This is a genomic window from Paenibacillus humicus NBRC 102415 (assembly GCF_004000905.1).
GTDB classification, from domain to species: domain Bacteria; phylum Bacillota; class Bacilli; order Paenibacillales; family Paenibacillaceae; genus Paenibacillus_O; species Paenibacillus_O humicus.
Map to the genome: position 1 here is coordinate 1 of NZ_BIMD01000038.1, position 50,743 is coordinate 50,743.

A 50,743-nucleotide genomic window follows, 5' to 3' on the forward strand; every position below is an offset into this window, starting at 1 on the left:
GAGCCGGCACCGCTGCGCCAGGCTTGCGGCGCGCCGCGCCTTGGCGGCGCCCATGACGGGATAGGCGATGAAGATATCGCCGATCCCGCCATCCGCCATCACCTCCGCCTCCGACAGCTTGGCGGCGGTGATGCCGACGGCTCCCGCAGCAAGCTGCCGGGCCGCAAGCTCCGACAGCTTGTGCGTCTTCACATGCGGGCGCAGCTTCACGCCGCGCCGCGCCGCCGCCTCCGCCATGGACGCGATATTGGCGTCCACGCGGGCGCTGCGGATGAGGATGAAGGGCGTCTGCGGCCCTTCATCGCCGAGCTCCCCGCCCGGCAGACAGCCGCGCTCCGGCGCTGCCTCGACAGCTTTCTCCGCCATATTTCCGCCATTCATCCGCTCCGGCGCTGCCCCGACAGCTTTCTCCGCCATATTTCCGCCATCCATCCGCTCCGGCGCTGCCTCGACAGCTTGCCCCGCCTTATTTCCGCCATCCATCCGCTCCGGCGCCGCCTTCCTTTCGCCACCCAGCCGACCGTCGCCTGACCCTATCGGCCCCTTCGACGCTTCAATCACCGCCTGGGCGGCGGCCTCCTGCCCCGACCGTTCCTCCTCCCGCTCAGGAGCGCCTGCTTCCATTGCTTCCCGTTCCTTCTCGCCCATCAGCTCTGCTCCCCCTCCGCATCCGTCGCCTTGGCTTCCTCCAGATCGCTGTAAAGCGTGTACTTCGAGATGCCCAGATAGGCGCATACCTTCTCGCCCGCCTTCTTGATCAGAAACGCGCCTTTGCGGTCCAGCAGCGCGATGAACCGGATCCTCTCCTCGCGGCTCATGAGCGCAGGCGGCCTTCCGACGGCGTCCTCCGCCTCCTGGATCAGCGAATCCAGCAGATCGCCGACGTTGCTGACGAACGACTCCTGGACCGGCGGCAGCTCCTGCATGCCGACCAGCCCCTGCAGCGCCTTCTCGGCGGCGAGCAGCTCCGAGATGTCGAAGTTGATGCACAGGGCGCCGATCGCTGTTCCTGCGTCATTTTTCAAGTAGATCGAAGTCGATCTCAGCAGCCGTCCGTCCTTGGTCCGGGTGACGTAATTCTGCCGATGGCCGCCCTCCGACGTGCCTCTCATGACCTCGAGTCCGAGGTTCGTGCCGGGATCGCCGACCTTCCGTCCCGTCACATGGCCGTGCTCGATATGCACGATCGTGCTTTCATAAGGCTGCGACCAGTCGTGCACGACGACCTCGCAGCGCTCTCCGAACTGGGCCGCGATGCCCTGCGCCAGCTCCCGCAGCAGCGGCAGCGTTTGCGATACCGATTCCATTCCCACCGCTCCTCATGACCGCTTGAATTCTCTTTGCCTCCTATCCTACACCCGCTCCTTCTTCTCGGCAAACTTTTTTTCTGTTTTCTAACTTTTATTCATATCAAGATGGGCAACCAATTTGAAATTCAGCCGAGACGGATAAGCCGATCCCTCCCAACGGCCGCGTCCATGTCCCTCTGAGAACGCGGCGCCAGACCGGCGCCGCGGCGTCCGTCGACTGGGATCCGAAGCCAGGCCAGGTGCGGATCAAAATAAAGGAGGAGCTGCAGTCCTGCTGGAAGGAGCTCGTCTTCCCGATCGGCAAGCCGGGCCTTCTCAGCCCGCAAGGCGACATCATCGCGGACCCCGAGACTCCGGCGCCATTCCTGAGCAAGGGCATCACCCGTGCCGGTCGCCGCGATTGGGCATAAGCCCTTCCTACGCGGACGGAATGGTCCGGCTGAACTGGAGCAGCAAAATGATGGAGAAGCTGAAGCCGTCCTGGAGCACCGATTCTGCCGAGACGTCCTTCGCCGTCCTCTATGAGAAAGGCTTCTACTCTCCAGATGTCATGCAGCCGCTCGGAGCCGGCGGAGGCGGCGGATCGAGCGGAAATTCGGCGGGCAAGGACATCAAGGTGGACGGACGCGTCTACGATCGCGCCTCCTTCACCGTCAAGCTGCTCCCCGTCGCCAATCTGTTTACCGTTGGAGCCATTTCGGCCGGCAGCGTCCCCATCTCCGTCGGCCGACCGTCTCCGATCCCGACTCCATTCCAGTCTCTTATACGGAAGAAGGGACGCTGAATCTGTCGCTGCCGGAGCCTTCGCTGCCGGAGCCTTCCTCCGGTTACGTGAAGCCTTCGCCGCCAGCGTGACGCTGAAGGAGCCGGGCCAGTACCTGATCTCGGTCATCAGCCCGGATGATATTCCCGCCCCGGGCGGTGCGGCCGCCACGACCTGGGCAGAAGTAGTCGTAGAGGCCGAATAGAAAAGACAAAAACGGGATGAAGCCGAATTCTCGGCTTCATCCCGTTTTGGTTCCAAAATCTAGAAGGAATTGATTTCCCTGATCTTCTCCAGTGCAATCTTGGGCTTGCGGTCCTCCGTCAACAGGCCGTTGACCTCCTGCTGCACATCCGTGATCTGGGTGTAGCAGTAGCCCGAGATATATTCGGTCTGCTGGATAGCCTCGTGGATGCTGCGGAACCGATCCAGGAAGCTTTCCTCCGAGCCGACCTGATTGCCGTAGCCCCAGCCTTCCTCGGATTGGAAGGCGATGCCGCCGAACTCGCTGACGATGACCGGCTGCCCCTTGTAGGCGTAGCTGTCCGCAAATGCGTATTTCCAGTGGTTGAAGCTGCGCAGGTTGCCGGTGATCTCGTCCTTGCCCGCATACCGACGGCGGAATTCCTCTCCGCTCTCGACATAGTCATGCAGCGTGAGGATATCGGAGACGGTATGCTCCCAGCCGTCGTTGGACACGACCGGGCGATTCGGATCGAAAGCCTTCGTCAGATGGTAGATCGCTTCCGTGAACTTCTGCTGCCGGACATCCTTGGCGATGTTCATGACGCCCCACGATTCATTGAACGGCACCCACGTAATGATGGACGGATGATTGTACTGCTGCCTGACGACCTCCATCCATTCCCGGGTGAACCTCTCCACCGCCCGGTCGTTGAATTCGAAGGTGGCGGCCATTTCCGACCATACGAGCACGCCCTTCACGTCGCACCAGTACAGGAAGCGGGCATCCTCCACCTTCATATGCTTCCTGACGCCGTTGTACCCCATTTCCAGCAGCTTGTCGATATCCTCGAGAATGGCTTCCTCCGAGGGCGGCGTCAGATGCGTATCCGGCCAGTAGCCTTGATCCAGAATCAGCTTCTGGTAGATGGGGGCATTGTTCAGCAGGATGCGGTCTTTCTCGATCGAGATTTTCCTCATGCCGAAGTAGGCGTATACATGGTCGATTTCGGCGCCGTTTTTGTACAGAATAAACTCGACGTCATACAGATTCGGATGGGCCGGCGACCAGTGGCAGTGCTTCCAGGGGCCGTTGGCTTCATGGACGAGGTCGACATCGAGCTGCAGCCATGGACGGTCGATCGCGAGGCTCACCCTTTTGACCGGCTTGCCTTTCAGGCTGACGAGCGTCTCCAGGGTGATATCGTCCGCCGCTCCGGCCCCCTGCACCTGGTATTCGAACCGGATCGACCGCGCATCCAGATCCGGCGTCATCTTGACGGCCTCTACATAGGACGGCTCCACATACTCCAGCCAGACCGTCTGCCAGATGCCGGTCGTCTGGACATAGAAGCACTCGAAGCTGTCCTTCACCCAGCGCTGCTTGCCGCGCGGCTGGGCCGCGTCGAGGCTGTCCTCCGCCTTCACCGTAATCACGTTGCTCTGCCCGTACTTCAGATAAGGGGCGATGTCGAAATGGAACTCTGCGTAACCGCCTTGATGGCTTCCCGCATAACTTCCGTTGATCCACAGCTTGGCCTTGTAATCCACCGCCTGGAAGTGGAGAAGGGCAAGCTTGCCCTCCGCCTCGGCCGGAACGTCCAGCTCGCGGCTGTACCAGACATAGGCATGATGGGACTCGTCGCCGATGCCGCTCGCCTTGGTCTCATAGGTGAACGGGACTTCAATCGTCCGATCTCCGCCGAACCGCTCCGGCCAGCCCAGCCGCTCTCCTTCGTTGCCGTCGTCGAAGCCGAACTGCCAGGCTCCGTTCAGATTGATCCAGTTGTCCCGCACGAACTGCGGCCTCGGGTAGTCCTTGATGTATCTTTTCGTTGTCATTGTCTTCTCTCCCGTTCCATTAACGCGCCTGGTCGCAGCGTTCTCTGTCATTCATGGCGGACCGGCCGCACTTCAAGACCGGAAAGGATCCAGTCCCGGGACGAGGAGCGAAAGCCGATTCTTCCTTGCAGGATCGCATCGGGGTCCAGCACATCCAGAAGCGGCTCCCCGTCTTCCCGAAATACCCGGATCCGGCTGCCCTCCAGCTTCACGGATACGTTGGACGGCTGGCCGGGCCGCAGCTCCAGCAAGGCCGAATCGAGCTCTTCCTTCCTCTCGTACACGATCTTCTCGAGGATGATCCTGCCGCTGCGGAACAGAAGCTGATACCCGATGAACGAGTCCGCCACCTGAGCCGGGTAGTCCGATTCCCGGCTCGTCCGCAGCAGCACAGCCGCTTCTCCGGCATCCTCCCCGTCCGCCTGAAGGCGGAAATCGAGCTCGTAGTCGCCCCACCGGACGTCGCCCGCGAGCAGCTTGCTGTCGCGGCCGGCTTCCGCGATCCGGCTGCCGGCCTCGCTTTGCTCCCAGCTGCCGAACAGCTCCTGCTTCTCCAGCTCGGCCTGCGCCGAGCCGTCTACCTCCGCCGATTCCAGCAGCTCGATATAACGGAGGCGGGAAACCCCGGAAGACGTCTGCTTGACGGTCAGCCACTGCAATCCGCCCTTCAGCTCCAGCTCTCCGAGCGGCACCTTCGTCCAGTCCGACTCCGAGGCGAACAGGGCGGCATCAAGCTCCGCCTTGAGCTTCCGGCCCGAGGCCTCCACCTCCAGCACGGCTCCTTCCGAGCCGAGCTCCGCCATGACGGCGATCCGGTAGCGGCCGTCCTTCTTCACCTGAACGGGAAAGGCCAGCTCCCCGTTCCCCCCCAGCTCCGCGGCCAGACTCCCGTCCGGCGTGCCGGCCGCGCCGGCCTTGATCGGAGAGGAAGGATTGCCGGAAGCATGGGCTGCCTCCAGCGTCCCGGGCACAGGCTTGACGGCGCTTCGGTCGCTGCTGCCTCCGGCTTCATTGGAAAAGGCGGTATAGGCAAGCTGCGGCTGAGAGCCTTGCGGCCATCGGTAGCCGATCTTTCCGGGCTGTCCCGTCCACGCCTTCACGTCGGCAAGCAGCAGGCCGTCCCAATAAATTCTCGTCCCGTCGCCATCGGATTCGGCCCGAAGCGCGTGGAGGACGTTCAGTTCCGTCCCCTGAGGCAGATCGGCCGAGAAGACAGTCTTTTCCGCCCCGCCCGCCTGCTCCGCCATGACCAGCTTTTTCTGCCGGCCGTCTACACGCAGGACTCGGCTGTTGCGTTCGTCCCGGTAGGAGAGCAGCACTTCCAGAGCCGCCTCGCCGCCCGCTTCAATCTCCTTGCCGTCCGGCTGGACGACGGCATTGAACTCGGCCGTATAGCGTGTGTCGGTGCTCAGCTTGCTCACCCAGGCATGGCCGCCGGAAGCAGGCATGGCGGCCTGCTCCCACTTCCCGGGCGAGGGAGCCGAGCCCGGCCGGTCATGGAAAATCGGCAGCCTGGGCGCTTCCGTCGGAATGCCCCAGGTCGGGCCCAGCACGCCCATCTTGTCGCCGCTGAAGGCGAGCCGGTCCATATTGAGATGGCGGACGGGAGGCCCTTCAGCCGATTTTCCTTCCAGATTGTGATAGAAGATATAGTAGGAATCGAGATCGGGTCCGAGCACGGTGGAGCTGTGGCCGAGGCCGTTGAACCCTTCCTCCGTGGAGATCAGGATCGGATTGTTGTCCGGAATCCGGTACGGACCTGCCGGCGATTCGTCGGAGACGGCGTAGTTGACGCGGTAGCCGCGGCTGAACACATGGTTGCCCGTGTAGGTCATGTAATACTTGCCCCCGCGCTTGATGATCATCGATCCTTCGGTCCAGTGGCCGAGCGAGGCGCCAAGCTTCTCTCCCGGGCCGATCGTATAAGGGTCGCTCATCGGCGCGGCCATGATGCCGCCGAATTCGGCATGCGTGAACGTCCAGCTGCCGTCGTCGTCGATGAACACCGAGCCGTCGATCGTGAGGCCCAGATTGTCGGTCTGCGCGAGGAACGGTCCGGTCGGCTTCTCGCTGCGCAGGACGTAATGCCCCTTGCCGGCCGGAGAGGTATACATATAGAACGATCCGTTCCAGTAGACGACCTCGGGAGCGTACGCCCCTTCCGTGACCGGCTCCTCGGCGACCAGTCCCTCATAGGTCCAATCCGTCAGATTGGCGGAGCTCCAGGCTTTCACGCCGATCCGTCCGTCCTTCGTGCTGCAGTACAGGTAATACTGTCCGTCATGCCGCAGAACATAAGGATCGCCGATGCCGTAATCCTCCCATTCCTGCGGGAGCGTCATCGGATTTTGATAGGAAGTCCCCATCTGCACCGTGGTGCGCGCGGCCGGATTCATATCCATTTCTCCCCTTCCCCAAAGGATGGCTGCCGCTCCTGCCGCACATGCCATGCCGCCAAGGAGCAGCAGAAGCCGATTCCTTCTTTTGATTTCTGACGGTTCCATCCCCGCGGCTCAGCCTTTGATTCCGCTGATCGCGAGCGATTCGATGAAGTAGCGCTGGGCCATGAAGAACACGATGATGACAGGCACGAGCGCGATGAGCGAAGCGGCCATGAGCGAGGGATAATTGGATGTGGAGATATAATTCGACTGCATGCTGGCGATGAGCACCTGAATCGTCTGCCTCTCCGGCGTATGCAGGTAGATGAGCGGTCCCATGAAATCGTTCCAGATGCCCATGAAGCCGAGAGCCGCTTGAGCCGCGATCGCCGGCTTGGCGATGGGCAGCGCGACGGTGGCGAACGTGCGGAAATAGCCGCAGCCGTCGATTTTGGCGGCGTCGATCAGATCGTTCGGGATGGAGCCCTGCATGAATTGCCGGAAGAAAAAGATCGTCACGATATTCCCGAACAGCCCCGGAACGATGAGCGGCAGCAGCGTATCCACCCAGCCCAGCTCGGAGAATCCGATGTACTGGGGAATCATGACGACCGAATAGGGAATCATCATCGTTCCGAGCAGGGCGAGAAAGATTCCCTCCTTGAACGGAAAATGGAATTTGGCAAAGGAATAAGCCGCCATGGAGGCGACGAACAATCCGACCGACAGCACCGCGACCACGACGATGGCGCTGTTCAGGAAGCCGTGCAGCAGCGGAGCTTTGGACCATACATCCGTATAGTTGCTCCATGTCGACGGCTTCGGAATCCATTGGGGCGGAACGTCGAATACATGCTGCTGGATCTTGAGCGAGGTCGACAGCGTCCACGCCAGCGGCCCGAGCATGACGATCGAGCCGGCCAGCAGCAGCACATAGATCAAGCTGTTCATCAAGCGTCTTTCTCTGGCCATAGTCTACTCCTCCTGTAAGGAACGCTTAGTCCTGGTAGACCCAACGCTTGGAGAAGCGGAATTGGATCAAGGTCAGAATGAAGATGATGACTCCCAGCACCCAGGCGACCGAGCTGGCGAAGCCCATATTGAAGTATTTGAACGCTTCCTGGAAAATGTAGTACACGATCGTCGCGCCGCTGTACTCCGGCCCGCCGTCCGCTGCGAGAATATACATCTGGCTGAACGACTGGAACGTGCCGATGACGCCCATCACCACGACGAAGAAATGGATAGGCGACAGCAGCGGCAGCGTAATGAAGCGGAATTGATGCCACCGCTTCGCGCCATCGACTTCCGCCGCCTCGTAGTAGCTGGAGGATATCCCCTGCAGTCCGGCCAGATAGAGAACCATCGTGCCGCCGACTCCTCCCCATAATCCCATCAGCAGGAACGACGGCTTGACCCAGTTCGGATCTCCCAGCCAGTTCGGACCCTGCACGCCGAAGATTTTCCAGATGAACTCGTTGATGATGCCGTAATCGTAGTTGAGCAGCCACTGCCAGAGCAGGGAGACCGCGATGATCGGCGAAATGACGGGGATATAATAGATCGTCCGGAAGAGGCTTACGCCCTTGAGCGGACGGTTCATCATGAGCGCCAGCGCCATGGCTGCGATCATGCCCAGCGGAATTCCCAGAAGCAGATAAAACGTGTTGTACATGGATTTGTAGAACTTCTCGTCCTGGGCCAGCTTCCCGAAGTTGTCCAGGCCGATGAACTTCGCCGGAGACATCATATCCCAGGACATGAAGCTGAGGCCCAGCGAGCTTATGAGCGGCGCGAGCCCGAAGATGAGAAAGCCGAGAACCGGCGGCGTGATAAACAGCAGGGACCAAAGCATTTCTTTACGCCGATAGCCTGTCATTAACGTTCCTCCCCGGCACGAAGCCGGAAGGGGAGGCGGCAAAAGCGCGAGACTGCTGAAAAAGGTGGCGCCGCGTGCGCGGAACATTCTTCCGATCGCCGGTTGTGCCGAATGATTCCGCGCCGTTCGCCTGTTTTTCAGCGGCCTCCGTCTGAGCCGCTCTCCTTCCGAGCCAAGCCTGTTACTTGTTGTCTTCGTCGTAGATTTTCTGCAGCTTCGGCTGCTCTTCCTTGACGAACTCCGCTGCCGTCTTCTTGCCGGTCCACACCTGGCTGGCATCCTGCCAGAACGTGTCGATCCACTTCACGCTCTTGGAGTTCACCTCGATCGGGGGACGTCCGTAGTCTTCAATGATATCGAGGAATACTTGACGGCTCTGCGGCGCTTTGTCCATCTGGAGGAACTCGCCCTTGGCCATGTCGACGAGGTTCGGCACCGCCTGCCCGAGCTCGTAGTTCTGCTTCTGCGACTCCCGGTCGAGGCTCAGATAGGAAGCCAGCGCGAACGCATCCTCCGGATGCTTCGTCGATTTGGACACGACGAATCCGAGAGAGCCGAGCCAGGTCGCGGTTTTGCCCGTATTCGGGCTTGCCGGCCAGGCGGCGATATCCCATTTGAACGGAACGTTCCAGAAGCCCGGCTGATCCCAAGGACCCATCGGGAACATCGCCACTTTGCCCGCGACGAACCGGGCGTAGCCGTTCTGGGCTTTCTCGTCATCCGGGGATGGGCTGACCTTGTGGACGAGGCTGAGATCCGCCACGAACTGCATCGCCTGGGCGAATTCCGGCGTATCGATCGTCACCTTGCCGGTCTTGTAGTCGATCCAGTCCCCGCCGTTGGCCCATACCGCGGACTCCGTCGAATAGGCGGCGACTCCGAACGTGTCGATTTTTCCGCGCGCGTTGGCCGTCGTCAGCTTTTTGGCGTCGGCGATCATGTCGTCCCAGGTGTACTCTCCCGCCTTGGCGCTCGGGTAAGGCAGGCCGGCCTTGTCGAACAAATCCTTGTTGTAGGCAAGCGCCCACGGCCCTACATCCTTCGGCAGGCCGTACAGGCTGCCTTGGCCGACGGTCTTGCCGTCGTAGCGGTAACGGTCCAGCCCCTGCTTCCACACATTGTCCGGATCGATCGTTTGGTTGCCTTCTAGATAGGGGTCCATGTTCAGCAGCAGGCCGCTGCTGGCGAGCTTATTGAAGTGCGCGCCGCCGGCATAGAACACATCCGGCGTTTTCTTGGCGGCGATCAGGGTGTCGAGCTTCTGGTAATACTCGCCCGACGGAACGACGGTGTACTTCACTTTTTTATCCGGGTGTTCCTTCATGTAGGCATCGATCAGCTTCTGGAAGACGGCTTTCTCGCTGTCCCCGCCCCACCCCATGAACTCGATCTCGGACTTGGAGTCCGCCTTGGGACTTGCCGCTCCCGATGTCGGCGATGGAGACGAAGCTTCTCCGCTCGGAGCCGGCGCGCCGCCCCCGTTGCCGGAGCAGGCCGACAATCCCATTCCCGATACCAGCACAAGCGCAAGCGATACGGCGGACCATTTGCTTTTCAGAACCATGGATACGCTCCCCCTGACAATAGTGGCTTGAAACAAATAAGGACCAAACACCGGAGCCGCGTTTCCGTAAGGATCGGGCGCCGATTGCAATGGGCCGGATCATCCACTCCGAATATTTGTTTTGTTACAACTTATTTGTTTATATCCAGAATATAACGGTTTCAATCCCTTTATGTCAACGCTTTCTTTCCGTTTTTTTGTTTTGAAGGATGACTTCTCTATCTCCATCCTAGGCGCGCCAACGGAAAAGGCCCGCAGTCCTTGACCGGACGGCGGGCCTTGCGGGAAACCATCTTAATCGTGCTGCAGCCTCATGACGATTCCTTGCGGATAATCGCCGAAGCCTTTGCCGAACAGATTCATTCCTCCCTGATGCTTCGCGTCGGGCCTCAGGCCGATGCGGAAGCTGATGTACGGCTTGTCCTGCAGGTCCAGGTCGTCCAGCGTGACGGATGAGCAGCGCTCGTTGTCGATCGTGCTGCGCCCCTCATCGACGCCCCATGTCTTGAGCAGGCCGTGCTGCGTGCTGTTGTCGTTCCACCAGGCCGGATTCAGCTTGCCCCGGTGGTCGCCGAAATCGCCCGGCGATATCCAGGAGCCGATTTCCTTGCCGTTGATCCAGGCCGTAATTTCCGAAGGCCAATCGTTGTTGTAATTGGGCGCCTCCGAGCACAGCTCCAGGGAGAACTCCAGGGATGTGACCTTGGCTCCCTGCGGGAGCTTTTTGGGAAAGCGGTATTCGACCCAGCCCTTGCGCAGCCAGATGATCTCCGCCGAGCGGCTGTCCGGGTGATAGAAATTGTCGGGATCGTCCTCGGCGAACAGCATGCCGGTGCTGCTCGCCATGCCGCAGGTAGGCTGGATGTCGAACTGGATGAAGTGCCCGATCGGCATCTCGACCTCGATGAGCTTGCTCGTGTTGTGATAGAACGCGATCGGATTCAGAATCATGCGCACATCGTCGAAGTTCCGGCTGCACACCTTCATGGCCCCTCGCGTAGCCGGCTGCAGCTCGGTGAGGATCAGCTCCGCCTCCTCCAGCACCTTCACGTTCGTCGCCGCCGTCGATACGGGAATATCCAGAGCTTCGGCAATCTCGATAATATTCACGTTCGGCTTGGACAGCAGCAGCCGGATGATTCCGATCCGGGTATGCGTGCTGAGCGCATGCGCCACCTTGACCAGCCGGTCGGGGTCTTCAATAGACAGCTCAAGCATGATCGAAACTCCTTTCCTGACATTCTTCCAATAATATAAGGCTTAATCCACTCATATGTCCAGTTTTACTGGAACAAACATTAAATATTGTTTTAATACATATATTTTAAAATTATATCTTCCGCATCGGTTCCGGTTTTGCTATACTCCGATCTGCAAGCGCTATCAAATCAAACGAGAGAAAGGAGGAGAAGTGAAGCCAAGCTCTCTGTTTCCATCCTTGTATAGCCGCGTTTCTCCCATCCGCACTTGCAAAGGAGATGAAGGTCCCGATGAAGAAATGGAAATCGTTTCTTGCCGCTGCCGCGGCTCTGCTCCTGCTCCCTTCCGCCGCCCATGCCTACAGCAATCCGTATGCCCTCGCTTCCTCCTGGAAGTGGGCCAATGGGGATTTTTACGGAGAAGGGGATCCTTACATCCTGAAATTCAACGGCGTCTATTACCTCTATGTCAGCACGGTCGATGACCAGATCGGCGTGAAGGTATGGTCCTCCACCGATCTCGCTTCGTGGACTTACCGCGGGCTGTGCGCCGCCGATCCGGTGACCAAGGCCGCCTATGCGCCCGAGGTCGTCTACTGGAACGGAATGTTCTACATGTACACTTCTCCGGGCGGCGGCGGGCATTACGTCCTGTCGAGCGGCAGTCCCGTCGGTCCGTTCACGCCGCAGACCGGCAATCTCGGCATGGGCATCGACGGCAGCGTCTTCATCGACGACGACGGGAAATGGTACTTTTACTCCACCGGCGCGGACCGGATCGATTCCCGTCCGATGACTTCGCCGACCGCCTTCGGAGCGGCGGGATCGACCGGCCTGTCGATGGCGGGATGGACGGAAGGCTCCACGACGTTCAAGCGCAACGGAAAGTATTTCATGACCTATACCGGCAACCATGTCTGGAGCACCGCCTACAGAGTCGATTACGCGTCCGGAACCTCTCCTCTCTCCGGCTTCGTGCCTGCCCGGAGCCAGAACCCGATCCTGATTTCCACGGAGGGCTCCAACGTCGGCCTCGGACACAACTCCATCGTGAAGGGTCCCGATCTGGATTCGGACTACATCGTGTACCATAGCCACGCTTCCCAAGGCAACTCCGTCTATCCGGGGCGCAAAATGAATCTGGACCGCATCGTCTGGAACGGAGACCGGATGTCCGTCCTCGGTCCGACGACGTCGAGCCAGCCGAATCCGGCCGCTCCTTCGTTCGAGGACCGCTTCGCTCGCACCGCGATCGGCTCCGGCTGGACCAATGTCGGCGGCGGAACCTGGGGCATCTACAACCAGGAGCTGATGTGGCAGGATACGATCGGGACGACGGCCTGGTACCGGCAAGTAACGGCGGCCTCGACAGCCGCCGATTACACGGCCGAGTTCCATGCCAAGCAGATGAAGATGGGAACGAGCTCCTCGCCGCTGTATGGAGCCGTATTCTCCTATGCGGATGAGAACAGCTACGGAACGGCCGTCCTGAACCGCAGGCTGAATCGTCTCGAAACCCATTTCGTGGTCGGCGGCGTCAGCCAGGGCTGGGAATATTCCTCCCTCCCTGCAGGCTATGACTATACCAAGTGGCATCAGATCCGGGTGGAGAAGAGCGGTTCGGCCTTTGCCGTCTACGTCGACGGCATGAAAAAGCAGTCCCGCACCGTGAACGGTCTGGGCGGCGGGAAAATCGGCTATGCGACTCAAGACGCCCATGCCGACTTCGGCTACACGGCGTTCAGCAACGACGTCGGAGGGAGCAGCGCCTGGAATGCGTACAAGCCGCTTCCAGGGACGATCGAAGCCGTCCACTACCGCAAAGGCGGGGAAGGGACCGGCTATCACGATCTGACGCCTGCCAATATCGGCGGCTCCTATCGCAGCGATGCGGTGGACATCCGCTCCTCCGCGGCGGAGGGCAAGGAGGTCGTCGGCTGGAACCAGACGGGGGAATGGCTGCTCTACCGGGTCAATGTCGCGGAGAGCGGCACGTATGATATGACCGCGAGGCTCGCCACAACCTTTCCGAACGTCAGCTTCCGCGTCTGGGACGGGGCGGCGGATTTGACCGGAGTCGTGCAGGCGGCCGGAAGCGGCGGCTGGGAGAATTGGGTGAACGTCTCCAAGAAGGGCCTCTACCTGACCGCCGGCTATCATGAGCTCCGCTTCGAGACGGTCCAGGGCGAGTTCGACTTCAGCAGCCTGTCGTTCGAGAGGGGGCAGGCGCCCTCGCCGCTGGCCGACGACTTCAACGACGGCAACGACAACGGCTGGACGCGGTATGAAGGCGATTGGTCCGTCGTATCCGGCGAGCTGAGCGCGGCTGCCGGGGGTCCCGCCAAGACGGTCATCGGCTCCGGCCTTTGGTCCGATTACACGGTGGAGGCGGATGTGAAGCTGGTCGGGACGACCGGGGACGCCGGCGTGCTGGTCCGGGCGGCCAATCCGTCGAACGGCAAGGTGCTCGCGAACAATCCCGATTACATCCAGGCCTACTATGCGTTCATCAAGCCCGACGGAGTTTATTTAGGCAAAATGAATTACGGCTACCAAACGCTGGCCTCGGCGCCGGCCGCGCTCGCCGCAGGGGTCTGGCACCGGATGAAGGTGTCCGCCGAGGGGAACTCTATCCGCGTCTATGTGGACGATATGAATGCCCCCAGGCTGAGTTATGCCGACAACAGCGCCCTTCCGTTCCTGCATGGCAAGGCCGGCCTCCGCTCCATGAACAATGCCGCCCGGTTCGACAACTTCTCCGTCTACGCCAGCCCTAGCTGAACAAGCAAGGTTCAGGCTATAAAGCAAGCTTCAAGCATTCATTCGAAAACCTCGGGCAAATAAGCAAGCCCTGCCGGACCGCGATCCAGCGCGGTCCGGCAGGGCTTTAGGGTCGTTCCTTCGCATGCGGGCCCGTCAAGACGACGGCGTCAGCGCATTTTCGTCATGCTCGCCGCGCCGCCTTGTTGGACATGGCCAGGATCAATTGAGCTTCGCTGCCGGTCTACCTGCCGTCATCCGGCACATCCTGCGGATGCGGCTCCGTGACGAGCTTCACCGCATCTGCGTTGCCCTGCACCTGCTCGGGATTTTTGCAGCCGGGAATGACGGAAGTAACGGCAGGATGGCGAAGGCACCAGGCGAGCGCCCAGGCAGCCATGCCGACGCCTTCCGGCACTTCCTCCTCCGCGATCCGGCGAACCTCCTCCAGCCGCTGCCTCACCTGCCCGGCGTCCTGGCGATGGCGCACATCCGTCTCGCCGAATTCCGTGCCGGGCTTGTACTTGCCGCTCAGGAAGCCGCTCGCCAGCGGCACCCGCGCCAGCACGCCGAGATCCTGCTCCAGGCAGGAAGGGAATACCCGCTCCTCCGGCTTGCGGTCGAGCCGGTTGTACACGACCTGGATCGCCTGCGAGCCGACCTTCGAGGAGGCGGCCGTCTGATGCAGGTTGTCGTTGCTGCCGATGGACGTGCCCAGATGCCGGATCTTGCCGGCCTGCACCTGCTTGTCCAGCGCCGTCCACAGCTCGTCGCTGTCGAAGGCGGCATCCGGGCCGGAATGGAATTGATACAGATCCACATAATCGGTCTGCAGAGCCTTCAGCGACGCGTCCAGCTGCCTCACGACATCGTCTCCAGAGAAGACGTCCGTACGCTTGAACCGCTCATGGAAATGATGGCCGAACTTCGTCGCGATGATCCAGTCCCCGCGTCTCCGCCTGCCGATGTAGTTTCCGATGAAAGCTTCCGACAGATGGTCTCCGTAACATTCGGCCGTGTCGATCAGGTTGATGCCGAGCTCGGCGCCCTTGTCCAAAATCGCGTCGACCTCGCCCTGCGCGAAATCCATGCCCCATTCCCCGCCGAACTGCCAGGTGCCGATGCCGACGACCGACACGTTCAGCTCCGTTTTGCCTAAACGGCGATACTTCATGTCCATCCCTCCTTATCCACAGATTACCTCCTGGAGAGATGCCCAAGCAACTTTCCCGGCCTGGCTTCCGGAATCTAGCCTGTCGGCCCGATTCATGCCGGTGTCCGCCTGCTGGCAATACTACAAAACCAACATATCCGCTAGGAATAATTATTTTTTCATTGACTTCTGTACCGTCCGGTCCGTATAGTAACGGCAGGAGGTGCGCCATGGCCGCCGCTTCAAAACGAAACGCCATTCTCCGCATCGCCTGCAAGGTGGTGCGCGAGCAAGGAGCCTCCAAGCTGACCTTGGACGCCGTCGCCCGCGAGGCGGGCATCAGCAAGGGAGGCCTCCTGTACCACTTCCCCACCAAGGAAGCGCTCATCCAGGCGACGCTGGACGATTTCCTGGACCGCTTCGAAACCCAGACGGAGGCCAGGGCTGTGGAAGGCTGCGGATCCCATCCATGGACGCATGCCTATCTGACCCAGAGCTTCCAGACAAGCTCCGAAGACCTGGAGACGAGCGCCGCCGTTCTGGCAGCCGCTTCCGGCAACCCCGCCCTGCTGGCTCCCATGAGGGAAAGGTACGAGGCTTGGCAGAGCCGGATCGTCTCCGAAAGCCGCTCCCCCGCCTTGGCTACGATCGCCCGGCTGGCTGCGGACGGACTGTTCTTCTGCGAGCTGTTCCATCTCGCCCCGCTGGAGCCTCGGCTCCGCTCCGAAGTGCTCGACGCGCTGCTTGAACTGGCGGATGCACCGTCGTCATCACCGGCACGGCAACGGCAAGGAGTTCCAACCGAATATCCCTGATTCGATCCGACCAACGGAAGCATCAATCCTCGCAGCTAAGGGATTGATTTTTTTGCGTTTCAGCCTATCTCATCCTGCAATTCCATCGTGCCCGGCGCCTGATTTCTCCATGCGCCGGCGCCGGAAGCCGCTTCGCCGGGCGGACTTGTTCCCCGGCAGGCCGTCCATCTAGCGCTTCGGCGCCCCATTCCTTGCAGAAAGGAGCATCTCTCATGGCCATAGCCCCATCCGCCGCGAACAAAAGGGAAGCAAGGCGCAGCCGCGCCGAGTCCCGCTTGCTGCCGGCAGCCGTCTCGGCCGGCTCCGTCCTAGCCGTCCTCCTGCTCTGGTGGCTGTCCGGACGCTTCGGCTGGGTCAGTCCGCTGTTTCTGCCGCCGCCCGCCGACGTCTGGGCCGCCTTCGCGGATATCGCGCAGCACGGCTACAAGGACTCGTCGCTCGCCGCCCATGTCGGAGCGAGCCTGCGCCGGATTCTGATCGCCATCGCGCTGGCGGCCGTCACGGCCGTGCCGCTCGGAATCCTGTGCGGACGCAACCGCTGGCTGAGGGCCGTATTCGATCCGTTCGTCGAATTCTACCGCCCTCTTCCCCCGCTCGCTTACTACTCGCTGCTCGTGCTCTGGTTCGGCATCGCCGACGAGTCCAAGATCGTCCTGCTCTTCCTGAGCGGCTTCTCGCCTCTGTTCATTGCCGCCGTCCACAGCAGCCGCCAGGTGCCGGCAGAGCGCATCAACGGCGCCCGCTCCCTGGGCGCGCGCGGCTGGAGACTGTACGCCTACGTCATCCTGCCGTCCTGCCTTCCCGATGTGCTGACCGGCCTGCGCACCGCCGTGGGCGTCACCTACTCCACGCTTGTCGCCGCAGAGATGGTCGCGGCCATCTCCGGCATGGGCTGGATGGTGCTGGACGCCAGCAAATATCTTCGCAGCGACATCATCTATGCCGGCATCATTCTCATGGGAATTATCGCGATCATCATCGATTCCTCTCTCCGGCTGCTGATCCGCAAGGCATCGCCGTGGGCTCGGGGCTGACAGCTTCCCAACCCGTTCAGCCGACCGTCCCCTCTCTTTTCCAAGCTCCCCATTCCCCGATCAGATCAGGAGGCTCCATCCTATGAACAGACTTTCCCATTCCACCGGATTCCGCCGACAAGGACGCGGATTTCTCTATGCCCTTTCCCTCGCGCTTCTCCTGCTTGCACTCACGGCATGCGGCTCATCCAGCAAAGGAAGCTCAGACCAAGGCGGCGGAAGCTCCGGCCTGCCCAAGGAAATCCGGATCGGCTATCAGGTCAGCCCGAACGGCGAGCTGATGGCCAAAGCTCTCGGACTGGCCGAGAAGAAATTTCCCGGCGTCAAAGTCTCGTGGCTGAAGTTCGACGCCGGCCGCGACGTCAACACTGCCATGGCGGGCGGCAGCATCGACTTCGGCATGGTCGGCACGCCGCCGGGAGCTTCCGGCATCGCGCAGGGACTGCCCGACGAGATCTATTACATCCACGACATCATCGGCGAGAGCGAGGCGCTCGTCGTGAAGACTTCCGCAGGCATCGGCAGCCTGGAGGATCTGAAGGGCAAGACGATCGCCACCACATTCAGCTCTACTTCCCATTTCAGCCTGCTCTCCGCCTTGAAGCAGAAGAACATCGATCCGTCGGGAATCAAGATCATCGACATGCCCGCCCCCGAAATGGCCGCAGCGTGGCAGAGGGGCGACATCGACGGAGCCTACATCTGGCAGCCCGTGCAGTCCAAGCTGATCGCGGACGGCGGCAAGGTCATCGTCACCTCCAAGGAAGTGGCGGCCGGAGGCGGCATTACCGGAGAATTCGGCGTCGTGAGCAAGGAGTTCGCCTCCAAGTATCCGGAAGCCGTCAAAGGCTACATCGAGGTGCTCGACGAGGGGACCAAGTATTACCGGGACCATGCCGAGGAAGCGTCCGGCCTGCTCGCCAAGGAGCTCGGCCTGTCCCCGGAAGAGACGCTGACGGCGATGAAGCAGATCACCGTGCTGGACGCCTCCGAGCAGACTCTTCCCGAGTATATGGGCACGCCCGACAAGCCCGGCGCCTTCGGGGCGCTGCTGAAGGAAACGGCCGATTTCCTCGTCGAGCAGAAGTCGATCAAATCCGCGCCCGGCCTGAAGACGTTCCAGGAAGCGATCCGAAGCGATCTTTATTTGAAGTAACGGCCTGAGGCGGGCGTATCGCCCGCATGCCATTACCGTCCTTAAGGAGGATCCGCCATGACCGTGACAGCCCAACGAACGGGCGCCGCATCCGTGCCTGTGCCGCCGCCCGGCGAAGCCGCTGCGGGCCGCATCCGTCTGGAGCATATCTCCCTTCGCTACGGCCCGGCTTCACCGACTGCCCCTTCCGTGCTGCAGGACATCGGCCTGGAGCTGGCGGGAGATGAATTCATCTGTGTCCTCGGTCCGTCCGGATGCGGCAAGTCCTCCCTGCTGAACCTGATCGCAGGGTATATCCAGCCGTCGGAGGGACGCATCGTCATTGACGGAGCACAGCATTCCGCTCCGGACACCAAGGTCGGCGTCGTCTTCCAGCATGCCAACCTGTTCCCGTGGCTTTCCGTTGCCCGCAATGTCGAGTTCGGCCTGAAAATGGCCGGCATGCCCAAAGCCGAGCGCCGCCGCAAGGCACAAGCCTATCTGGAGCTGGTCGGCCTTGCCTCCGCAGCGTCCATGTATCCCCACCAGCTGTCGGGAGGCATGAAACAGCGGGCCGCCATCGCCCGCACGCTGGCCGCCGACCCCAGCATCATCCTCATGGATGAGCCGTTCAGCGCGCTGGACGCCCTGACGCGCGAGTCCATGCAGACTCATGTCGGCGAGATCTGGAGGAAGACGGGCAAATGCATTCTTTTCATCACGCATGATGTCGACGAAGCGCTGCTGCTCGGCCGGCGCATCCTGCTCCTGCATCCGTCTCCGGGCCGGATCGTCGAGGACTTCGCCAATCCTCTGCATGCGGAAGGAAAGGCTCCGCTGCGATCCAGCCGGGAGTTCGCCGAGCTCCGCGAATGGCTGATCGGGCGCATCGCGGACGGGGCGCCGTCAGGCGCAGCCCGGCAAGGGCGCACCGGACGAGCGGAAGCCATGCCGCTGGGAGGCCCGTCCTCCAGGCAGGAGCCGTACCGTCCTTAGATTCATCGTTCAGACGGAAAGACGGGAGCTATTCCATTCCTAGGTTGCCAGCCTGCCGGGTGCTTCCCGTTCATAAATTCGACATCAGGCAAATCGGACAATAATGCAGGAGGAGACATCATGGAACTATTCTGGTACCTCCCTACAATGGGAGACGGGCGCTACTTGGGCACGACGCAAGGCGCCAAAATAACCGACTTGCCTTATTTCCGGCAAATCGCCCAGGCCGTCGACAGGCTCGGCTATACCGGCATGCTCGTGCCGACAGGCCATGCCTGCGAGGACGGCTGGGTCGTCGCATCCGCGCTCATGACCGCCACGGAGCGCCTGCGTTTTCTCGTGGCGGTCCGCCCGGCAGGCGTCTCGGTGACGATCGCCGCCCGCATGGCCGCTACGTTCGAGAGGCTCTCCTCGGGCAGGCTGCTCGTGAACGTCGTCACCGGCGGAGATCCGCATGAAATGCGAGGTGACGGCATTTTTCTGAGCCATGCCGACCGGTACGAGGCTACGGACGAGTTCCTGCAAGTATGGCATCGCCTGATGGCCGGCGAGGAGGTCACCTTCCACGGCAGGCATATCCAGGTGGAAGGGGCCCGGCTCCAATATCCTCCCTTCGGCCGCAAGTCGCCGCCGCTCTATATCGGAGCCTCCTCGGAAGCCGGCCATGCCGTCGCCGCCAAGCATATCGACACCTATCTGACCTGGGCCGAAACGCCGGAGATGGTTGCGGCCAAAATCGCCGACGTCCGCTCCCGCGCCCATGCTCTCGGCAGGCAGGTCGACATCGGCCTGCGGGTGCAGATCATCGTCCGTGAGACGGCGGAGGAAGCCTGGGCCGCAGCCCGCCGGCTCATCCGCCATGTCAGCGAGGAGGACGCCCGGAGCGCGCAGGCCGTGCTGGATCGGTTCGATTCGGTCGGGCAGCGCCGCATGACACAGCTGGTCCGCGACAGCGAAGGGCAGGACGAGATCGCTCCCAACCTGTGGACCGGCATCGGCCGCGTGCGCGGCGGCGTCGGCACCGCGCTCGTCGGCGATCCCGAATCGGTGGCGCTTCGCCTGAAGGAGTACGCCGCGCTCGGCATCGACAGGTTCATCCTGTCGGGCTACCCCCACCTGGAGGAGGCGTACCGCATCGCGGAGCTTCTGTTCCCGCTGCTGCCCGTGTCCAGCCCGACCCGCCCCCCGGAGCCGGACTGGTCGCCGATGGGCGAGCTGCTCGCGGAAAATATCGCTCCCCGCTGACCGCCGGCCATAATCCCTCTTGCCGCTTCCCGATTTTCACGTTATAGTAAGGACAATTTCCATAGCATGCATGGGGGCTCGATGAAGTCGGGCTGAGACTGCGGCCGTATGCCGCTGACCATTGATCTGATCTGGGTAATGCCAGCGTAGAGAGAATGCACCGCGCCGCCGGGCTTGCGCCCATCCTGCGCGGATATGCCTTTATTCCCTCTGCCCGCCGGCTTCCGGCGGGCTTTTCCTATGCCCCCGGAGGAGGTCGGGCCGGGTCAGCAGCCATCTGTGGGGAACATTCCAATTTTCCTTGAGAGGGAGTCTGATTTCTTATGTCCACCGCCATGCCCAATGCCGACCGTCCAAAAGGACTGACGCTCGCCGACATTCTCGTCACGCTTGTCGTAGCCGTCGTTTTCGGCATCATCTACCGCATCTGGAATCCGATGTACGACATTCTCAAGCCGCTCGGCCTGCATGCGGAGCAGCTCAGCTACGGCATGTGGTTCATGGCCGGCACCTTCGCCTTCCTCCTGATCCGCAAGCCCGGGGCCGCGCTGCTCGCCGAGACGGCCGCGGCCGCGCTGGAAGCGTTCATGGGCGGATCGTGGGGAGCCTCGACGCTCGTCTATGGAGTGCTGCAGGGTCTCGGAGCCGAAATCATCTTCGCCGCCTTCCTGTACCGGAAGGCAGGTCCGATCGTGACGGTCCTTGCATCCCTGGGCTCCGCCTTCGTCTCCATCTTCATCGACGCGCATTACAGCTACATCGATAAAATGACGGCCTGGAACTACACCTTGTTCGTCTCCATGCGTCTGCTCGGCAGCGTCGTCATCGCCGGCCTGTTCGCCTGGGCGCTGGCCAAGGCGCTGGAGCGCACCGGCGTGCTGAGCCTCATCCGCCCGGCATCGGCCAAGGATTACGAGGCTCTCGGATAAGGCGATGAAAGCTGCAGACATCATCCTAAAAGGCTGCATTCGCAGCCACACTCCGACGAACGGCGGGGAGATCGGCGCGGCTTCGACGCCGCTTGCAGCTCTCGCGCCCGCCATCGGGAGCGGCCGCTTGCCCTCTATGACGAATGCCTCCGGAACCGGCACCGAACGGCCGCGTCATGCCGACGAGGCTGTGCCTGCAGCGAAACGGCCGACGCCGCCCGTCCAACATGCCGGGCCTGCGGCGCGCGTAGAGAACCTGCGGCTCCGATATCCCGGAGAAGACACTCCGCTCCTCTTCAAAGGGCTGAGCCTGACCATCGAACGCGGCCAGAAGGTGCTGCTGCTCGGACCGAGCGGCTGCGGGAAGTCGACGCTGCTGCAAGTGCTCGGCGGCCTGGTGCCGGCGGCCATCCGCATCCCGATGAAGGCGGACTGCTGCCTTGTTCCCGCCCGGCCGGGCTATGTGTTCCAGGATCCGGATTCCCAGTTCTGCATGCCGTATGCCGACGAAGAAATCGCCTTCGCGCTGGAGAACGCGGGCATTGCGCGCGAGGAAATGCCGGCCCGCATCTCTCGCTGTCTCGAGGCTGTCGGCCTGTGCCTGGCAGACCCCCATTTCCCGGTAGCCGGCATGTCCCAAGGAATGAAGCAGCGGCTTGCCATCGCGGCCATGATCGCCATGGAGCCCGATGCTCTGCTGCTCGACGAGCCTACCGCCCTCCTGGACGAGGAGGGCACGCGGCAGGTATGGAGCTCGCTCCGCTCCGTCTGGGGCGGGCGGACCGTCATCATCGTCGAGCACAAGATTGCCGGCATCGCGGAAGATATGGACCGGGTCATTGTATTCGGACCCGACGGAAGCATCCAGGCCGACGGCTCTCCTCGCCTCGTGTTCCGGGAGCACCGGGAGCTGCTGCGGGAATACGGCATCTGGTACCCCGGCTTCTGGGAGGACTACGATCGGAATGCCGCCATCCGCCCCGCAGCGACCGCTCCGTCGTCTGGCGTCCGTTCCGCCGAGCTGCTGCTCGAGCTGGACGGTCTGGAAGGATGGCGGGGCGGCCGGCCCAAGGTGCGGACCGGCCCGCTCGCAGTGAACGCCGGCGACTGGATCGCCGTCACCGGCGTCAACGGAGCCGGCAAGAGCACGCTGCTGCTCGCCATCATGAAGCTGATCAAGACCAAGGGAAGCCTGTACATTCCCGGCATTCCGGTCCAAAGCCTGAAAAAGCCCGGGGATATGGCCAAGCATGCCGCGCTGAGCTTCCAAAATCCCGAGTTCCAGCTCGTGACGGACTCCGTCCTCGACGAGCTCGCCTACTCCTTGCCGCGATCGCTGCGGGAACCGGAGCGCAGCAGCCGGGCAAGGACGCTCATGGAGAACTACGCGCTCGACGGCCTCGGCGGCCGCCATCCCTATCAGCTGTCGATGGGACAGAAGCGCAGGCTCAGCGTCGCAACGGCCATGGTCGGCGGCCAGCGCCTGCTGCTGCTGGATGAGCCGACCTTCGGCCTCGACGCGAGCGGCACGGTGCGGATGATGGAGCAGTTGGAACGGCTTCGCTCGGGCGGCTGCGCCATTCTCATGATCACCCACGACCCGGAGCTGGTCCGGCGCTTCGCGACCCGGCAGTGGCTAGTCGACGGCGGGCTTGTTGCGGAAAGGAGCGGCGGCACGGCATGCATCTGACCTTTTCCCATCGCGAAACCTGGCTGCATCGCGTCAACCCGACGCTGAAGCTAGCGGTGTCCGTGCTGCTGTTCGTCGCCGCCCTGTTCGTCCACAACCCCAATGTCATGGCCCTGCTCGCAGCCGCATCCCTGCTGCCGCTGCTTGCAACCGGACATCCGCCTCTGCGCGTGCTGCTGTACGCTTCCCCGTTCCTGCTTGTCTTCATCTCGTCAGCCTCCGGCATGATCATGTTCGGGACCGGCGCTACGCTCTGGTTCGAGCTCGGCCTGATCCGGATCACGGAGGAAAGCTTCTATCGCGGGCTGCATCTGGGGCTCCGCTCGCTCCAGGTCGCGGCGGTCGGACTCGCCTTCGCGCTTACGACCCGTCCGGTCGCCTTGTTCTACTCGCTCATGCAGCAGCTCCGGATGCCGTCCAAGTACGCCTACAGCTTCCTGGCCGCCCTCAATATGGTTCCGCTGCTGGCGGATGAATTCTTCACGCTCCGCCAAGCGCTCCAGATCCGGGGAGCCGGCCCCGGACGCAAAGGAATCTACGGCCGCCTGCGGATGTATGCCCTGCCGCTGCTGGCCCAGAGCATCCGGCGCGCCCAACGGACGGCCGCCGCCATGGAGGCGAGGCGCTTCCGCAGCGGCAGCGGCAAGCGCACGTACTATTACGTCTATGGCTGGTCGCGCATCGATGCCCTGTATGCGGTCTCCATCGCCGCCCTCTGGCTGCTGGCTTGGCTGCTCGGCACCCATTATCCCTTGCTTGCCGCAACCGACGTTCGTTGACGGACGAAGGCAGGAGGCAGCCGTCGCGGCGGTTCCTAAAATACCCAAACAGACCCTGGAGAACTGCTCTCTCCAGGGTCTTTTTTGTGTATGGACGTTCCTGCTATTTAAAAAATGGCTGCCTAATATGCCCTGGGGGAATCTGCGCCAATCTCTATTCCCTGAGCAGGGCATCCGTTATCCTCAGCGCCGGCGTCGGCTCTCCCATGCAGTTCCCTTGACTCAAGTCAGGCCCTTCCAGTCGATTCCCTTCAGCAGCGCGGCCGTCTCCGCATCGTCAAGCTCCCATTTTGGAGACATCCCCGTATCCGTCATTACATAGGCAACCAGGCTGGCTTTGTAGTCCTTCCCTCCGGAGTTGAACGGGTACAGCACCGAAAAAGCCGTTCCGGCGCGATCATAGACCGTGAATTCCAATCCGTTTTTCAGAACCTCTCGAGATGGAATTGTATCGGAATTCTGCATGGACGAGCTTCCCTCTCCGTTCAGCACGGATAAAAACAGAACCGAACCATTCTCCCCTTCGTAGCTGAGACTCAATTCATTGATATCCTTTTTTTCAACTGTCTTGTCCGACGTATAAATCCGATTCGGCTCCAGATCATCCAGATTGCCCGCTCCGAAAGCTTTTTCGTCCAGGATGGCAATCACGCTCCGGAGAGAATAGCGCCCCACGCTCTGAGGGAGAGAATAACCCGGATATCGATTCTGGAACTCCACTTTATCCATGTTTTGATACGGGTTCGAGACCAGCTCCCGAATGTTCTGCTCTTTATTCTCGAACAGCTCGTACTGCTTGAACGCCAGTTTGGCCATCTCTCTTTGCACCAGCTGCTGCTTGACGTCCTGGTATTCATACATCGATTTCTCCCGGCCGAACGGATATAGCTCCGCGTGGTTATGCTCCAGCTTCGCCTCTTCGTCCTGCTTTTGGACAAAGTCGAGAATGATGCCGGAAATTCGCGACAGCTCCCCGTAATCAAGATTCTCTGCCCGGTCCCGGACCGTCCGCACGCTGTTCGGCTCCTCCAGCCCGAACGACACCGCAGGGAGCGAATAATAGCCGAAGGAAGCATGATCGCCGTCAAAGTTGTGGCGTATATCCGCATTGAAGCCGTCCTGCTTCAATACATCCGCCAGTGAGGTTACAAAACGATTCTTCGTGTTGTCGGTTAGCAAGTTGAGCTTGCCGCCTTTGACCCCCACCGCATCCAAGCTGACCGCAGAAAGGTGTACATTGGAATCATAGAGGGAATCGACGAGAGCCTGGCTTCCCTGAAGCCCGTTTTCCCTCCCATTGAAGGCGCAAAAGACGATGTCGGAATAAAACGGCCTCTCTTCCGAAAGGGCCTTCAGCGATTCCGCCAGCCCCGCGAGCACGCTGACAGCCGCGGCCCGGGAAGCGCCCTCATAGATCTGCCCGGCGTCCGAGCCCAGGGAATCGAGAGGCGCCGAAAGGACGAGGACATGGTGATCCGGTCCGCTTGCAGACGTGCCTGAGATTTTGCCGATGACGCTGGCGGCCTTCGCCTCTTCCTTGTCCTCATACTTCATTCGCAGAGAGATGCTTTCAATTCCCTCCTGCTTCTTCTTCAGAAAGATATATGTATCGTCATTGATATCCACGACGGGCACATTAAGATTCCGCCGGGCGGGATATTGCTTGAGCATGTCGGTGCGGGCCAGGATGAACCGAGTGCTCCCCTTCTGCGCCCGATCGAGCTCCTCCTCCGATGCCGCCACGAATGCGGTACCGGCCGTCAGCGAGCCGATGGAATCCTCGCCCAGCTTCAGCTCGGCCGTAGCGTCGAGATCCATCCGGATGACGCGTTCCCGGAAATGCTTACCATACACCAGCTCCTTGACGCTGCCGTCCTTCATCGTCACCTTCAGGCCGATCTCCCTGCGTTCTGCCGATCGGTACGGAAATAGGACCGGGTAGTCGTCTCCGCTGTATTTCTCCAGGCCGATACGGGCAAATTCCTCTCCGATCGCTCGGACAGCCTCTTCGTTGCCGGCCGTCCCCGCCAGCCTGCCCTCCATCTTCTTCGCCGTCAGCAGCTTGACGATCCGCTCCTGAGGCGGCCGCTCCCCCGAGGCCTCGCAGGCGGCCAGCAGGATGGCCGAGGCGATGGCCAAAAGGAGTAAAGCACGCCATGCTCGCAAGCGATTTCCCCCTGTCTATTCATTAGTCAGGGCAATTTTACCAACAACAGGCCATTTTTTCTACCTGATATCCCCTATTGTTGTCGTTTTCTCCCGCATTCGAGAGAAATCGACAACCCTATCTTAGGTTTCCTTTTCCGATTCCGGCCATAACCGCGGCCTCCGATCCATGTCCAAAAAGGGAATAAGTGATGCTGCTGTCTTTGAATCAATAGGCAGGATTGGGTTCATATCCATCCCTTGCTCAAAACAAAAAACCGGGATCCCAAGATCCCGGTTCTCTTCGCAATCAAGCTTACAGCTTAACTACGTTTTCAGCCTGCGGTCCGCGGCTGCCTTCTACGACGTTGAACTCCACGCTTTGACCTTCGTCAAGCGTTTTGAAGCCTTCGCCCGTGATTGCGGAGAAGTGGACGAATACGTCGCCGCCACCTTCAACCTCGATAAAGCCGTAGCCTTTCTCGGCGTTGAACCATTTCACAGTTCCTCTTTGCATGTTGACACCTCCTGCCCTGGTTACCCTGGTGAAGATACGACATAAGCGAAGCGGGTTACGGCAGGCCTTTCGGTACGCTCAAGTAACTGTTCAGCTATGCGAATTCATCCGAGTAGATATTACGCCTATACTACCATAGGCAGAATTGTCACGCAACAAGTCTGTATCAATCCTTGCCCGAAACGGCCGAATTCTCCTCCAGCCGCCCCGTCTGTCCGTCCCAGAGCCAAGCCGGGCGGCTGCCCGCAACATGCGCGCCTCCGTACCAGTCGTCCCACTCCCCGCCTTCGCCGCGGTTGGCCGCGCCGTCCAGCACCCGTCGCCCGAATGCCGTCAATGCGAGCGTCCCCTCCCGGAATACCGCACGGTCAGACGGCGAATCACAGTCGCCGTCCATCCAGGCAAGCAGAGGCTCCGGCTGCTCCGCCAGCCCGTTCAGGATATGGCGGAATTGCAGATCGCCCATGCCGAGCAGCTGCATCTTCACGGTGAATATGCGGAACATCCCATCCGCCGCGAGATTTCCCTCCCTTGCCAGCTCCAGAATCGCGCGCTCTGCGCTGCCAAGCCCGTCCCGGGAGGAAGGGAAGCGCGCCAGATGGGCCCGGAACGCATCGTGGGCCAGCGGAAGAGCGGACGTATCGCCGTCCAGCAGCCGCTGCAGCCTCATCGGATCTGCGGACGCATACGCCTCCCATAAGCCGCTCCCAAGCTCAAGCTGCTCTTTCCCGATCGGCTGCCAAGTGCCGGACAATGCTCCCAGCTGCCTGCCCGAGAGCTGGCCGAGTCCGATGAAGGGCTCCACGCCCGGATACTCCCCGATGCAGAGCAGGCTGAGCCTGACCGATTCCGGCTTGCGCCGGGCAAGCTCATGCAGCAGATAGGCAAGCATGCTCTGGTCGTACAGATCATGCTCGAACCAGAGCACGACCTCGCCGAAGCGCTCCAGCTCTCCCAGCTTGGCTTCCTGAGCCTCGCAGGCAGACAGATATTCCTCACGCGGCACTCCCAGCGTCTGCTCCAGATAGTGCGCGCGAATCTCCCTGCCGTCCTTATCTGCGCCGTCTGCGAAGACAGGGCCGTGGTTGTACGCTTCCCGCCAAGCGACGATCTCGCCGCCGATGCCGGACTCCCGCAGCTTGTGCGCGGCGCAGTCTCCGTTCGTGATATGAAGCATGTCGTCTCCTCCTTCATATAGTTCCTTCAGCATGGCAGCGGCATCCGCTACCGGCATGGCGCGCCTGAGGGAACGGCGGGCATCGTGCAGCCTCTTCTTGAGCGCTGCTGGAGACACGCCGAGGAAGGCCGACATCTCTCCGAGCGAATACCCTCGCCAGTAATACAGCTCGGCGGCGGTCCGCTGCTTCGCGGGGAGAGAGGCCAGCGATTGACGGAGCTCCTCTGCCTCCAGGCGCCTCTCCACCTGTTCTTCCAGCGACTCCCCGAACGCCGCCAGGAAGCCGTCGTCATAAGGGGCCGAGGGCAGCTTGCGGCGCCGGGTCATCCGGTAGCACTGACGCTCCACGATCCGCCGGAACCAGCCGGGAAACGCCCCTGGGTCCTGGAGAGAATGCCTGTGCAGGTACGCCTGCGTGAAAGCCTCCTGCACGGCGTCCTCGGCGTCGCCGGAGTCCATCAGCTTCTCCCTCGCGATGGCCATCGCCATCGGCGTGAACTTCCGGACAAGCGGCTCAAAATCCGATTGTTCCAAGATTGCCGTTCCCCCTTCGTCTCCATGCTCTCCTTAAGTGCCATCGAAGCGGCCGAAGGTTACCCGGAGGCAAAAAAAGAACACCTCTCCGTCTCCATCACAGGAAAATCCGGTAAGGCGCCTTTGCCGATGCTAAATATAAAGGGTCTCGGGGGCATGCAACGAGCTTACGTCCACGCCCAGAAAAATCCGTCCCGGTCCCAGGCGACTCTGCCCCGGTGCAGCTTGCGGAAGGCCTTCTTCACTTCCTTCTCCAGCGAAGCATGACCCTGCTCGTTGGTGAACACATACTGCTCCCCGAACTGCTCGCGCACATGGGCAACAGCTTCTTCCTGGCGAAGCATGCCGCGATTCTCGATCTCCCCGACCATCCACTTCGCAATCTGCTGCTCTACCTGCGTATCCTTCACTTCCTGTGAATGCTGCAACTGCTGTGCCGCATCCGTTTGCTGCGTCTCCCTGTTTCCCTTCGTTTCTTGCGTCTCTATCCTTTCCTCTGTCTCGATCGTTCCCTGCTCGTCCTGCTTGCCTTGCTGCTCCATCGTTTCCGCACCGCCTTCAGCCTGATTCTGTTGCCATCAGTATAGCATGTTCGGCTTCCGCCGCCGAATCAGGCAGGAGCTCGCGGTCCAGAAAAGGATACTCATATAGGGGCCCTTCAAAAATTTTATCGAGTCCGGGATGAAGGAGGAAATCATGCGGGGCTACCAGCGCTGGCGGCATTTCGAACAGACCGAATCCGCTCCGTTCCAACGCCTCGGCCACGAACTGCGAGCAGAAGTAACGGTCGCGGGGCTCGATCCGAATATTCAAGGCGATTCCAAGCAGTCCGATCAGGTTGTATTTGCATCGCTCTCCGGCCCTTCCAAAGCCTTCAAGCACCGTGCCTGCATGCTTGTACTGCTCCTCGGTCGCGCTCAGACGAAGCAGCACGCATCTTGTATCGGGGTGTCGGCGGAATATGCCGCCATATATATCCTCTTCCACAAATCCGGCAGCGAGGGGGTTCGACAGGCTCTTGCGTCCAAAGCTGTACGCCCGATGCAGATCCAGATCAAGCGCCAGCGACGCGTGATTGTAAGGCGCTCCGGTAAAGCTTTTGATCAGCTTCGTAAACAGAGTGCCCGTGTCCGTAAGCAGAATGTACACATTTCTCGGCTTTCGCTCTTCTTGGCCGCCCATCCGTCCGCCCCCCTCGCTTTTTTTGTTGGCTGAGCCTCAGGATAGCATGGCTGCGACCGGAGCATAAGCGTCTGGAGGTTGAGGATGCTCTGGACCTTAGGCGGGCATGTTCAGCCGCCGAAGTCCGGCTTATATAGGAGGAGAGGCTCTGCAAAGGGGCTTTGGCGCCCTTCGATATGCCGGCCTGGCCGGACCGAAACCTGAAACCCCCCGCCTGCTTGATCGGTACTATAGACATACCGCAACGAAAGGTGGACGCTTATGATCAAAAAACATCTGCTGCCCCTGCTCCTCGTTCCCGCCCTTTTCCTGCAGGGCTGCTCCTTTCTCGGGGGCGTCAGCGACTCCTTGAGCTACACGAACGAAACCGTCGCCTATATCAACGAAGCCGCCGACTTCTCGCAGCAGCTGCCCGAGATGACGCAGCAAGCCCTGTCCGATCCCGCCGCCCTGGACCGGCTCACGGCGGAGCTGCAAGCCATGCAGGCGGAAATCACCGCCTTCAAGGATCTCCAGGCGCCCGAATTCGCCTCGGAAATCGACCAGCAGCTGACCGCTTACAGCGATACGCTGAACACACAGATCAGCGGCCTGCTGAAGCAGGCGGAGGCGGGCGCCGTCAGCCTGCAGGCTCTGGAGCAGTCGCAGATCATGCAGACGGCATCGCAGATCACGGAGATTCTTGATCAGGTCAAGCAGTTGGGGTCGTAAGGCTCCATCTGCTTGGCCAGGGCCCGATTTTGCAACCCGGAAAGCAAGAGACCGTCCCGAAGCCAATGGCTGGCTCTGAGACGGTCTCTTTTCCTTGCTCCGGCAAGCCGGCTTCAGCTCAATAATAAGGAGCCATGAACAGATACACGATGACGCCCGTGAAGCTTACATACAGCCAAATCGGCATCGCCCAGCGGACGATCTTCTTATGCTTGGCCACCTGCATCGTCCATCCCCATACGAGCGCGAACAGCGCGAGGGGAACGATGACGGCCGCCAGGAAGCTGTGGCTGATCAGGATCGTGAAGTAGATCGGACGCAGAATGCCTTCGCCGCCGTACTTCGCCGTCTCGGGAGAGACGTAATGGAAAGTCAGGTACGTGACAAGGAACAGCAGCGTCGAGGTGAATGCGGCGAGAATGAAGCCCTTGTGAAGCCGGATATTTTTCCGGATGATCGCGATAAGCGCGGCCACGAGGAAGATGAACGTGAAGCTGTTCAGAATCGCGTTGATCCGCGGCAGGATCGTGACGTCGAAGCTGACCTCGCCGCCGTATCCGATCGGACCGAAGAACAGCAGCAGGATAATCGCGTTGGCCGCGATGGATATGCCGATGATCCACGCCGTGAAGTTGCGGGTCGTGGACGGCTTGTACGAATCGGGGGATTGGCTGCTCAAAAGGAAACCCTCCTTGGGATGCCGCCGAACCGGCTGCGGCCGGATGCGGACTTGTCTTGTCTTCATTATAGGCCAAGACGAACAGCCGCTCCGCCGGCTTCTGTGACAACAACTTGAATCTTGCCTCTGTCAGGGCGGGCTGAGAGGCTCCCGATTGCCGGTGCGCTCGGCTGCTTCAAGCCGTATCCCAGCCAGGCCTGATCCGCGATGCCGGATGCACCGCCATCGGCGGAATCAGATCTTGTCCGCGACGAACGCATGCACGGCCATCGGCCTCATGGGCCGGCCCGATTCGGCATAAGCCCTCAGCAGCTTCAGCTGGGAGCGGACCAGCTGCTTGGCCTTGTCCGGCATCGGAAGCGGCGAATCGAGCTCCGCCGGGGCTTCCGCGAGAGTCAGCTCCGTCTCCCACCTCGCGTCGTGCATTTCCGGCGAGTGGACGGCCGTCTGACGGGAGACGGTCCACCCGGCTTCGGACGCCAGCTCGCGTATATCCTCGGGCGTGAACAAGGTCCGGACGTTGGAGAAGCTGTTCATTTTGTAGCATTCCACCTGCGATTGGATAAGCACGGCCATATAATGCGCCAGCTGTTCCGGTTCGTCGACTCCCATATCCCACTCGGCGAAGCAGAGCTTGCGCGCCCAGCGCCGCACCTTCGTCAGGATAGCGGCCAGCTCCTCGAACGACTTCAGATACCAGGAGCAGTGGGAGAGTACGACGAAATCGAACTCGTTGTCCTCAAAGCCGACTTCATCCGACAAGACGTCGATGCCATAATCCATCCGGATTCGGCTTCCCAGCGGGGACGCCTTCAGCTTCGCGGCCGCCTCTCCAACCGTCATCGGCGACCCGTAATCCGGCGGCGCGATGTCGACTCCGTGTACGAATCCCCGCTCGCCGGCAAAGTGCGCCAGCACGGCCGTCGTGTCTCCTTGGCCGCAGCCGATTTCCAGAACTCGGCTTCCTTCTTTTATTTCCCAAAAACGAGCCAGCTTAATACGATGCTCGGTCTGAATCTGCTGGACGTCGGACAAATGGCCTTCCAGGCCCATTCCCTCCACGATCGCTTCGATAATGTCCTTATTCATAAGCAGCCTCTCCTTCCGCGAATCGTTTCTCGCTCTGCTCCCACTTTAATCCTCGACAGCCTTCAACACAATCCCTGAAAGGGCGGCCAACTATCAAGAAGAGGCGATCCACGCCAGTTATCGCGAGATTAGACGCATGGGCTTATGCAGTCAGAGGGACAGTTGTCGCGAGTTCAGACGCAGGCTAGAAGGACTTAGGGTCCGTTCGTCGAACAAATGCTAACCAGAACATGGCATAAAGGGAGTGTATCTCTAGATGGACAAAACGAACAAGGAAAGTTGGATAGAAGCAGACATCGTTTCGCTGCAGGCAGCCATGGAATCAGGCGCGCTGTCGGCGGCGGCTTGCGTCCGCTGGTACCTGGAGCGGATCGAACGGCTCAACCCGAAGCTGAAAGCCGTGCTGGAAGTCAATCCGGACGCGATTGCGGTCGCGGAGGCGCTTGACGCGGAGCGGTTGGAGCGCGGATCCCGCGGACCGCTTCACGGCATCCCGATCCTGCTCAAGGATAATATCGATACGGGCGACCGCATGCACACAAGCGCCGGCTCGCTCGCTCTTGCGGAGCATTTCGCTGGGATGGATTCGGCCGTCGCCGAGCAGCTGAGGGCTGCCGGAGCTGTATTCCTGGGCAAGGCCAACATGACGGAGTGGGCGAATTTCATGTCGGGCACGATGCTGTCGGGGTATAGCTCGAGAGGCGGCCTGACGCTCAATCCTTACGGTCCCGGCGAGCTGTTCGTCGGCGGCTCAAGCTCCGGCTCCGGCGCGGCGGTTGCCGCAAATCTGTGCGCGGCCGCCATCGGCACCGAAACCTCGGGCTCGATCATCAGCCCATCCTCGCAGAACGGTCTTGTCGGCCTCAAGCCGACGATCGGACTCGTCAGCCGCAGAGGCATCATCCCGATCGCGCACAGCCAGGATTCGGCCGGTCCGATGGCTCGTACGGTCCGGGACGCCGCAATTCTGCTCGGCGCCATGACGGCGGCGGATCCAGCCGATGCGGCCATGCAGGAAAAAGGGCGAAAAGCATATGCGGATTATACGCCTTTCCTGGACGCAAACGGTTTGCAAGGCGCGAGAATCGGCATTCCGCGGCATTATTACCAAGGACTCGATGACGCACGGGCGATGATCATCGAGCGGGCGATCGCCTTGTGCAAGGATCGCGGGGCGATCATTGTCGACCCGGTCTCCATGCCTTGCGAGAGCGCGAAATGGGATTGGGACGTGATGAGGTTCGAATTCAAAAAAGGGCTGAACGATTATCTGGCCCAAGCAGGCCCCGGCGCTTCCGTCCGGACGCTGGATGAACTCATTGCCTTTAATGAACAGAATCGCGAAGTCGCCCTGAAATACGGGCAAGACACGCTGATCTGGTCGAACGAAACAAGCGGCACTTTGTCTGAACCGGTGTATGCCGAGAGCTTGCGCCTTAACCGCGAATTAGCCCGGAATCAAGGCATCGATCATGCGATTCGCGCTTACAGGCTCGACGCGCTGTTGTTCCTGGGCAACGAGGAAGGGCTCGATGTGTCCGCTCGCGCGGGATACCCCGTTATCACCGTGCCGGGCGGGTACGCGGAAACAGGCATCATCGCTGAAGACGGCTGTACGACCAAAGGGCCCCAGGGAATTACTTTTGTCGGAACCGCCTACAGCGAGCCCGTGCTTCTACGGCTGGCCTACGCCTACGAACAAGCGAGCCTGCACCGGCTCGCGCCGGCCGATCCGGACTGAAATCGAAGCCGGAATAGAAAGGCTGAAATCGTTCATGCAGACGTTCTCCAAACGGGAGCGGAATAAAACAGCGGCGGAAGACAGGGCTCGCGCCCGGCTTCCGCCGCCTTTGCTTGGTTCAGGAGAACATTTATGGCGCCGCTATTCCAGCGTCACGTCGTCGATAAACACCTTGCCGCCGCCCGACGCCTTGGCGATCTGCACGCCGACCGCCTGGATGAACGACTTGTCGATCTTGCCTCCATTGGCATCCTTCGTGCCGTTGAGGTCGAGAGTGATCCACTGGTATTCGTCCGTCAGCTGAACGGTTCCCGAGGATGCCCAGGCCCATCCGCTGCCATGCTTGATGAACAGCTGGGCCGAAGCGCTTCCGCCGGAGATGCGGGCCTTGACCTTGATCCTCGAAGCGTTCGTGAAGTCGAGCGCCCCGTAGCGGGTCAGCTCGCTCGTCGCTTCCCCGGAGACGCTCGCCGGAATGGCCGAGCTGAGAGCCTTGCCGGCGCCGTCGTCCTCCAGAGCCGGAGCGGACAGGTTCAAGCCGTTGCTGTCGACGCTCCAGCTCGATGCCGAGGATTCGAAGTCGTACAGAACTCCAAGCGGAAGGCCGCCATTTGCGCTGCCGTTCGGCACCGTGCCCGCATTGGGGTCGGTCAGCGCCTTGATATCGTCGAAGTACATCGAGCCGGTCAGCTGATTGCCGTTCGGCACGGCGTTGGTGTAGATGGAGAACGCCTGCACGTTGGCCAGCTTCAGCTTGGTCAGCGTGCCGGTCGCTCCGTTGGCCGGAGCGAATTCATTGAAAGGAGCGATAATGAGCTTCGCTTCCGTTCCGGTCGTGTCCGGGTAATACTCGTAGGTTTTGCCGTCCGCATTGATCTGCATGACGAGCTTCTGGCCCTTGCCGTCCGGCTGGTACCAGAACTGGAGCGCATTGAAGCCCGACCAGTCCACGCCGCCGAGCGACTTGGTGATGCCGGCATACCCGCTGCCGGCAAGCGTGTACGTGTATTTTAGGCCGTAGCTGCCGCTGCTTTTGTGCGCGCTGTCCAGCGCGGTACTCGTGGAATCGCCGCCGGCATGGACGAATTTGGAGCCGAGTGCTTCGTTGCTGCCGAGATAGCCCTCGAAGTCGTCGACCATGGCCGGATCAAGCACGGCATCTGCATATGTGCTGTACAGCTTGATATTGTCGATGTAGACCGGAATGGAGTTGTCCGCATTCAAGCCGCTGCCGACAATGGACAGGGCAATCGAGCCGGCCTGCTTCAGCTTATCCTCGTTGGGGAAATCAATGACTGGCGTATACCGGTAGTAGTCCACGCCGCCGATTGCGACGATCGGAAGATCGCTCAGGGATACTTGAGTCGTGCCCATTCCGTATTTGTCTTCCCAATCCGGGGGCAGCTGGCCGACAGCCTGAAGGCTGCCTTTCCCTTCGCTTTTCGCCCCTGCGGACACAGGCACATAAGCCTCGAATTGGATTCGCTTGACGCCGCCCAGGTCTGCCGATCCCGCGACTTCCTTGGCGTTCTTCAGCTCCAGCTTCATCTCCTGCCAAGTATCGCTGTAGACGAGGTCGCTAACCGTCAGCTTCAGCGCCGTGCTTCCGTTGAAGTCGGCGGCATCGATCGCATCGACGCTAGCTTGATAGCCGCCGTTGTTCTGAACGCCTTGAATGCCGGACTCGAAGTCGTACGTCCCGATCTCAATCTCCGGAACCTTCACGAACACCGTGTTCGTCTGTTCATGCAGCACGGAGCCATCCTCTCCGTATACTTTCACGGTCAGGGCTGCCGTCTTGCCGTTCAGGGAACCGGCCGGCGACCATACAGCCGTATAATAGCCGGTGGCGGCATCCAGGGTCAGAGGCATCTCCCGGTTCGAGCCTTCGACGAGGTACACCGCTTTGGACGGCGCCGCGTCCAGCACCCGCACCCGGATCACGGCCGTGTTGGAGCGGATCGTGCTCTGGTCGGTCGGAGAGGCCACATGGACGAACGGCTGCTCCTCGGACGTGTCGGCCTTGCGGTTATAGGCTCCCGTTACGCCGGCCGCGAACAGGGAGTACGGCTCGTTGTAGAACTGGATGAAGTCGGGCAGCATCTGGTTCTCCTGCCCATCCGGCAGCGGGTAGGGAACATAGGTGGAATCCGGCCCGAAGTTGGCCCATGTCAGCATGTAGGCCATTCTTTTCGCGTCGGGATCCGATTGCAGCGCCGCGGACAGCTTCGTGAAGAAGTCCGGCGTCGAGTTGCCGCTGGTCATCATCTTCTGGTAGCCGAATTCCGTCAGGGCGGCGACCTTGCCCCGTTCGTCCGCGATTCCGGAGACCGTCCTCGCTTCCGTCACGACGCCGTCGAACCAAGTCTGTCCTTCGCCGTTGTAATAGCTGTCGAAGCCGATGATATCCGCATAGTCGTCGCCCGGATAGGTTTCCATGTAGCGGCTCTCGTCCGTGCCGAAGCCCCCGCCCGGCGAGAAGCCGTACAGGAAGTTGCGGACTTCCTTCTTGTCCCGCAGGTACTCCACGGTATAGCGGTAGATTTCCTTGTACTCGTCCTTGGTCGTGAAGGCGGCGCCCCACCAGAACCAGCTGCCGTTCTGCTCGTGGAACGGACGGAAGATGACCGGAATCGGATTGCCGTCGTCATCCTTGAGATGATGGGCGAAGTCGGCGATGTTGTCGAGGAAGGCGTTGAACTCCGCATTCTTGTCCCCGCCGGGGAGAATATGGGAGACGACATTGCCTTTCACGTCATAGAAGCTGCCGCCCGTGACGAAGTTCGGCATATGCGAGCTGAGCGTCAGCACGCCTCCGTCGTCATAAGCCTTCTTCATGACGCCGACCAGGTTGTCCCGGCTTTGCTCGAAGTCGCCGGCTACGCCCGGCTTCTCCTTGCCTTCCAGGCTGAGCGTGTCCCAGCCGAAGAGCGCCGGATAGTCGCCTACGGCGTTTTTGGCGTCGGACTGCGTGCCGTCGCGATCCGTGATCGACAGCCCTTCCGTCGTTGCGTGCTGCTGGCCGAACAGGATGTTTTTGCCGCGCAGCTCGTTCAGGTACAGAAACAGCGAGCGCGTCTGGGCGCTTGCGTTGCGGTCAACGAGATTGACCGCCGGAGGCGCCGGCGTCACGGTTGGCGCCGGTGTCGGCGTAGGGGCAGTCGTCGGCGACGGAGCGGCCGTCGGTGCCGGTGTTGCCGTTGGCTCTGCCGTCGGCGACGGATTGACCGTCGGCGCTGCGGTAGGAGCCGCAGTCGGAGCCGGCGTGACGGCAGGAGGCGTTGACGGCGCCGGTGTCGCGGTCGGAAGCGGACTTCCGGACGGCTTCAGAGCCCCGTTCTCCACGTAGTAGACGCCCCTCTCGATTGCGCTTCCGTTCCAGGTCGCTCCGGAGACATTCACGGCCAGGCTTCCGATGGAGAAGCTGTCGCTAGCCGTAATGGAGGCTGCCGCGTTGATCTCCACGGAACCGACTTTTGTCCCTCCTTCAAGCTCGACCTTGGACGGGCTGCCCACGACCAGACGGCTGATCTCCGTTCCGCTTGCCCATACGCGGACTTGTCCGTCCGGACGGTTGACGAGCACCTCGTTCAGCCTGGAATCGCGGATATGGACGGAGTTCGGGCCTCCGCCCGCTAGGAAGGTTTTGCCTGCGACCTTGACGCCGTCCAGCGTCGCGTCGCCGCTGCCGATGCCTGGCGTCAAATACAAATTGCCGCTGATGGACAGTCCCTTCAGGACGACGCCGTCATGATTGACCAGCGCATTGCCCGCCACCTTGCCTTCAGCGGATGTGCCTGCTTGCGCGTAGTACCCGGCAACGAGCTTGTTCAGCAGCGTGACCGCCTCGGCTCTGGTCATGTCGCCGGACGGACGGAAAGAACCGTCCGGGTATCCGCTCACAATTCCTGCCAGCGCCTGGACCGCTTTCCGGGCGTAACCGCTGATTTGAGCGGAGTCGATGAACGTCAAGCTTCCGGAAGCGCTGTCATTTGCCTCCAGCTGAAAAACCCGGGAAAGCATCGCTACCGCATCCTGGCGGGAGATGGCGGCCAGCGGGAGCGCTTTGTTCCCGTCGCTGCCCTCATAATAGCCGGCGCTTCTGGCCGAGGAGAGCGCGGCCTGGTACCAGGCGCCTTCCTTGACGTCGCTGAAGGGCTGGCCGGATGACCCCGAGAAGCCGAATACCTTGTTGATCAAGGTCGCGAATTCCGCTCTCGTAATGCTTCCATCCGGCTTGAAGGTGCCGTCCGGATATCCGGCTGCGACGCCGTTCGCCATCCATTGGGAGATCGCCTCGCGAGCCCAGTGTCCTTGCGTATCTGTCGCGCCTTGGCCGGCTGTCTGCCCTGCCGGTGCGGCGGCCGCTGCCGCCGACAGGACGGGCGCTGCCGCCAAAGCGGCTGTAAGGAGCGCAGCGAGCATTTTGGGAGTCCTCTTCATCTATATCCTCCTCGACTGGATGGAATTGAAACCGCCGCTGAAGCCCTGCTTCGATATGTAAGCGGTTTATTTTTCCATTATATAAGTCCACGGCTAGCGAAAAACATGCTCCCGGTTATGATTAATAGCTCTCAGTTGTCTTTCTTTGTTAGGCCTCGTTAGCTGGCTCCGTTGCAGCGCCCAAGCATCTGAGCAACAAAAAAAGAGTCCGGATCCGGACTCTGTTGTTGCCTGTACGGGGCGGCAATGCCCGATCCGCGCCTGCAGCGCTTGGAAACGAGGCGATGCCCCGGCACTCCTGCGGCTATGGGCGCATAGGCTAAAAAGCATATTCAAGGATGGGGGAATGACCATGCACTGGCTCAGCATCATCGGCATCGGGATTGCCGCCAATCTCGACAATCTCGGCATCGGGATTGCTTTTGGCGCGAAGAGAACGCTGATTCCATTCCGATCCAACCTTCTGATCGCGCTCCTCTCCATGGCCGCGACATGCGCCGCTATGCTTGGCGGCCATTTCCTCGCCGACTTTCTCGATCCCGATGCCGCCAACAGCATCGGCGGAGCGCTCATCGCCGTCATGGGAATGCTGGCGCTCATATCCGGCTTGAGAGAGGCAAGCAGGGCTGGCCGGACGGCTTCTCCAAGCGGAGGAACCCTCCTCCAAAACCCTCTGCAGGCCGACCGCGACGGCAATCAGATTCTGTCCTGGAGCGAATGCTGGGCTCTGGGGCTGGCCTTGTCGCTCAACTGCATCGCCAGCGGCATCGGAGCCGGAGCCACCGGACTGTCCGCAACGGGCGTGACGCTCTCGATCGGAATCTTCTCGCTGATCACGGTCGGAATCGGAGCCGGAATCGGCGTCCGCTTGGCCCGAACATGGCTGGGCCGCTACTCCAACGCGATCGGAGGCCTTCTGCTCGCGGCCATCGGACTCTACGAAATCTTCATCTGACCGGCTACCAGCGGATCTCCTTGAGCGCCGCCGCATACAGCCGCTTCCGTTCCTCCGCAAGCTCCCAGCCGTCTATCTCTTCCAGAATCCGCTGGCGGTTCGTATATCCTTTGGCCAGCCCGTTGAGACGGGCTGCCAGCGTGGAAGCCTCCCATTCCTTGCGGGACGGGAACAAGAAGTCGAGCTTGCTCACCGCATCGGGAAACCTTTTGAGGGCATGCTTCTGATGCCGCTCCTCCGCCACCCAGAATTCCGCCGCCTCGGCAATCTCCGTATCCGGGACGGGCTTTCCTTCGAGCGCCAGGCCGCTCAGCTTCTCCCGGATCGCCTCCAGCTGCTCCCGGCCGCTCCAAAAGACGATGGACTGGTACTGCCTGTCCTTGTATCCGTTGATATTGGCCGGATTATGGCTGCTCCAGAACAAATCGAGCAGCTCGCGATAGGAGATGACCGACGGATCGTATTCAAGCTGCACCGTCTCCGAATGGTCGCCCATGCGCCTGTAATCCGGGTCCGGCGACGTCCCTCCGGCATAACCGGTCACCGTACGCAGCACCCCGGGCAGCGAGCCGAACAGCGCCTCCGGCCCCCAGAAGCAGCCCATGGCGAAGGCGGCCGTTCCGCTCAGCCCCGCGTTTTGGCGGCTGCCTTGCTCCTGCATGTCTTTCCCCCCTCAAAAAGCTGTTTTTTCAATCTTAGTAGGTATACCCATTGCCGCTCCGGATTAAAAAAAGGCTAGCCCCCAAGTCATGAAATGACCGGGAACAGCCCTTGACTTGTTTCGGCGCATCCAAGCCTCAGGAGAGGAGGGATGCTTCTACCGGGTTTTCCGCCTGCTCAATGAGCCGCATGAGCGGACTGGCCGTCCTTGGCTTTCTCCGAATCCCGCTGGATCCGCTTGCCTCCGACCAGCAGCGCAACGAGGATGCCGAGCGCAACGAACACGAGCCCGGTCAGAGCGACCGTTTCGAAGGAATCGACCCAGGCCTGCTGGATGAACAGCACGACCTTGTCCTTGAGCTCCGCCGGAAGCGGGAACTTGTCGGGATACACGATGACGCTGAACAGGTCCACGCCGCTCTTCTCGATGCCCTCGACCGTCTGGACGACAGCTTCTCCGCCGCCGGCCTTCGCCTCTGCGGACATCGTCTCGACATTGGAGCGGAAGGTGTTGTTCATGACGACATTGAGCACCGTGACGCCGATCGTACCGCCGATGGAGCGGAAGAAGGTCGAAGCGGACGTGACCGTGCCGAGCCGGCTTTTCGGGAATTCGTTCTGCACGGCGATCATCAGCGTCGGCATCACGAGACCCATGCCGAAGCCGAGAGCGATCATGTACAGATAAGCGGTCCATTGGGCCGTGTCCAGCCCCATCGTGCTGACCAGATAGAAGCCGAGCGTCGTAATGATCATGCCCGCTGCCAATACGGTACGGTACTTGATGCGGAGCAGAAGCTGCCCGCCGACGACGCTTGCGACGATCAGAGCGATCATCAGCGGTGTCATCGTGGAGCCGGCTTTGGTCGGGGATACCCCCAGAATGCCTTGCATGTACAGCGGCACGAACATGATGGCGCCGAACATGCCCAGGCCCAGCAGGAAGCCGAGGCCGTTCGTCACGGAGAAGACGCGGTTGCGGAACAGCGAGAGATCGAGCACGGGCTCGGCCGCGAACTTCTCTGCCAGAAGAAATAGAATCGTAAAGAGCAGGGCGCCTCCGAAAATCAGGTAGCTTGTGCTCGATGCCCATGCGAACTTGTCGCCGCCGAAGGTCAGCCCGTACAGGAACAGGATCAGCGCCGGAACGAGCGTGATGATGCCCAGGTAGTCGATGTTGGCCTTGCCCTCCAGGCGGACCGTCTCCCGCTTCAGGCCGATGTAGATCAGAAGCGCGGAGATGATGCCGAAGGGCACGTTCATCAGGAAGATCCAGTGCCAGCTGACGTTGTCGACGATGACGCCGCCGATGAAGGGACCGATGACCGAGCTGAGGCCGAAGATCGCACCGAATACGCCCTGCCATTTGGCCCGCTGCTCCGCAGTGAAAATATCGCCGATGATCGTCTGGGACAGCGGCATCAGCATGCCTCCCCCGATGCCCTGGAGGCCGCGGTACAGCACCAGCTGCTCCATGGAGGCAGCTGTGGCGCACATCGCGGAGCCCGCTGCGAAAATAATGGCGCCGATCAAATACAGCAGCCTGCGGCCGTACATATCCGACAGCTTGCCGACGATCGGAACGACGACGGTCGAAGCGATCATGTAAGCGGTCGTCACCCAGGCGAAAATCTCGAAGCCTTGAAGCTCGGTAATGATGGTCGGCATCGCCGTCCCCACGATCGTCTGCTCAAGGGCGCTGAAAAACATTCCCATGATGAGGCCGGTAAGCACCCATTTCCGGTTGATGCCGGTTGATTGCATGTTGGTTCCTCCACTTTTTGACCGATCGGTCATGTGCTATAATGTTGGTAGAAAAGGATAGAAAATCTTGCTGATGACTGTCTTTACATTCACCCTTCCAGTCCTATCCATTCAAAACATAAAGCTTATTATAGTTCCGTTTGACCCGTCGGTCAACTGCTTTGGGGGCGAATTATTCATGGATAAAAGAGACCTGATCCTGCATTGCGCCATGGAGCAGTTCATGCAAAAAGGCTATCATCAGACGACCATGCAGGATATCGCGGACGCGGCCGGCATCGCCAAGGGCGGAATCTACTTCTACTTCAAATCCAAGGAAGAACTGATTCAATCCGTATTCGAATCCTATCTCGAACGGATGTCGGGCATATTGGCGGAAACGGCTTCCCGTTACGAGCCGGGCTCCAGGGAGAGCCTCTTCCAGCAGATCAAAACCCAACTGGACGAGCTGACCTCGCACAGCAAAATGCTGCTCCTGCTCTCCAGCGGCCAAATCAGCCTGAGCGAGCAGATGAGAGAGCTTTCCATGAACGCGCGGCTCCGCTCGTTCGTCTGGTTCCGCAACCAGCTGGTCGGCATCTACGGCGCGAGAATCGAGCCTCATGCCTTCGACCTGACCGTGCTCGTGACGGGATTAGTCCGCGAGTATATCGGATTCATCCTGTTGAATGGCGCGAAGCTGAGCTCGGCGAAGCTCGCCAGGATGATTGTCCGGCGGCTGGAAGACTCCGTCCGCGGGCTCGAGAATTCCGGGGACGAGCCTGTGCTGACTTCGGAGGCATTCCGCACCTTCTACCCCGAGGGGGACTTCGGGGACGGGGCGGAACGGCGCCGCCTCGTCGAGGCGGCAGCAGCTCTGCTCAAGCGGCTGGAGCCGGAGCTCGAGAGCGATGCCGGCCGGCTCCATCGGCCTGCGGCCGGCATGCTCCAAGAGGAGACGGCTTCACCTGCTCCAAGGCCGGTCGTGATCGAGGGCATGCTGGCGCTGCTTCAGGCCGTGGACGGCTTGAGCGGATGGCCGGAGACGGCGGCGGTCCGGGCGGCGCTGGCCGCTTGGAAGGCTGTGCCTCAACACGAGCCGAATCCTATGGCGGCGCAGGAAACGTGAATGAATCGGAAAGCCCCAGCCCCTTTAGGCTGCGCTGCATGAATGGCCATGCGAAATGAAAAGGCCGCCAGCCGGATTACCGGCTGGCGGCCTTTCTTTTTGTTCACACCCATTTGCTCTGAAAATCCGCGATGCTCTTGTACTCGTCCTGCAGCAGCCGCGACACGCGGATATAGATCCGGGTAAGCTCTTGATAGATTTCCGTATGCCTTGGAATCGGCTCATGCCGGTAAGTGCCGCCGACCATCTCCGACACGACGCCGAGAGAATCGGCTTCCCCGATCGCGTACAAGCCGAGAATCGCCGCTCCGAGGCAGGAGCTCTCGACGCTCTCCGGCACATGCACCTCCTGGTTGAAGATGTCGGCCATCATCTGCCGCCACAGCTCCGAGCGGGCGAAGCCGCCGGTGGCCTGGATTTTGCCCGGCTCTCCGATCAGCTCCTGCAGAGCCAGGAAGACGGTGTACAGATTGAGGATGACGCCCTCCATCGCGGCACGGATCAGATGCTCCTTCTTATGGTGAAGCCCCAATCCGAAGTAGGAGCCGCGGGCATTGGAATCCCAGAGCGGAGCCCGCTCGCCGGACAGGAACGGATGGAAGATCAGGCCGTCGGAGCCCGGCTTGACGCGCGCGGCGATATCCGAGAGCAGATCGTACGGATCGCGGCCGATGCGCTGCGCCGTCTCCTTCTCGGATGCCCCGAGCTGGTCGCGGATCCAGCGGAAAATCATGCCGCCGTTGTTGACCGGTCCCCCGATGACATACATGTCTTCCGTAAGCACGTAGCAGAAGATCCGTCCCTTGGGATCGACGCGCGGCTTGTCGGTCACGGTGCGGATCGCCCCGCTCGTGCCGATCGTCACGGCGACGACACCGGGTTCGATTGCATTGACGCCGAGGTTCGAGAGGACGCCGTCGTTGGCTCCGACGACGAACGGAATCGCGGCAGGCAGGCCCATATGCTCCGCCCACGTCTCGTCCAATCCCGTCATGATATGGCGGGTCGGGACCAGACGGGACAGCTTGGACGGGTCGATGCCCGCCACCTTCAGGGCGCCGGCGTCCCAGTCCAGCTCATGGATGTTGAACAGTCCCGTCGCCGAGGCGATGGAATGGTCCACGACGTACTCCCCGAACAGCTTGTGGAACACGAACTCCTTGATCGAGATGAACTTGTCGGCCTTGCCGAACAGCCCGCTCTCCTCATTCCTCAGCCATAGCAGCTTCGCCAGCGGCGACATCGGATGGATCGGCGTGCCGGTGCGCAGATAAATCTCGTGCCCGTCATGCTCGCTCTTGATGATGTCCGCCCAGCGGGCGCTGCGGCTGTCCGCCCAGGTGATGCAGCGGGTGAGCGGCTTGCCCGTTCCGTCGACGGCGATCAGGCTGTGCATGGCGGAGCTGAACGACACGCATTTCACCTGTGCCGGGTCCACCCCGCTCTCCAGCATGACCTGCTTGATCGAGCCGACGACGGCGGCGAAAATCTCCTCCGGGTCCTGCTCCGCGGTCGCCGGCGTCGGCGAATAAAGCGGATACTCGATATGATGCACGGCCTTAAGCTTGCCGTCTGTCGTGAACAGGACGGACTTGGTGCTCGTCGTCCCGATGTCGGTGCCGATCATATAGGCTTGGCCCACTTTTCAACCTCCTCCGATGGATGACCGTCATGAACGCGGAAATGGATTTCTCCTTACGGCCGCTGAAGACGGATTGCTGCCCCTCGGCGAAGGCAAAGCTCGTCTTCAATGGCAAGCAGCTGCCGCTTACGGAGAAAAACGCTTCGTACGCATGCGACTGTTTCTCCTGAGCATCCATGTTCAGCGTTTTCCGGTCACCCTGCAAAGGGAAAAGCGAACGCTGGCGTCCGCCTCTCCCCGTTACTTCTTAAATAAACAGATCCAGCACAAGAATGAACCCGAGCGCCGCCACCGAAATGATCGTCTCCAGCGCCGTCCATGTCTGCAGCGTCTCCTTCACGGTCATGCCGAAGTATTCCTTGATCAGCCAGAAGCCGGAGTCGTTGACATGGGACAGGATCAGCGATCCCGCTCCCGTCGCCAGCACGAGCAGCTCGGGGCTGACGCCCGGCATGGCGACGGCGATCGGAGCCACGATGCCGGCCGCCGTCATCATCGACACGGTAGCAGAGCCCGTCGCGACGCGGATCAATGCCGCGATGCCCCAGCCGAGCAGAATCGGGGACAGATGGGACGAGGTCGCCAGCTCCGCGATGTAATCGCCGATGCCGGAATCCAGCAGCACGCGGTTGAACGCGCCGCCCGCTCCGATGACGAGCAGGATTGTCGCCGTCGGCGCCAGGCAGTCGTTGGAGAACTTCAGCACCTTCTCGCGGCTCATGCCGCGGAAGAAACCGAGGCTGAAGAACGAATAGACGGTGGCGATGAGCAGGGCGACTACGGGGTCGCCGACGAACTTGAAGAAATCGTACAGGCCGGCATAATCCGCCTTGTCCTTGAGGGATACGTCTGCGATCGATGCCGCCAGCATAAGGATAACCGGAACGAGAATGGTGAATACGGTGTTGAAGAAGCCGGGAAGCTCCTTGTTGTCCACGTTCTCCGTCAGCTGGTCGCCGATCGCCTTCGGCACTTCCTTATGGATGCGCTTGCCGATCCAGTTGCCGTACAGCGGGCCCGCGATAATGGCGGTAGGCAGGCCGACAATGAGCGAGAAAAGAATCGTTTTGCCGACATCGGCGTTGAAGATGCCTACGGCCGTCATGGCTGCCGGATGCGGCGGCACAAGGCCGTGCACGACGGACAGGCCGGCGACGAGAGGCACGCCGATCTTCACGAGCGACACGCCTGTCTGGCGGGCAATCGTGAACACGAGCGGGATGAGCAGGACGAAGCCGACCTGGAAGAAGACCGGAATGCCGACGATGAAAGCGACGACCATCATCGCCCAGTGGACGTTGCGCTGGCCGAACAGCCGGATCAGCGTTGTGGCGATGCGCTCGGCGCCGCCGGATTCGGCCATCATTTTGCCCAGCATCGTGCCGAGCGCCAGAACGATCGCCAGCAGGCCGAGCGTGTTGCCCATGCCCGTCTTGATGGAATCGATGATGCCGACGGGGCCGTCCTTGACGGAGAGCAGCGGCATGCCCGCCGCCAGTCCGACGCCGATCGCCGTGACGATAAGCGCGACGAACGGATTGATTTTCGCGACCGTGATCAGCAGGAGCAGCACAACGATGGCGAGAAGAACGATTACTAACAGCATAATACAATCACCTCTTGATTGTCATTTGGTTGGGGTGCCGGGTTGAACGTCCGCATACAGGTCCCGGTATTCCTGCGGCGTCATGCCGAACTGCTTCTTGAACGCGAAATTGAAGGAATGCGGCCTCTGGTAGCCGAGGCTGGCCGCGATTTCATAGATTTTGGCGGAGCTGCCCTTCAGCAGCTCCTCGGCCTTGGCCATGCGGGCAGCCTGCATGTAATCGCTCAGGTTCTCCCCCGTCTCCAGCTTGTACAGCTTGGAGAGATACACCGGGTGGAGATGGACCCGGTCCGCCACCGCCTGCAGCGACAGGCTGCCGGTAATCTGCTCCTCGACATACCTCTGGATTGAGCGGATCAGATCCGCCCGCGAGTCCTTCGTTTCCTTCTGCATGTCCTCCCGGATGCGCCGCAGCGTGCGCAGCGACCATTCCTTCAGCTGGTTCACCGAGCGGAATGGAGGCGCCTCGGTCATCGCCGCGTAATCGCCGCCGAGCAGATCCGACAGCTGGCGGCCGTTCTTGTGGGCGATGTAGGCATAAGCACCGGCCAGCGTGAAATAAACCTCGAGCAGCAGCTCCTGCGAGCCGGCTCCATCGGATTCCAGCTCGGCGAATACCCGCTGCAGCTTGTTCTCCATCTCGCTCCATTTGCCCGCGTCGAACAAACGGATCAGCGCAGGCGGCTCATAGAGGCTCTCCAGCGGCTTGATGCCGGCATCGAGCCCCGTATCCTCGAGCCTCATGAACAGCTCCCGCTCGTCGCCGATGCGTCCGCGGAAGGAATCCACGAGCCGGCCGTACAGGCCGGGAATCTCCTCCGGGAATCTTCCTTCCTTACAGACCATGACGGAAATCTTCGCCTTCAGGTACGAGGAGACCGCCGTCTGCAGATCCGCAGCCGTACGCTCGAACCAGGCGGCATCATGGCCATGCGGCGAATCCCGGCGCGGAGCCATGGCGTACACATAATATCCGTAGGCATCCTTGGCCGGCCAGATGGCGTAGCGCGGGCCGAACAGCTCTCCGGCCATGTTGCCGATCGCGTATTCCTTCCACTCCGGATTTTGCGGCCCGTACTGGAGGAACAGCTCGTCGAGCCGCACGATCATGAGCGAGCAGCGGCTCCACTCTCCGCCCGAGAGCTCCAGCAGCCCCATCTTCTCCCGCAGGGCGGCCTCTTCGGGAATCCGCCCCTGCAGCAGATCGAGCAGCAGGGAAGCCCTCATGAGCGGCAGATTTTCCTTCACCACGTAGCTCAGCCGCTGCTGGGAGATGACCTCCTCCCATTCCTCCTCGAGCTTGCCGATGGCCGAGCGGACGGCGGCGGTCAGCTCCTCCTCCTTCACCGGCTTGAGCAGATACGCCTCCGCCTGATGCCGGATCGCTTCCTTGGCATAGTTGAAGTCGGAGTAGCCCGACAGCAGGATGCACTTCGTCTTCGGCCAGCTGCCGCGGATCTCCGCGATCAGCTCCAGCCCCGACATGCCCGGCATCCGGATATCGGATACGACGATGTCGATGGAGAACTGCCGCAGCAGCTCCAGAGCCTCCACGCCGGAGTAAGCCTTGAATACCTGCTCGACTCCGGCTGCCTGCCAGTCGACGGTAGCCGCCAGCCGGTCGACCACATGAGCCTCGTCATCCACGATGAGCAGCTGCGCCATCTTCTCCGCCTCCTTCTTCCTCGGTCGGGCCGCCGCCGCAGCGCCATCTCAGCTCCGCGCGGAAGCCCCCGCCTTGCCCGGCCTCCAGCAGCAGCCCGGAACGGTCGCCGAACTGGTACCGCAGCCGCTGATGCACGTTCCAGGTGCCGCAGCCGATCTCGTCCGACATCGGCTCGCTGAGCTGCCTGCGCAGCCGGTCCAGCCCTGCCGCGTCCAAGCCGGCGCCGTTGTCCTTCACGGTCAGGCTGCACCAGCCGCCTTCCTGCCGGCCTTCGATGACGATGCAGCCGCCTTCGAGGCGCGGCTCGATGCCGTGCACGATGGAGTTCTCCACGAGCGGCTGCAGCAGCAGCCTCGGGATGAGAACGTCCTGCATCTCTTCCGGCACGTTGATCTCATATTGAAGCCGGTCCATTCTCAGGTTGTGGATCGTCAGGTAGCTGCGGACCAGCTCCAGCTCCTCCCGCACGGGAACGAGCTGGTTTTCCAGGCGGGTCGAGTAGCGGTAGTAGTCGGCGAGATTTTCCGCCATCGCGATGACCGCATCCCGGTCCTCCATCATGGCCGAGTTGGCGATGAAGAACAGCGAGTTGTACAGGAAATGCGGATTGATCTGCGACTGCAGCTGCTTGAGCGTCGCCTCGCGGGAGCGAAGCCGCTCCGTATACACATCCTCGACCAGCACCTGGATTTTGCCCGCCATTTCGTTGTAATGCCCGATCAAATCGTCGAACTCGCTCCCCGCCTTGTACTCGATCCTCGAGGAGAAGTCCCCGCTGCTCATCCGGCGCACGCCCCGAATCATCTTCTGCAGCGGAATCTGTACGTTGCGGTAGAGCAGCAGCGCCGAGACGAATCCGATCAGCACGAGCGCCGCGATCGAGCCGTAAAACCAGTTGCGGACGGATGTAATGGGACTGAGAATCCGCTGGACCGGGACGTAATCGGCCAAATACCAGCCGAGCTGAGCGGACTTCACATAGCTGACCAGATAGGACTGGCCGCCGACCTCGATCGTCTGCTGGCCTCTGGTCGCCTCCGTCCGGCTCAGCACTCCGTCCCGGATCGCCTCCGCCATGGCGCGGTCCGAGCTGCTGCCCAAAATAAGCTCCTGACCGGAACGGTACAGGAAGGGATCGCTGCGCTTGTCCTTGCGGTACAGATCCAGCAGATCCCGCAGCGCCTCCGCGGGGAAGCGCACCTGGAACACCGCGTCCGCCTCGCCTGCAAGTCCGGCGTCCGCAGGCTCGGCCGTCTCGCGGAGGAACGTTCCCGCCGGGTTGCCCCGCGACAAATCCTCCTCGTACGTCCATTCCTTGCGGATGGGCTTGTCCCAGCCCCAGGCGTCCGCTCCGTTGACGTAAATGTTCGAGCTCAGCACCGAGCTCTGCCCCGGCAGAGCGATCGACAGGTCGTTCGTCCAGCTGCCGGAAGCGCTTTGCAGGCTGAGCTTCTCCCGAATCCGCGATTGCGCCTTCAGCGGGTTGATCTGCGCCTCCCCCTCGCCGGCGACATAGTCGCGGATATGGGGGTCGTAGCTGAGGATGACCGGAAACAGCGACAGGCTCTCCATGACGTTGTCCATCCGGTTCGCGAAGAAGCCGAGCTCGCTGAGATTGGAGGAGCGCAGCTGCTCCTCCACGACCTTTTCCGCCTGACGGTTGGAATAGCTGTACAGCAGCAGGACCGGAATCAGCAGCAGCGCCAGCACGGCGACCACCTTGGTGAACAGGGACACCCGGCGCCGGCCGGCGCTGCGGTTATTCGCGATCCAGAATCGATTGAAGAACCGCATTCTGCTCATCCGCCTTCTCCTTGATGTCCGGGTAGCCCGTCATCACCCGCTGCACGATTTCCCCTACCGCCTCCCGCGCTTCGGCTACATGGACCGCCACCGGACGGTCATGGTCGATGCCGGTATCTCCGTAGCCGCGAATCACAGCCGCCAGCTCCGGCGGAAACGCCGCCGTGCCTTCCGGCAGGCTCCATACGGACTTCCGGGCGCCGGTATTGCCCAGCGCCTGAGCGGCCAGGACGTTCTCCTTGCTGGTCGCCCAGCGGATGAACGCCCACGCCGCGTCCTTGTCGGCGGTCCGGGGGTTCATCGCCATGCCCCACGAGGTGATGCTGTAGGTTCGGGAGCCTCCCGAGCCCGCGGGGAACGGCGCGAAGCCGACCTTGTCCGCCACCTTGGAGCGTCCGGGGTCCGTCACGCTGTGGTAGATGGATGTCGCATCCGTGTAAAAGGCCGCTTGGCCTTCTGCGAAAAACGCGATCGCCTGCGGCCAGGACATATTGATGACATCCGGGGGACCGTATTCCCGGAGCAGCCCTCCGTACAGCTTGAACGCCCGGATCGCCTCGGGCGAATTGATGGCGGCCTTGCCGCCTGTGGTGAAGTCTCCTCCTTCGGAATAAAGAAACGACGAAACCTGCGTCACGAGCGGCGAGCGCTGGCCCCGAGAGACGAAGCCATAGATGCCGCTTGCCGGATCATGGAGCCTCCGTGCCGCCTCGGCCAGCTCTTGAAGCGTCTTCGGCACCGGAATTCCGGCCTGCCGGAGCAGATCCTTGCGATAATAAAGCACGCCCTGCTCCGTAACGACCGGAATGCCCGCCAGCCGACCGTCCACCGTAGCGGAGCGGACCGCCTGGGGCGAGAAATCGCTCCAGTCGTACGCGGAGTCCTGCTTCACATAGCCGTCCAGATGCTCCAGCCAGCCGTTGCGGTCGAACATCCGACCTTCCTGCAGCGGCCGGTACATGAACACATCCGGCGTGCCCGTGCCGCTCGTCAGCTGCAGGATAAGCTTCTGAGTAAGCTGATCTTCAAAGTAACTTTGGACGATGACGTTCATGCCCGTCTCCGCCTCGAATTCAGGCAGGAGCGGCTTGATCGCATCCGCCCAGGGATGATTTGCCGCCGCGAACACGAGGGTTTTGCCTTGAAACGGCTTGTCCGGCCCCGCTCCGCCTTCTCCGCCGGACCCTGGTCCCGCGCAGCCGGCGAGCAGCGCCATTGCCGCCAGCAGGCCTGTCCGGGCCGCTTTTCGCCCGTATTTCATGCTGCTTCCCCCTTGCTGCCCTTCGGCATGCTTAACGATACCCCAGCGCGCAAGCCCGGGATATAACGAATACTAAATATCATAACCACCGCTCAAGCAATTGTTACGGGAAAGGGAGATTCAGGAAAAAGAAAGACTCCTCTCAATAGCGAAGATGCATTTTCACCAGGACATAGGTCGACGCTGCACCCTTCGCATCCTGTGCACATTGGTGTATAGTCCTTCCCATTGCGAGGCCGTTATCCGATTGTTTCATGGATATCGCATCTCTATGGGTGATTTTGGCTCGGGTGCGGCTGCTTTGGGGTTGGAGGGGGTTGCAGGGGTTGTAGAACTTTAATGGTTATGAAACCTTTGAGTTTGCCGGTTTGTCGGGGTTGGGGGTTGGGGTTTGGGGTTTGGG

39 protein-coding genes and 1 riboswitch are annotated in these 50,743 nt (G+C 61.2%); of the genes, 15 read left to right on the forward strand and 24 right to left on the reverse strand.

The genetic code is table 11. The features are described 5' to 3' along the window. Together PHU01S_RS26720 and PHU01S_RS19220 are read right to left on the reverse strand one after the other, a co-directional pair. Positions 1-648: alanine racemase (locus PHU01S_RS26720; RefSeq protein WP_246029282.1), on the reverse strand; the 648-nt coding region annotated here is incomplete at its 3' end. Beyond that, entirely contained in the window at positions 648-1,307 is a 660-nt protein-coding gene (locus PHU01S_RS19220) for a helix-turn-helix transcriptional regulator (protein ID WP_048748262.1), read from the reverse strand. The genes PHU01S_RS26720 and PHU01S_RS19220, both read right to left, overlap by 1 nt. 242 nt (positions 1,308-1,549) lie before the next feature. Here PHU01S_RS19220 and PHU01S_RS25895 point away from each other — a divergent pair, with 242 nt between their 5' ends. Further along, positions 1,550-1,720, forward strand: coding sequence for a hypothetical protein (locus PHU01S_RS25895; protein WP_157053993.1), 171 nt, complete (start codon positions 1,550-1,552; stop codon positions 1,718-1,720). Continuing rightward, the gene (locus tag PHU01S_RS19225; RefSeq protein ID WP_127509338.1) at positions 1,711-2,094 is read left to right on the forward strand and encodes a hypothetical protein; all 384 of its coding nucleotides are present in this window, start codon (positions 1,711-1,713) and stop codon (positions 2,092-2,094) included. The genes PHU01S_RS25895 and PHU01S_RS19225 overlap by 10 nt, the downstream gene beginning before the upstream one ends. A gap of 243 nt (positions 2,095-2,337) precedes the next feature. Here PHU01S_RS19225 and PHU01S_RS19230 read toward each other — a convergent pair whose 3' ends face one another. The 6 genes from PHU01S_RS19230 to PHU01S_RS19255 form a co-directional block, all read right to left on the reverse strand. Then, the gene (locus PHU01S_RS19230; RefSeq protein ID WP_127509341.1) at positions 2,338-4,098 is read right to left on the reverse strand and encodes a glycoside hydrolase family 2 protein; all 1,761 of its coding nucleotides are present in this window, start codon (positions 4,096-4,098) and stop codon (positions 2,338-2,340) included. A 47-nt stretch (positions 4,099-4,145) separates the two neighbouring features. After that, positions 4,146-6,548: a glycoside hydrolase family 43 protein gene (locus tag PHU01S_RS19235; RefSeq protein ID WP_218032477.1), complete on the reverse strand. Its 2,403-nt coding sequence runs from the start codon at positions 6,546-6,548 to the stop codon at positions 4,146-4,148. Positions 6,549-6,611: 63 nt separating this feature from the next. Further along, the gene (locus tag PHU01S_RS19240) at positions 6,612-7,451 is read right to left on the reverse strand and encodes a carbohydrate ABC transporter permease (protein WP_127509347.1); all 840 of its coding nucleotides are present in this window, start codon (positions 7,449-7,451) and stop codon (positions 6,612-6,614) included. A gap of 25 nt (positions 7,452-7,476) precedes the next feature. Next, positions 7,477-8,358, reverse strand: coding sequence for a carbohydrate ABC transporter permease (locus PHU01S_RS19245; protein WP_127509350.1), 882 nt, complete (start codon positions 8,356-8,358; stop codon positions 7,477-7,479). A gap of 181 nt (positions 8,359-8,539) precedes the next feature. Then, positions 8,540-9,922 carry an ABC transporter substrate-binding protein gene (locus tag PHU01S_RS19250; protein ID WP_048748267.1) on the reverse strand — a complete coding sequence of 461 codons (1,383 nt, stop codon included), beginning with the start codon at positions 9,920-9,922 and terminating at the stop codon, positions 8,540-8,542. A gap of 294 nt (positions 9,923-10,216) precedes the next feature. Continuing rightward, positions 10,217-11,140 (reverse strand): ArsR/SmtB family transcription factor, encoded by a 924-nt coding sequence (locus PHU01S_RS19255; protein WP_048748268.1) that lies wholly within the window; start codon positions 11,138-11,140, stop codon positions 10,217-10,219. A 272-nt stretch (positions 11,141-11,412) separates the two neighbouring features. Here PHU01S_RS19255 and PHU01S_RS19260 point away from each other — a divergent pair, with 272 nt between their 5' ends. After that, positions 11,413-13,902 (forward strand): family 43 glycosylhydrolase, encoded by a 2,490-nt coding sequence (locus tag PHU01S_RS19260; RefSeq protein WP_246029283.1) that lies wholly within the window; start codon positions 11,413-11,415, stop codon positions 13,900-13,902. A gap of 223 nt (positions 13,903-14,125) precedes the next feature. Here the strand turns inward: PHU01S_RS19260 and PHU01S_RS19265 are convergent, their stop codons facing one another. Continuing rightward, positions 14,126-15,055, reverse strand: a complete 930-nt coding sequence (locus PHU01S_RS19265) for an aldo/keto reductase (RefSeq protein WP_127509358.1) — start codon at positions 15,053-15,055, stop codon at positions 14,126-14,128. Positions 15,056-15,264: 209 nt separating this feature from the next. On the opposite strand from PHU01S_RS19265, the gene PHU01S_RS19270 reads away from it, so the two are divergent. The 8 genes from PHU01S_RS19270 to PHU01S_RS19305 all read left to right on the forward strand — a co-directional run bounded on the left by PHU01S_RS19270 (position 15,265) and on the right by PHU01S_RS19305 (position 23,657). Then, positions 15,265-15,849: a TetR/AcrR family transcriptional regulator gene (locus tag PHU01S_RS19270; RefSeq protein WP_048748271.1), complete on the forward strand. Its 585-nt coding sequence runs from the start codon at positions 15,265-15,267 to the stop codon at positions 15,847-15,849. Between the two features lie 212 nt (positions 15,850-16,061). Then, positions 16,062-16,883 (forward strand): ABC transporter permease subunit, encoded by an 822-nt coding sequence (locus PHU01S_RS19275; protein ID WP_049868758.1) that lies wholly within the window; start codon positions 16,062-16,064, stop codon positions 16,881-16,883. Positions 16,884-16,965: 82 nt separating this feature from the next. After that, positions 16,966-18,039 carry a taurine ABC transporter substrate-binding protein gene (locus PHU01S_RS19280; protein ID WP_127509360.1) on the forward strand — a complete coding sequence of 358 codons (1,074 nt, stop codon included), beginning with the start codon at positions 16,966-16,968 and terminating at the stop codon, positions 18,037-18,039. Between the two features lie 57 nt (positions 18,040-18,096). Beyond that, complete coding sequence (locus PHU01S_RS19285) at positions 18,097-19,014, forward strand: ABC transporter ATP-binding protein (protein ID WP_021879428.1); 918 nt, start codon at positions 18,097-18,099, stop codon at positions 19,012-19,014. A 120-nt stretch (positions 19,015-19,134) separates the two neighbouring features. Beyond that, the gene (gene ssuD / locus PHU01S_RS19290) at positions 19,135-20,259 is read left to right on the forward strand and encodes an FMNH2-dependent alkanesulfonate monooxygenase (RefSeq protein WP_127509363.1); all 1,125 of its coding nucleotides are present in this window, start codon (positions 19,135-19,137) and stop codon (positions 20,257-20,259) included. A gap of 60 nt (positions 20,260-20,319) precedes the next feature. Then, positions 20,320-20,429, forward strand: a riboswitch (TPP riboswitch). Between the two features lie 153 nt (positions 20,430-20,582). Then, positions 20,583-21,188 carry an ECF transporter S component gene (locus PHU01S_RS19295; RefSeq protein ID WP_246029284.1) on the forward strand — a complete coding sequence of 202 codons (606 nt, stop codon included), beginning with the start codon at positions 20,583-20,585 and terminating at the stop codon, positions 21,186-21,188. Positions 21,189-21,192: 4 nt separating this feature from the next. Further along, positions 21,193-22,878 (forward strand): ABC transporter ATP-binding protein, encoded by a 1,686-nt coding sequence (locus PHU01S_RS19300; protein WP_246029285.1) that lies wholly within the window; start codon positions 21,193-21,195, stop codon positions 22,876-22,878. Beyond that, positions 22,869-23,657 carry an energy-coupling factor transporter transmembrane component T family protein gene (locus PHU01S_RS19305; RefSeq protein WP_127509367.1) on the forward strand — a complete coding sequence of 263 codons (789 nt, stop codon included), beginning with the start codon at positions 22,869-22,871 and terminating at the stop codon, positions 23,655-23,657. The genes PHU01S_RS19300 and PHU01S_RS19305 overlap by 10 nt, the downstream gene beginning before the upstream one ends. Positions 23,658-23,879: 222 nt before the next feature. Here PHU01S_RS19305 and PHU01S_RS19310 read toward each other — a convergent pair whose 3' ends face one another. The 5 genes from PHU01S_RS19310 to PHU01S_RS19330 all read right to left on the reverse strand — a co-directional run bounded on the left by PHU01S_RS19310 (position 23,880) and on the right by PHU01S_RS19330 (position 29,212). Further along, the gene (locus PHU01S_RS19310) at positions 23,880-25,823 is read right to left on the reverse strand and encodes a M28 family metallopeptidase (RefSeq protein WP_164763125.1); all 1,944 of its coding nucleotides are present in this window, start codon (positions 25,821-25,823) and stop codon (positions 23,880-23,882) included. Positions 25,824-26,118: 295 nt separating this feature from the next. Then, positions 26,119-26,319, reverse strand: a complete 201-nt coding sequence (locus PHU01S_RS19315) for a cold-shock protein (protein WP_048745005.1) — start codon at positions 26,317-26,319, stop codon at positions 26,119-26,121. A 166-nt stretch (positions 26,320-26,485) separates the two neighbouring features. Further along, the gene (locus tag PHU01S_RS19320; RefSeq protein WP_127509373.1) at positions 26,486-28,030 is read right to left on the reverse strand and encodes a sigma-70 family RNA polymerase sigma factor; all 1,545 of its coding nucleotides are present in this window, start codon (positions 28,028-28,030) and stop codon (positions 26,486-26,488) included. A 167-nt stretch (positions 28,031-28,197) separates the two neighbouring features. After that, complete coding sequence (locus tag PHU01S_RS19325; protein WP_373864547.1) at positions 28,198-28,440, reverse strand: DUF6953 family protein; 243 nt, start codon at positions 28,438-28,440, stop codon at positions 28,198-28,200. A 148-nt stretch (positions 28,441-28,588) separates the two neighbouring features. Further along, positions 28,589-29,212, reverse strand: coding sequence for a hypothetical protein (locus PHU01S_RS19330; RefSeq protein WP_246029286.1), 624 nt, complete (start codon positions 29,210-29,212; stop codon positions 28,589-28,591). A gap of 261 nt (positions 29,213-29,473) precedes the next feature. Between PHU01S_RS19330 and PHU01S_RS19335 the strand changes: the two genes are divergently transcribed. After that, positions 29,474-29,923, forward strand: coding sequence for a DUF6376 family protein (locus PHU01S_RS19335; RefSeq protein WP_021878877.1), 450 nt, complete (start codon positions 29,474-29,476; stop codon positions 29,921-29,923). 118 nt (positions 29,924-30,041) lie between these two features. Here the strand turns inward: PHU01S_RS19335 and PHU01S_RS19340 are convergent, their stop codons facing one another. Together PHU01S_RS19340 and PHU01S_RS19345 are read right to left on the reverse strand one after the other, a co-directional pair. Next, positions 30,042-30,602: a DUF420 domain-containing protein gene (locus PHU01S_RS19340; RefSeq protein WP_049868752.1), complete on the reverse strand. Its 561-nt coding sequence runs from the start codon at positions 30,600-30,602 to the stop codon at positions 30,042-30,044. A gap of 234 nt (positions 30,603-30,836) precedes the next feature. Next, positions 30,837-31,691, reverse strand: coding sequence for a class I SAM-dependent methyltransferase (locus PHU01S_RS19345; RefSeq protein ID WP_049868751.1), 855 nt, complete (start codon positions 31,689-31,691; stop codon positions 30,837-30,839). Between the two features lie 256 nt (positions 31,692-31,947). Here PHU01S_RS19345 and PHU01S_RS19350 point away from each other — a divergent pair, with 256 nt between their 5' ends. Beyond that, entirely contained in the window at positions 31,948-33,432 is a 1,485-nt protein-coding gene (locus tag PHU01S_RS19350) for an amidase family protein (protein WP_127509376.1), read from the forward strand. A 141-nt stretch (positions 33,433-33,573) separates the two neighbouring features. Here PHU01S_RS19350 and PHU01S_RS19355 read toward each other — a convergent pair whose 3' ends face one another. Then, a complete protein-coding gene (locus tag PHU01S_RS19355; RefSeq protein ID WP_127509379.1) occupies positions 33,574-37,875 on the reverse strand; it encodes a glycosyl hydrolase in 4,302 nt (1,433 codons plus the stop codon). A 346-nt stretch (positions 37,876-38,221) separates the two neighbouring features. Between PHU01S_RS19355 and PHU01S_RS19360 the strand changes: the two genes are divergently transcribed. Further along, complete coding sequence (locus tag PHU01S_RS19360) at positions 38,222-38,830, forward strand: manganese efflux pump (RefSeq protein WP_246029287.1); 609 nt, start codon at positions 38,222-38,224, stop codon at positions 38,828-38,830. 4 nt (positions 38,831-38,834) lie between these two features. Here PHU01S_RS19360 and PHU01S_RS19365 read toward each other — a convergent pair whose 3' ends face one another. After that, positions 38,835-39,491 carry a peptide-methionine (S)-S-oxide reductase MsrA gene (locus PHU01S_RS19365; RefSeq protein WP_049868747.1) on the reverse strand — a complete coding sequence of 219 codons (657 nt, stop codon included), beginning with the start codon at positions 39,489-39,491 and terminating at the stop codon, positions 38,835-38,837. A gap of 176 nt (positions 39,492-39,667) precedes the next feature. After that, the gene (locus tag PHU01S_RS19370) at positions 39,668-41,254 is read right to left on the reverse strand and encodes an MDR family MFS transporter (RefSeq protein WP_048746354.1); all 1,587 of its coding nucleotides are present in this window, start codon (positions 41,252-41,254) and stop codon (positions 39,668-39,670) included. 178 nt (positions 41,255-41,432) lie between these two features. On the opposite strand from PHU01S_RS19370, the gene PHU01S_RS19375 reads away from it, so the two are divergent. Continuing rightward, positions 41,433-42,362: a TetR/AcrR family transcriptional regulator gene (locus PHU01S_RS19375; RefSeq protein WP_164763126.1), complete on the forward strand. Its 930-nt coding sequence runs from the start codon at positions 41,433-41,435 to the stop codon at positions 42,360-42,362. A gap of 103 nt (positions 42,363-42,465) precedes the next feature. Here the strand turns inward: PHU01S_RS19375 and gntK are convergent, their stop codons facing one another. The 5 genes from gntK to PHU01S_RS19400 all read right to left on the reverse strand — a co-directional run bounded on the left by gntK (position 42,466) and on the right by PHU01S_RS19400 (position 50,340). Continuing rightward, positions 42,466-43,989 carry a gluconokinase gene (gene gntK, locus PHU01S_RS19380; protein WP_127509404.1) on the reverse strand — a complete coding sequence of 508 codons (1,524 nt, stop codon included), beginning with the start codon at positions 43,987-43,989 and terminating at the stop codon, positions 42,466-42,468. Between the two features lie 262 nt (positions 43,990-44,251). Next, positions 44,252-45,610 carry a GntP family permease gene (locus PHU01S_RS19385; protein ID WP_127509386.1) on the reverse strand — a complete coding sequence of 453 codons (1,359 nt, stop codon included), beginning with the start codon at positions 45,608-45,610 and terminating at the stop codon, positions 44,252-44,254. 21 nt (positions 45,611-45,631) lie between these two features. Further along, entirely contained in the window at positions 45,632-47,275 is a 1,644-nt protein-coding gene (locus PHU01S_RS19390) for a response regulator transcription factor (protein ID WP_127509389.1), read from the reverse strand. Next, positions 47,250-49,079 carry a sensor histidine kinase gene (locus tag PHU01S_RS19395; protein WP_246029288.1) on the reverse strand — a complete coding sequence of 610 codons (1,830 nt, stop codon included), beginning with the start codon at positions 49,077-49,079 and terminating at the stop codon, positions 47,250-47,252. The genes PHU01S_RS19390 and PHU01S_RS19395 overlap by 26 nt, the downstream gene beginning before the upstream one ends. Further along, a complete protein-coding gene (locus PHU01S_RS19400; RefSeq protein ID WP_127509392.1) occupies positions 49,036-50,340 on the reverse strand; it encodes an ABC transporter substrate-binding protein in 1,305 nt (434 codons plus the stop codon). The genes PHU01S_RS19395 and PHU01S_RS19400 overlap by 44 nt, the downstream gene beginning before the upstream one ends. Between the last annotated feature and the right edge of the window lie 403 nt (positions 50,341-50,743).

Excerpts from the sequence above, each read along its gene's own strand:
- PHU01S_RS19360 (WP_246029287.1), top strand. The coding sequence starts at position 38,222 with ATGACCATGCACTGGCTCAGCATCATCGGCATCGGGATTGCCGCCAAT.
- PHU01S_RS19370 (WP_048746354.1), bottom strand. The coding sequence starts at position 41,254 with ATGCAATCAACCGGCATCAACCGGAAATGGGTGCTTACCGGCCTCATC.
- PHU01S_RS19305 (WP_127509367.1), top strand. The coding sequence starts at position 22,869 with ATGCATCTGACCTTTTCCCATCGCGAAACCTGGCTGCATCGCGTCAAC.
- PHU01S_RS19300 (WP_246029285.1), top strand. The coding sequence starts at position 21,193 with ATGAAAGCTGCAGACATCATCCTAAAAGGCTGCATTCGCAGCCACACT.
- PHU01S_RS19365 (WP_049868747.1), bottom strand. The coding sequence starts at position 39,491 with ATGCAGGAGCAAGGCAGCCGCCAAAACGCGGGGCTGAGCGGAACGGCC.
- PHU01S_RS19330 (WP_246029286.1), bottom strand. The coding sequence starts at position 29,212 with ATGGGCGGCCAAGAAGAGCGAAAGCCGAGAAATGTGTACATTCTGCTT.
- gntK (WP_127509404.1), bottom strand. The coding sequence starts at position 43,989 with ATGATCGGCACCGACATCGGGACGACGAGCACCAAGTCCGTCCTGTTC.
- PHU01S_RS19280 (WP_127509360.1), top strand. The coding sequence starts at position 16,966 with ATGAACAGACTTTCCCATTCCACCGGATTCCGCCGACAAGGACGCGGA.
- PHU01S_RS19315 (WP_048745005.1), bottom strand. The coding sequence starts at position 26,319 with ATGCAAAGAGGAACTGTGAAATGGTTCAACGCCGAGAAAGGCTACGGC.
- PHU01S_RS19260 (WP_246029283.1), top strand. The coding sequence starts at position 11,413 with ATGAAGAAATGGAAATCGTTTCTTGCCGCTGCCGCGGCTCTGCTCCTG.
- PHU01S_RS19255 (WP_048748268.1), bottom strand. The coding sequence starts at position 11,140 with ATGCTTGAGCTGTCTATTGAAGACCCCGACCGGCTGGTCAAGGTGGCG.
- PHU01S_RS19375 (WP_164763126.1), top strand. The coding sequence starts at position 41,433 with ATGGATAAAAGAGACCTGATCCTGCATTGCGCCATGGAGCAGTTCATG.
- PHU01S_RS19355 (WP_127509379.1), bottom strand. The coding sequence starts at position 37,875 with ATGAAGAGGACTCCCAAAATGCTCGCTGCGCTCCTTACAGCCGCTTTG.
- PHU01S_RS19265 (WP_127509358.1), bottom strand. The coding sequence starts at position 15,055 with ATGAAGTATCGCCGTTTAGGCAAAACGGAGCTGAACGTGTCGGTCGTC.
- PHU01S_RS19345 (WP_049868751.1), bottom strand. The coding sequence starts at position 31,691 with ATGAATAAGGACATTATCGAAGCGATCGTGGAGGGAATGGGCCTGGAA.
- ssuD (WP_127509363.1), top strand. The coding sequence starts at position 19,135 with ATGGAACTATTCTGGTACCTCCCTACAATGGGAGACGGGCGCTACTTG.
- PHU01S_RS19395 (WP_246029288.1), bottom strand. The coding sequence starts at position 49,079 with ATGAGCAGAATGCGGTTCTTCAATCGATTCTGGATCGCGAATAACCGC.
- PHU01S_RS19385 (WP_127509386.1), bottom strand. The coding sequence starts at position 45,610 with ATGCTGTTAGTAATCGTTCTTCTCGCCATCGTTGTGCTGCTCCTGCTG.
- PHU01S_RS19335 (WP_021878877.1), top strand. The coding sequence starts at position 29,474 with ATGATCAAAAAACATCTGCTGCCCCTGCTCCTCGTTCCCGCCCTTTTC.
- PHU01S_RS19400 (WP_127509392.1), bottom strand. The coding sequence starts at position 50,340 with ATGAAATACGGGCGAAAAGCGGCCCGGACAGGCCTGCTGGCGGCAATG.
- PHU01S_RS19295 (WP_246029284.1), top strand. The coding sequence starts at position 20,583 with ATGTCCACCGCCATGCCCAATGCCGACCGTCCAAAAGGACTGACGCTC.
- PHU01S_RS19285 (WP_021879428.1), top strand. The coding sequence starts at position 18,097 with ATGACCGTGACAGCCCAACGAACGGGCGCCGCATCCGTGCCTGTGCCG.
- PHU01S_RS19240 (WP_127509347.1), bottom strand. The coding sequence starts at position 7,451 with ATGGCCAGAGAAAGACGCTTGATGAACAGCTTGATCTATGTGCTGCTG.
- PHU01S_RS19270 (WP_048748271.1), top strand. The coding sequence starts at position 15,265 with ATGGCCGCCGCTTCAAAACGAAACGCCATTCTCCGCATCGCCTGCAAG.
- PHU01S_RS19230 (WP_127509341.1), bottom strand. The coding sequence starts at position 4,098 with ATGACAACGAAAAGATACATCAAGGACTACCCGAGGCCGCAGTTCGTG.
- PHU01S_RS19235 (WP_218032477.1), bottom strand. The coding sequence starts at position 6,548 with ATGGCATGTGCGGCAGGAGCGGCAGCCATCCTTTGGGGAAGGGGAGAA.
- PHU01S_RS19390 (WP_127509389.1), bottom strand. The coding sequence starts at position 47,275 with ATGGCGCAGCTGCTCATCGTGGATGACGAGGCTCATGTGGTCGACCGG.
- PHU01S_RS19275 (WP_049868758.1), top strand. The coding sequence starts at position 16,062 with ATGGCCATAGCCCCATCCGCCGCGAACAAAAGGGAAGCAAGGCGCAGC.
- PHU01S_RS19250 (WP_048748267.1), bottom strand. The coding sequence starts at position 9,922 with ATGGTTCTGAAAAGCAAATGGTCCGCCGTATCGCTTGCGCTTGTGCTG.
- PHU01S_RS19220 (WP_048748262.1), bottom strand. The coding sequence starts at position 1,307 with ATGGAATCGGTATCGCAAACGCTGCCGCTGCTGCGGGAGCTGGCGCAG.
- PHU01S_RS19350 (WP_127509376.1), top strand. The coding sequence starts at position 31,948 with ATGGACAAAACGAACAAGGAAAGTTGGATAGAAGCAGACATCGTTTCG.
- PHU01S_RS19245 (WP_127509350.1), bottom strand. The coding sequence starts at position 8,358 with ATGACAGGCTATCGGCGTAAAGAAATGCTTTGGTCCCTGCTGTTTATC.